General features: G+C 67.0%; 46 protein-coding genes. 41 read left to right on the forward strand and 5 right to left on the reverse strand.

Translation table 11 applies throughout. The features are described from left to right. Positions 1-413, forward strand: a 413-nt coding sequence (locus WC493_RS07685) for a hypothetical protein (RefSeq protein WP_373064221.1), incomplete at its 5' end; no start/stop codon positions are given. A gap of 9 nt (positions 414-422) precedes the next feature. On the opposite strand, the gene WC493_RS07690 is transcribed toward WC493_RS07685, so the two are convergent. Continuing rightward, entirely contained in the window at positions 423-1,289 is an 867-nt protein-coding gene (locus WC493_RS07690) for a serine protease (RefSeq protein WP_373064223.1), read from the reverse strand. 212 nt (positions 1,290-1,501) lie between these two features. On the opposite strand from WC493_RS07690, the gene WC493_RS07695 reads away from it, so the two are divergent. Further along, a complete protein-coding gene (locus WC493_RS07695; RefSeq protein ID WP_373064225.1) occupies positions 1,502-1,954 on the forward strand; it encodes a GreA/GreB family elongation factor in 453 nt (150 codons plus the stop codon). Continuing rightward, complete coding sequence (locus WC493_RS07700; RefSeq protein WP_373064227.1) at positions 1,951-2,394, forward strand: nuclear transport factor 2 family protein; 444 nt, start codon at positions 1,951-1,953, stop codon at positions 2,392-2,394. Before WC493_RS07695 ends, WC493_RS07700 begins: the two co-directional genes overlap by 4 nt. Here the strand turns inward: WC493_RS07700 and WC493_RS07705 are convergent. Both WC493_RS07705 and WC493_RS07710 read right to left on the reverse strand, forming a co-directional pair. Further along, positions 2,391-4,622, reverse strand: a complete 2,232-nt coding sequence (locus WC493_RS07705; RefSeq protein WP_373064229.1) for a penicillin acylase family protein — start codon at positions 4,620-4,622, stop codon at positions 2,391-2,393. The two genes, WC493_RS07700 and WC493_RS07705, sit on opposite strands and share 4 nt — an antisense overlap. Positions 4,623-4,734: 112 nt before the next feature. After that, positions 4,735-5,238, reverse strand: coding sequence for a flavin reductase family protein (locus WC493_RS07710; RefSeq protein ID WP_373064231.1), 504 nt, complete (start codon positions 5,236-5,238; stop codon positions 4,735-4,737). 238 nt (positions 5,239-5,476) lie between these two features. Between WC493_RS07710 and WC493_RS07715 the strand changes: the two genes are divergently transcribed. The 24 genes from WC493_RS07715 (at position 5,477) to WC493_RS07830 (ending at position 32,518) form a co-directional block, all read left to right on the forward strand. After that, complete coding sequence (locus WC493_RS07715; RefSeq protein WP_373064233.1) at positions 5,477-6,670, forward strand: flavin-dependent monooxygenase; 1,194 nt, start codon at positions 5,477-5,479, stop codon at positions 6,668-6,670. Between the two features lie 54 nt (positions 6,671-6,724). Then, the gene (locus WC493_RS07720) at positions 6,725-7,786 is read left to right on the forward strand and encodes a 2Fe-2S iron-sulfur cluster-binding protein (protein ID WP_373064311.1); all 1,062 of its coding nucleotides are present in this window, start codon (positions 6,725-6,727) and stop codon (positions 7,784-7,786) included. Between the two features lie 128 nt (positions 7,787-7,914). Further along, entirely contained in the window at positions 7,915-8,793 is an 879-nt protein-coding gene (locus WC493_RS07725) for a VOC family protein (protein ID WP_373064235.1), read from the forward strand. A gap of 275 nt (positions 8,794-9,068) precedes the next feature. Further along, positions 9,069-10,043 (forward strand): WD40/YVTN/BNR-like repeat-containing protein, encoded by a 975-nt coding sequence (locus WC493_RS07730; RefSeq protein WP_373064237.1) that lies wholly within the window; start codon positions 9,069-9,071, stop codon positions 10,041-10,043. Positions 10,044-10,058: 15 nt separating this feature from the next. Then, complete coding sequence (locus WC493_RS07735; RefSeq protein ID WP_373064239.1) at positions 10,059-12,488, forward strand: RND family transporter; 2,430 nt, start codon at positions 10,059-10,061, stop codon at positions 12,486-12,488. Positions 12,489-12,575: 87 nt separating this feature from the next. Further along, positions 12,576-13,424, forward strand: a complete 849-nt coding sequence (locus WC493_RS07740; RefSeq protein WP_373064241.1) for an alpha/beta fold hydrolase — start codon at positions 12,576-12,578, stop codon at positions 13,422-13,424. An 83-nt stretch (positions 13,425-13,507) separates the two neighbouring features. Further along, complete coding sequence (locus tag WC493_RS07745; RefSeq protein WP_373064243.1) at positions 13,508-15,490, forward strand: DUF1302 domain-containing protein; 1,983 nt, start codon at positions 13,508-13,510, stop codon at positions 15,488-15,490. A 33-nt stretch (positions 15,491-15,523) separates the two neighbouring features. Next, positions 15,524-16,900, forward strand: a complete 1,377-nt coding sequence (locus WC493_RS07750; protein ID WP_373064245.1) for a DUF1329 domain-containing protein — start codon at positions 15,524-15,526, stop codon at positions 16,898-16,900. Positions 16,901-16,913: 13 nt separating this feature from the next. Beyond that, positions 16,914-17,699, forward strand: coding sequence for a fumarylacetoacetate hydrolase family protein (locus WC493_RS07755; protein WP_373064247.1), 786 nt, complete (start codon positions 16,914-16,916; stop codon positions 17,697-17,699). 8 nt (positions 17,700-17,707) lie between these two features. Further along, a complete protein-coding gene (locus WC493_RS07760; RefSeq protein WP_373064249.1) occupies positions 17,708-18,499 on the forward strand; it encodes an SDR family NAD(P)-dependent oxidoreductase in 792 nt (263 codons plus the stop codon). Positions 18,500-18,684: 185 nt separating this feature from the next. Next, entirely contained in the window at positions 18,685-20,250 is a 1,566-nt protein-coding gene (locus WC493_RS07765; RefSeq protein ID WP_373064251.1) for a FadD3 family acyl-CoA ligase, read from the forward strand. A 13-nt stretch (positions 20,251-20,263) separates the two neighbouring features. Beyond that, a complete protein-coding gene (locus WC493_RS07770) occupies positions 20,264-21,130 on the forward strand; it encodes a CoA transferase subunit A (protein WP_373064253.1) in 867 nt (288 codons plus the stop codon). 10 nt (positions 21,131-21,140) lie between these two features. Beyond that, on the forward strand, positions 21,141-21,938 hold the full coding sequence (locus WC493_RS07775) for a CoA-transferase subunit beta (RefSeq protein ID WP_373064255.1): 798 nt from the start codon (positions 21,141-21,143) through the stop codon (positions 21,936-21,938). Beyond that, the gene (locus tag WC493_RS07780) at positions 21,935-22,804 is read left to right on the forward strand and encodes an enoyl-CoA hydratase (protein WP_373064257.1); all 870 of its coding nucleotides are present in this window, start codon (positions 21,935-21,937) and stop codon (positions 22,802-22,804) included. Before WC493_RS07775 ends, WC493_RS07780 begins: the two co-directional genes overlap by 4 nt. Then, positions 22,801-23,886 (forward strand): NAD(P)H-dependent flavin oxidoreductase, encoded by a 1,086-nt coding sequence (locus WC493_RS07785; RefSeq protein ID WP_373064259.1) that lies wholly within the window; start codon positions 22,801-22,803, stop codon positions 23,884-23,886. Before WC493_RS07780 ends, WC493_RS07785 begins: the two co-directional genes overlap by 4 nt. A gap of 9 nt (positions 23,887-23,895) precedes the next feature. Further along, on the forward strand, positions 23,896-24,645 hold the full coding sequence (locus WC493_RS07790) for an enoyl-CoA hydratase family protein (RefSeq protein ID WP_373064261.1): 750 nt from the start codon (positions 23,896-23,898) through the stop codon (positions 24,643-24,645). A gap of 4 nt (positions 24,646-24,649) precedes the next feature. Next, on the forward strand, positions 24,650-25,810 hold the full coding sequence (locus tag WC493_RS07795) for an acyl-CoA dehydrogenase (protein ID WP_373064263.1): 1,161 nt from the start codon (positions 24,650-24,652) through the stop codon (positions 25,808-25,810). A gap of 11 nt (positions 25,811-25,821) precedes the next feature. Further along, positions 25,822-26,847, forward strand: a complete 1,026-nt coding sequence (locus tag WC493_RS07800; RefSeq protein WP_373064265.1) for an acyl-CoA dehydrogenase family protein — start codon at positions 25,822-25,824, stop codon at positions 26,845-26,847. Positions 26,848-26,872: 25 nt separating this feature from the next. Continuing rightward, on the forward strand, positions 26,873-28,024 hold the full coding sequence (locus tag WC493_RS07805) for an acetyl-CoA C-acetyltransferase (protein WP_373064267.1): 1,152 nt from the start codon (positions 26,873-26,875) through the stop codon (positions 28,022-28,024). A 9-nt stretch (positions 28,025-28,033) separates the two neighbouring features. After that, positions 28,034-28,933, forward strand: a complete 900-nt coding sequence (locus WC493_RS07810; RefSeq protein WP_373064269.1) for an SDR family oxidoreductase — start codon at positions 28,034-28,036, stop codon at positions 28,931-28,933. 127 nt (positions 28,934-29,060) lie between these two features. Continuing rightward, positions 29,061-30,185 carry an acyl-CoA dehydrogenase family protein gene (locus tag WC493_RS07815; protein ID WP_373064271.1) on the forward strand — a complete coding sequence of 375 codons (1,125 nt, stop codon included), beginning with the start codon at positions 29,061-29,063 and terminating at the stop codon, positions 30,183-30,185. Further along, a complete protein-coding gene (locus WC493_RS07820; protein ID WP_373064273.1) occupies positions 30,182-31,369 on the forward strand; it encodes an acyl-CoA dehydrogenase family protein in 1,188 nt (395 codons plus the stop codon). Before WC493_RS07815 ends, WC493_RS07820 begins: the two co-directional genes overlap by 4 nt. A gap of 10 nt (positions 31,370-31,379) precedes the next feature. Continuing rightward, a complete protein-coding gene (locus tag WC493_RS07825) occupies positions 31,380-32,162 on the forward strand; it encodes an SDR family oxidoreductase (RefSeq protein WP_373064275.1) in 783 nt (260 codons plus the stop codon). A 53-nt stretch (positions 32,163-32,215) separates the two neighbouring features. Continuing rightward, complete coding sequence (locus WC493_RS07830; protein ID WP_373064277.1) at positions 32,216-32,518, forward strand: SCP2 sterol-binding domain-containing protein; 303 nt, start codon at positions 32,216-32,218, stop codon at positions 32,516-32,518. Between the two features lie 229 nt (positions 32,519-32,747). Here the strand turns inward: WC493_RS07830 and WC493_RS07835 are convergent, their stop codons facing one another. Beyond that, positions 32,748-33,605: an SDR family NAD(P)-dependent oxidoreductase gene (locus WC493_RS07835; RefSeq protein ID WP_373064279.1), complete on the reverse strand. Its 858-nt coding sequence runs from the start codon at positions 33,603-33,605 to the stop codon at positions 32,748-32,750. A gap of 111 nt (positions 33,606-33,716) precedes the next feature. Between WC493_RS07835 and WC493_RS07840 the strand changes: the two genes are divergently transcribed. The 6 genes from WC493_RS07840 (at position 33,717) to WC493_RS07865 (ending at position 38,978) form a co-directional block, all read left to right on the forward strand. Further along, positions 33,717-34,643: an alpha/beta fold hydrolase gene (locus tag WC493_RS07840; protein ID WP_373064281.1), complete on the forward strand. Its 927-nt coding sequence runs from the start codon at positions 33,717-33,719 to the stop codon at positions 34,641-34,643. A 27-nt stretch (positions 34,644-34,670) separates the two neighbouring features. Further along, on the forward strand, positions 34,671-35,159 hold the full coding sequence (locus WC493_RS07845) for a nuclear transport factor 2 family protein (RefSeq protein ID WP_373064283.1): 489 nt from the start codon (positions 34,671-34,673) through the stop codon (positions 35,157-35,159). Positions 35,160-35,240: 81 nt separating this feature from the next. After that, positions 35,241-37,010, forward strand: a complete 1,770-nt coding sequence (locus WC493_RS07850; RefSeq protein ID WP_373064285.1) for an FAD-dependent oxidoreductase — start codon at positions 35,241-35,243, stop codon at positions 37,008-37,010. A 23-nt stretch (positions 37,011-37,033) separates the two neighbouring features. After that, complete coding sequence (locus WC493_RS07855; RefSeq protein ID WP_373064287.1) at positions 37,034-37,795, forward strand: SDR family oxidoreductase; 762 nt, start codon at positions 37,034-37,036, stop codon at positions 37,793-37,795. Beyond that, the gene (locus tag WC493_RS07860; protein ID WP_373064289.1) at positions 37,795-38,214 is read left to right on the forward strand and encodes a nuclear transport factor 2 family protein; all 420 of its coding nucleotides are present in this window, start codon (positions 37,795-37,797) and stop codon (positions 38,212-38,214) included. The genes WC493_RS07855 and WC493_RS07860 overlap by 1 nt, the downstream gene beginning before the upstream one ends. Then, the gene (locus WC493_RS07865) at positions 38,211-38,978 is read left to right on the forward strand and encodes an SDR family oxidoreductase (protein ID WP_373064291.1); all 768 of its coding nucleotides are present in this window, start codon (positions 38,211-38,213) and stop codon (positions 38,976-38,978) included. Before WC493_RS07860 ends, WC493_RS07865 begins: the two co-directional genes overlap by 4 nt. Here the strand turns inward: WC493_RS07865 and WC493_RS07870 are convergent. Then, positions 38,975-39,925 (reverse strand): zinc-binding alcohol dehydrogenase family protein, encoded by a 951-nt coding sequence (locus WC493_RS07870; RefSeq protein WP_373064293.1) that lies wholly within the window; start codon positions 39,923-39,925, stop codon positions 38,975-38,977. The genes WC493_RS07865 and WC493_RS07870 overlap by 4 nt on opposite strands. A gap of 160 nt (positions 39,926-40,085) precedes the next feature. Between WC493_RS07870 and WC493_RS07875 the strand changes: the two genes are divergently transcribed. The 8 genes from WC493_RS07875 to WC493_RS07910 form a co-directional block, all read left to right on the forward strand. After that, the gene (locus WC493_RS07875) at positions 40,086-41,732 is read left to right on the forward strand and encodes an FAD-binding protein (protein WP_373064295.1); all 1,647 of its coding nucleotides are present in this window, start codon (positions 40,086-40,088) and stop codon (positions 41,730-41,732) included. A 140-nt stretch (positions 41,733-41,872) separates the two neighbouring features. Next, positions 41,873-43,063 (forward strand): amidohydrolase family protein, encoded by a 1,191-nt coding sequence (locus WC493_RS07880; protein WP_373064297.1) that lies wholly within the window; start codon positions 41,873-41,875, stop codon positions 43,061-43,063. Positions 43,064-43,067: 4 nt separating this feature from the next. After that, positions 43,068-44,075, forward strand: coding sequence for an aromatic ring-hydroxylating dioxygenase subunit alpha (locus WC493_RS07885; protein ID WP_373064299.1), 1,008 nt, complete (start codon positions 43,068-43,070; stop codon positions 44,073-44,075). 82 nt (positions 44,076-44,157) lie between these two features. Continuing rightward, positions 44,158-44,982: an acetoacetate decarboxylase family protein gene (locus WC493_RS07890; protein WP_373064301.1), complete on the forward strand. Its 825-nt coding sequence runs from the start codon at positions 44,158-44,160 to the stop codon at positions 44,980-44,982. Then, positions 44,975-45,850, forward strand: a complete 876-nt coding sequence (locus WC493_RS07895) for an SDR family NAD(P)-dependent oxidoreductase (RefSeq protein WP_373064303.1) — start codon at positions 44,975-44,977, stop codon at positions 45,848-45,850. Before WC493_RS07890 ends, WC493_RS07895 begins: the two co-directional genes overlap by 8 nt. Further along, positions 45,851-46,315: a MaoC family dehydratase gene (locus tag WC493_RS07900; protein WP_373064305.1), complete on the forward strand. Its 465-nt coding sequence runs from the start codon at positions 45,851-45,853 to the stop codon at positions 46,313-46,315. Between the two features lie 129 nt (positions 46,316-46,444). Continuing rightward, positions 46,445-47,647 (forward strand): acetyl-CoA C-acyltransferase, encoded by a 1,203-nt coding sequence (locus tag WC493_RS07905; protein WP_373064307.1) that lies wholly within the window; start codon positions 46,445-46,447, stop codon positions 47,645-47,647. Between the two features lie 131 nt (positions 47,648-47,778). After that, positions 47,779-47,966, forward strand: a 188-nt coding sequence (locus tag WC493_RS07910; RefSeq protein WP_373064309.1) for a hypothetical protein, incomplete at its 3' end; no start/stop codon positions are given.

Here is a 47,966-nt window from a genome sequence, read left to right on the forward strand (position 1 = left end):
CGCCAGCGCCCACGCCGGCGGCGCCTGCGCCAGCGCCCTTCAAGCCCAGCCCGCCCGCGGCGGCGACCGGCTTTTCCGGCAGTTGGACCGGCACCTATACCTGCGCCCAGGGCCTGACCGGCATCGACATCATGTTCGATGCACCGGCGAACGGCGAAATCACCGCGGTTTTCTCCTTCTATGCCGTGGCGTCCAATCCGGGTGTGCCGTCCGGCCGCTTCCGAGTCGTGGGCACGGCGCCGGGGCCGGGCGATCGCCAGTTGACGCTGTTTCCCGACGCCTGGATTCAGCGCCCGACCGGCTATGCCATGGTCGGCGTCGAGCTTCAGTTGACACCGGACGGCAAGGCGATGCGCGGCAAGCTCTCGGGCGCGCCGGGCTGCACCACGGCGCTGCTCGGCCGCAACGGCTAGGTCGAGGGGTCAGGGGTGGCGGCCGGCTTCCGCCGCGAAGGCGGCGGCGGCCACTGCCATGTCGACGCCACGGGTCGAATCCGTGTCCACTTCGGCCGATTCGATACCGATGATCTGCCAGCGGCCATCGATCAGGGCGAGGTCGGGGCCGCCCGAATCGCCCTGCACGCTGCCGCACAGGTGGCCGAAGGTATTGTCGTCCCAGGCTTCCATCACCTTGCAGTCGCGCCGGATGGTGACCCGGTCGCCGTCGGATTCGCCATAGCCGATCTGGACGAAGCCGCGACTGCCGCCGCTCAGGGCCTTCAGGCCCCGGCGGTCCAGGCGGGCGATGTCGACGATGCCGGTGACGTCGCCGATGTCGCGGTCGAGTTCCAGGATGGCCCAGTCCAGGCCGTCGATGTCGTTGGTGTCGTTGAATTTCGTCAGGTCGAAGGCGGGCGGCACGAAGGCTTCGACGATCTTCGCCTCGATGGCGTCGCCAGCGTCGCCGTGGCCGGCCAGGAAACTGGAGGGCAGTCGGACCGAGCCGAAATCGTTGAACACGCAATGCGCCGCGGTCAGCACGCTGCGCCGTCCGACCACTGTGCCGGTGCAGAAGCTCGACGGGGAATCGACCAGGCCGATCGCCGAGAGCGGCAGTGGCGGCAGGCCCGCGACATCGGCCGGATCGCCGCCCGGGCGGGCGCCGTGGCGCGGATCCGGCTCGCCTGCGGGCGGGGCGCTGCGGCCCGGCCGCTTGGGCAGGGGGGCCGCGTCCTGGGTGTTGCCGATGGCGCTGCGGCTCAGGGTGCCGCTGTCGCCGAGCGCCGCGGAAGCGCCGACCGTTCCGGCGAGGGCGGCGGCGAACAGCAGAAAGGCGTGGCGGCGGGGCATGACGGAAGGCTTCCTCGGTGGTTGTCGACAGGATCGCCGATGGCACGCCGAAGTCTATGATCCTGGCCACAGGCTGTTAGGATGAATGCAGCATCGGCGGAATGAGCGGCATTCCGCCGATGCTCTAACCTTTCGTTCTGACGCATCTTCGGACGGCGAACCGGATTCAATTCGCTTGAAGATGCTTTAGCACGGGCGAAGAGGAAACGGGATTGAGCAGAGCCTTCGTCAAAGAAGACGATACCGCCGCGGCCGAGGTCGAACTGCCCGCGGTCGCCCCCCACCTGATCAGCCCGGCCGGCCAGCGCGCGCTGGCTGCGCGCCGTGCCGCCCTGGACGGCCAGGAGGGCATGGAGGTGGCCCGCGAAAAGGCTCGGCTCGACGCCCTGCTCGCCGCCGCCACGGTGGTGCCGCCGCTCGCCGCGGTGCCGGATGCCGCCTGTTTCGGCACCGTGGTGACGGTCGAGGACGAGGAGGGGGAGGCCATGGCGGTCGCCCTGGTGGGCGAGCACGAGGCCGATCCTGCCGCCGGGCGCGTCAGTTGCCTGTCGCCGCTCGGCCGGGCGCTGGTCGGGGCGCATGTCGGCGATACCGTGACATGGCGCCGCCCGGCCGGCGACCGTGTCCTCGAAGTGGTCGCCCTCGGCCTGCCGGCGGCGCCATGACGATGTCGGTCGAACAGGCGGTGCTGGCCGTCAACCGGGCCTTCTACGCCGCCTTCCGCCAGCGCGACGCCCGCGCGATGCGCGCCCTCTGGGCGCGGCGGTCGCCGGTCGCCTGCATCCATCCCGGCTGGCCGCCGCTGACCGACCGCACCCAGATTCTGAAATCCTGGACCGACATCCTGGCCAATCCGTCGTCGCCCCAGGTCGTCTGCCACGGTGAACAGGTGCTGATGCTGGGGACCACGGCGGCCATGGTCGTGCTGGTCGAGGTGATCGAGGACCACGCCCTCTCGGCGACCAACATCCTGGTGCTGGAAGACGGCGAATGGCGCCTGGTCCATCATCAGGCGAGTCCGCTCGCCGGCACGCTGCAGGATGAGGGCGACGAAGGGGCGGAGCCCGACGACGACGAGGCACCGCCGGGCGGCCTGCTGCACTAGCTGTTCAGTGGCTCGATCGCCGTCTTCCGCGGGAACAGGCGGCGCAGGCTGTCGAGGCGGAGCGGCACGGTGACCATGGCCCCGGCGTTCCAGCCGGCGGCGAGATCGGCGAGGTTGGCGCTGCCGAACCAGCCGTCTTGGCCGCCCAGCAGGGCGAAGTGATTGGCATCCGCGTCGCCGAGGTCGGAGACATGGCGGGCGGCCGCACCGAAGCCGACCCGGTGGCGCCCGGGGGCGAGGCCGTGGGCCGTCTTGTTCACCGTGTCGTTGCAGCCGGCGGCGGCGATGCCGGCCACCTTGAAATGCCGGCCGGCGATCGGCAGGGCGGCCAGGCCGTGGCGGAGTTCGAGCCGGTGCAACGCGCCCCAGGAGGGGCGGCGGCGCAGCCGGCGGGCCGCCACCGGCAAGGCGCGCGCCAGTGCCGCCGCCAGTTCGGCGCCGGGCAGGGCTTCGAGATCCTGGCGGATCAGCCCCCGGGCCTGGCGGACGGCCTCATAGGCCGGGCCGGCGGTGTTCTTCGGCAGGACCCGCATCAGGCAGGCGAGCAGCACCTCGAAACAGGCGGCACCCGTCGAATCCGCGCCGTAAGTCCCGTCCCAGGCCGTCAGTTGCTGGACCAGCCACATTTCCGCCGGACCTGCCGGCGCGGGGAGCCGCGCGGCCAGGAAGTCCCGGAAGTCGAACGCCGGGGCGTGGTGAACGTCGCGCTGGAGTGCCATCAGATCCTCCGGCCGGAGGTCTCGTCGAGCGGTCAGCAAGGCCGTCAGGCGTTCCGCACGGTCGGAGGGGGCGAAGAAATGGCCGATGGTGGGGCCGCCCGGCGGCGGTGCCTCGTTGGCCGAGACGACGAAACCGGCGGCGGGATCGACCGTCATCGGCAGGTCGCCGGCATCGGCGTAATCGTCGAAGTCCCAGGCGGCTTCGGCCGGCAGGATCAGGTCGTCCGGATCGGGGCGCCGGCCGCGCGGCACATGGGCGGCGCGCAGATGGGCGATGCGCCCGTCCGCCCCGGCGAAGGTGAGGTTCAGCCCGGGCAGGCCGAAACGCCGGGCAGCCGCCTCGAAACCCTCGAAATCGTGCGCACGGGCGATTGCCAGCATGGCACCGATCTCGTCGCTCGGCGCGTGGCCGACCCAGCGGAGTGCCGTGGTGCCGCCGGTCTTGATCATGGCGCCGTCCGAGACGACGGGGCCGAGGGGGCAGCGCCGCAGCGTGATCGTCACCGGTTTCGCGCCGCGCACGCGCAGCACCTCCTGCCGGCTCTCGAAGGCTTCCGGCGGCAGGCCGGCGACATCGACAAGGTCGCTCGTCTGGGCATAGAGATTAGTGCCACCCCAGGCGATCCACGGATTGCGCCCGATCGGCATGGAGGGAACCCCCGGCATCATCAGGCCGACCGCCCGATAGGACGGCGACTGCATCCCCGCGATCAGGCAGGGATTGGGCAGGGCGAGCGGCAGATGGGGATCGCTGGCGATCAAGGGCGCGCCGCCCGCCGTGCGCGAGGCGGCGACGGCGAAGGAATTGCTGCCGTGGCGCCCTTCCGCTGCCAGCACCCGCTCGGCCATCGTCTCGGGCAGGGCGGTCAGGGCCGCCGGGGCGCCGGCCGCGAGCAGGCGGTGCCACAGCCTGGTCCATTCCGCTTTCGGCAGGGCCGCCCTGGCGCGCAACAGCCGCCCCCAGGCGAGCCAAGCGGAATCGGCCGACATCAGCCGGGCATGGGTGAGAAAATCGGGCAGCGACCAAGCCTCGCGCCCGATCCCCAGCAGGCGGCATTCGGGCGGCAGCTCGGCCTGGCCGAGGAGCTGGTGGTTGTAGCCGGCCAGGAAGCCGTCGATGAAGAGGCGGGTCTCGCCCGGCATGGTCTCGATCATGGCCGGCACGGCGCGGCCGAGCTCGAGCAGGCGCAGGCTCTTGTCGAGCTCGACGCCGAGTGGCCCGATCATCTCCGCGACCCGGCCGAGTGCCAGGCGGCGCATGATCTCGATCTGGCCGAGGCGGAGATGGGCATGGACGATGCCGAGGCCGACCGCGAGGTCGCGGTCCGTGGCCGCCTCGACCACGGGGATCTGGTGCTCGTCCCAGTGGACCGTCAGGGAGTGTTCGACCGGCGCCCGCGCCAGCACCATGGCCAAGCGCTGGTCGATCGAAAGGGGCCGCGGCCGGCGGCCGGCGATCGCCCGAAAGGCCAGCCCAGCGCCGACCAAAGCACCCCAAAGCTTACCCATGGATCACCGCACACGATACAGGCGGTCATCCTAGCGCAGGCCATGGCGCTACGGTCCAGGGCACTTGCCCCACTGCGTTGATTTTGCCGGGGGGCTGGGAGGATTCCCTGGCTCAGCTCGCCTTGATGTAGCGGCCGTCCTGGTAGATCAGGGGCGAAACATCGCCGAACAGGCGCACTTCCTCGACCTTGCCGACGAAGATCGTATGGGTGCCATAGAGCATCAGGGCGTCGACCCGGCAGAAGATGTTGGCCTGAGCATCGACCAGATAGGGCACGCCATGGGGGCCGTCGGCCCATTCCCCGGCCGAGAAACGCTCGGCGCCCTGGAGCTTGCCGCCGAAGGCACCGGCCACCTCGGCATGGCGGTTGTGCAGCAGGTTGACGCAGAAGCGAGTGCCGTCCTGCAGCGCGGGATGCAGGCTGGCGCTCTGGTTGACGCAGACCAGGATGGCCGGCGGATCGGTGGTGACCGAGGTCACGGCGGTCGCGGTCATGCCCTGGCGCTCGCCGTCGGAACCGGTCGAGACGATGGTGACGGTCGCAGCGAGGCGGCGCATCGCGCCCTTGAAGGCGGCGATCAGGTCGGGGGCGGGAACAATGGGGCTTTCGGCCATGGCTGACATCCTGCAGCGGCGGGGTAAGCGATCACCCCGACAGTTGAGCCGATTTTGATCGGTCCGGGCAAGCCCGCATCGTCTGCTTGGAGGGGGTCGAAAAAGCCTGCATGTCGGGTCGAATGAGTTAGTCCGCTTAGACGATGTTGCTCTCGTCCTCGGCTCCCATGATCCCCGACACGGCGGACGTCGCACGGGCGATGTCCAGAACAACGTACCGATCGTGAGGAAACAGGCCATGGACGGCAGCAGCGAAGTGAACATGGTGGCGCCGGATGCCGACGAGCTTCTGCGTCGCGCCCGCGCCATGGTCCCGGTCTTGCGCGAACGCGCCGCGGCGACGGAAAAAGCACGCAAGGTGCTGCCCGAGACGATCGCCGACTTCCAGAAGGCGGGCTTCTTCCGCGTTCTCCAGCCCAAGCGCTGGGGCGGCTTCGAGATGCACCCGCATGTCTATTACGACATCCTGATGACCCTGGCCGAGGGCGACATGTCGTCGGCCTGGTGCTACGCCGTCATTGCCTGCCACAACTGGCAGATGGCGCTGTTCGAGGACCAGGCGGCGCAGGATGTCTGGGGCCAGGACACCTCGGTCCTGATCTCCTCGACCTATATGATGACGGGCAAGGCGACCCCGGTCGAAGGCGGCTTCCGCTTCTCGGGCCGCTGGCGCTTCTCGTCGGGCTGCGAGCATTGCGACTGGATCTTCCTCGGCGGCATGGTCGATCCGGAATCCGGCAATATGGATGCCCGCACTTTCCTGCTGCCGCGCAAGGACTATGAGATCGTCGATACTTGGGACACGCTGGGGCTCCGTGGCACCGGCAGCCACGATATCGTGGTCGAGGACGCCTTCGTGCCCGAATATCGCACGCACAAGATGGCCGACGCCCTGATGTGCATGAGCCCGGGCAATGCGGTGAACACCGCACCGCTCTACCGCGTGCCCTTCGCGCAGATCTTCATCCGCGCGGTCTCGACCTCGACCCTGGGCGGCCTGCAGGCGATGCTCGACGCCTTCGTGAAATATGCCGCCAAGCGCACCACGGTGACCGGCGCCAAGACGGCGGAAGACGGTTCGGCCCAGCTCGTGGTGGCCGAGACGGTGGCGGCGCTGGACGCCATGAAGCTGGTGCTTCGCCGCAACATCGGCTTGATGTACGAACAGGCCGAGGCCGGCATCTTCACGCCGATCGAGGACCGCATGAAGTATCGCTACCAGTCGGCCGAAGTGCCGGAACGCTGCGTCAACCTGGCCCAGCGCATCTTCAAGGCGGGCGGCGGTGCGGCGGTCTTCAACGGCCTGCCCTTCGCCAGAATCTTCGCCGACCTCTCGACCGCCCGGGCCCATGCCGCGAACCAGCAGGACTCGATCGGCCGGAACTGGGGCCGGGTCATGCTGGGCCTCGACAACCAGGACTTTTTCATCTGATCCTGCGCCCTCGCCGAGGGGGCGGAAGAACGAGGGGAGCCGGGACGGGTGACGATGCTGCCGCTGCAATATTATTCGCTGAAAGTGGCGCGCGTCGTCGCCGAGACCGCCGATGCCAAGTCGGTAATCTTCGAGGTTCCGGCCGACCTGGCCCAGCGCTTCGACTACAGGCCCGGGCAGTTCCTGACGCTCCGCCTGGGCGAGCCGGGCGCCACCGTGGCGCGCTGCTATTCGCTGGCCAGTTCGCCCTTCACGGGCGAGGCGCATAAGGTCACGGTGAAGCGGGTCGCCGGCGGTATCGGCTCCAACTGGCTGTGCGACAATGTCGAGGCGGGTTCGGTGGTCGAAGTCCTGCCGCCGGCCGGCGTCTTCGTGCCGAAGAATCTGGACCGCGACCTGCTGCTCTTCGCCGGCGGCAGCGGCGTCACGCCGATCCTGTCGATCCTGAAATCCGCCCTGTTGAAGGGCAAGGGTCACATCGTCGTCGTCTATGCCAACCGCGACGAAAAATCGGTGATTTTCGCAGCCGAACTGCGCGAACTGGCGGCCGCCAACCCGGGCCGCGTCACCCTGCTGCATTGGCTCGAGAGTGTGCAGGGCCTGCCCAGGGCCGCCCTCCTGGCCGATCTGGTGAAGCCCTATGCGGCGAGCCACGATGCCTTCATCTGCGGTCCCGGCCCGTTCATGGACGGCGTCGTCGAGGCGCTGACCAGCCTCGGCGTGGCCCGGACCCGCATCCACCTCGAGAAGTTCATTTCGCTCGACGGCGATCCCGTCGCTGCCATCGCGGCGATCGAGGCGGAAGCCAAGGCGGCTGCCGCGGCGGCCGAATCCGGACCCAAGGCCGAGGTCGAAGTGTCGCTCGACGGCGTCACCCACAGGCTCGACTGGCCGACTTCACGCCATCTCCTCGACATCATCCTCGAAGCCGGGATCGACGCGCCCTATTCCTGCCGGATGGGCAGTTGCAGCGCCTGCATGTGCAAGCTCGAGGAAGGCAAGGTCGAGATGACCAAGAACAGCGTCCTCGACAAATCCGACTTGGGCGACGGCTGGATTCTGGCCTGCCAGGCCCTGCCTCTGACCGACAAGGTAAAAGTCGCCTTCCCCGATTGAATCGCTTGCACCGAAGCGGGTCAATGAATCAAATTCAATTAGTCCATGCGGACGATGAAGGGGAGCCTCGTTGGATTAGGGTGTGATCCGTCAAGGGTCAAACCCGGTGCAATCGGGGGAGGAAAAGCGTGCAGATCCGTGAATTGGGCTATGTCGTCGTCGGTGCCACCGACATCGAGAAGTGGCGGCAGTTCGCTACCGAAGTGCTGGGTCTGATGGCGATCGATGCGCCCGAAGGCCGCCTGCACCTCAAGATGGACGGTCGTCAGTTCCGCTTCCTGATCCTGCCTGCCGAGCAGGACGGGCTGATCGCCTCGGCCTGGGAAGTCCAGGACGAGATCGCTTTCCGCGCCGCCCGCGAGGAACTGGTCGCCAAGGGCGTCGCCGTCACCGATGGCAGCGCCGAAGGCGCCAAGATCCGCTACGTGCAGGATTATTTCAGCTTCATCGATCCGGCCGGCAATGTGCAGGAAGTCTACTGGGGTCCGATCTCGGACTTCTCGCGCTTCGTCTCGCCGATCGGCGTCTCCGGCTTCGTCACCAAGGACATGGGCCTTGGCCATGTCGTGCTGCCGGCGCCGATGGATTTCGATGCCACCCACAAGTTCTGGACCGAGACGCTGGACTTCGGCCTTTCCGACATCCTGCGCATCTCGATGCTCCCCGGTATGCCGGCGATGCGCATCCAGTTCTATCACTGCAACCCGCGCCAGCACTCCCTGGCGCTGGCCGAAATGCCGAGCCCGGCCAACTGCATCCACGTGATGATCGAGGTCGACAATCTCGACGAAGTCGGCCGTGCGCTCGACCGGGTGGCGCAGTATCAGGTGCCCGTCGTCATGGGCCTCGGCAAGCATGTGAACGACGAGATGATCTCCTTCTACGTCTTCACGCCGGGCGGCTTCGCGCTCGAATACGGCTGGGGCGGCCTGGTCAAGGACTGGACCAACCACCAAGTCTTCGAGACCACGGCGACCAGCCATTGGGGCCACCGCCTGGGCGGCTGACGGTATCGGTTTCGTGCGGGGGCCCGTCCCCCGCGCGACGGGAGATTTCGCCCGGTAACGGTCATTTCGAGCCTCGGTCGGTGTCGGCGAAATCTCCCGTTTTCTGAGTCGATTGGCGATTGATACCAGTTTCGCGCTAACGGCCCTTGGAGCCCAGGGTGCGGGCGGGTAAGCATGGCGAAAACACCGCGCGCCAAGGCGCAGCGGACGGGTGACGAAAACACCCGGCGGGGAGGGGAACAAGGTCGATGGCCGGACGCGCGGTGGGACTCTTGATGGCGGCGTTGATTGCCGGCATCGCGGTATATGCCTTCAGGCCGCGGCCGCTGCCCGAATATCCGGCGACCGAGACGAACCCGGGCCGGCTGCGCATCAACGGGCTCGCTGCGGTGGGTGACCGCCTGGTCGCGGTGGGCGAGAGCGGCCATATCCTGATCTCCGACGACAAGGCGCAGAGCTGGCACGACGCCGAGGTGACCGGCACGGCCGAACACGCCCGGATCGAAGCCACCCTGACCCAGGTCGCGGGCATCGGCGGCGACCAGGCGCTGGCGGTCGGCCACGACGGCGTCGTGCTGCGTTCGACCGACGGCGGCCGGGACTGGCAGACGGTCCGCTTCACCGAGGAATCGTCCGATCCGCTGTTCGGCCTCTGCGCCGCGGGGGCCGGCACGGTCTATGCCGTCGGCTCCTTCGGCGCCTTCCTGGTCTCGCAGGACCAGGGCAAGGATTTCGCGCCTGTGCCGGTCGACCTGCCGGACGGGCCGCATCTGAACGGCATCGCCTGTGCCGCCGACGGTCGCATGATGGTGGCGGCCGAGATGGCCCAGGTGATGCGCACGGCGGACGGCGGCAAGACCTGGGAAGCCGTGCAGCTCCCCTACAACGGCTCGCTCTACGGCGTGGTGCGGACCCCGGGCGGGCGCTGGATCGCCTACGGCATGTTGGGCCACGTGTTCAGGACCGACGACTTCGGCAACAGCTGGACCGAGATCGACACCGGCGTCGAAGCCTCGCTCTTCGGCGGCCTGCTGCTCGCCGACGGGCGCGTCGTGCTGATCGGCCAGGGCGCCACCGTGCTCGTCTCGTCCGACGGCGGCACCAGCTTCCACGCCGCCCAGTCGGGTGGGCGCGAAGCCTATGTCGCCCTGCTCGAACTCGCCCCGGGCCGCCTGCTGCTGGGCGGCGAGAAGGGCATTTCCCAATTCAACCTGGATCGGCCGCTCGCGGCGCTCGTCACCGGCCAGTGACAGGGGGACAGTGACATGTCGAAGCTCCATCACGCCCATGCCGCCCCCGCCACCTTCGGCCAGCGCGTCGTCGAGGGCTGCTCCAACCTCCTGCTGCGCTTCCGCTTCGTCGTGTTGGCGCTGGCGGTCGGCATCACCGGCGTGCTCGGCTACGAGGCGCGCAACATCCAGCTCGACCCCGGCTTCGCCAAGCTGATTCCGATCCACCACCCCTTCATGAAGGCCTTCGCCGAATATGCCTTCATCTTCCCGGGGCACAACCGCGTCGTCCTGAACCTGCACTGGAAGGGGCAGGGCGACATGTACAACAAGGAATTCATGACGGCGATGGAGGCTCTGCACAACGAGGCCTTCTTCCTGCCCAATGTCGACCGCACCCGGGTGATCTCTCTGTTCTCGCCCAGCGTGCGCTACACCAAGGTGACCGAGGAAGGCTTCATCGGCGCGCCGATCATCCCCGAGACCTTCACCAAGACCGACGACCAGCTCGCCCAGGTGCGCCGCAACGTCGAGGATGCCGGCATCATCGGCCGTTTCGTCGGCAACGACGCCCACGACGCCATGATCATGTTCGAGATCCAGGAGAACGTGGGCGGCGAGCGGGTGCGCGTGAACTACTACGAGCTCGCCCACAAGCTGGACGAGATCCGCGCCAAATACGAGAACGCCAATATCGAGGTCAACATCATCGGCTTCGTGATGATCGTGGGCTCGATCGTCGACGGCCTGCTCGGCGTCATCGCCTTCTTCGGCATCTCCTTCCTGATCACCGCGGTGCTGCTGTTCCTCTATTGCCGCTCGTGGAAACTCACGGGTCTCTCGCTCGTGGTGGCGCTGCTGCCGGTGATCTGGCTCGGCGGCCTGCTGCCGCTGGTCGGCGCCGGCATCGATCCCATTTCGATCCTGGTGCCCTTCCTGATCTTCTCGATCGGCGTCTCCCACGCCGTGCAGATGACCAATGCCTGGAAGCAGTCGGTGATCGGCGGTGCCCGCCCGGTCGAAGCCTCGCGCCGGGCCTTCCAGGCCCTCTTCGTGCCCGGCGCGCTCGCCCTCATCACCAACGGCCTCGGCTTCCTGGTGATCATGCGGATCGAGATCGACATCGTGCGCGAGCTCGGCATGACCGCCTCGATGGGTGTCATGCTGATGATCGTCACCAACAAGCTGATCCTGCCGGTGCTGCTCTCGCTCATCAACCTCGAGAAATCGGCGCGCAAAGTGAAGCATTCGGGCGACGACAGCGTCGAGATCCGCAAGTCCTGGTGGGCGCTGTCGAAGCTGGCGACCCAGCGCCCGGCCCTCGCGGTCTTCGCCGTGGCGGCCGTGCTGGCCGGCTTCTCGGCGATCCAGGCGCGCAACCTGAAGACCGGCGACGTCGGCCAGGGCGCACCGGAACTCTGGCCCTCGGATCGTTACAACGTCGACAATGCGGCGATCCTGTCGCGTTACGACATCGGCACCGATGTCTTGACCGTGATCGTCGAGACCACGGGCTTCTCGGAAGCCTGCCTCGACCATTCCGTGATGGCGGCGGTCGATCGTTTCGACCTCTATGCCCGCGGCATCTCGGGCGTGCAGTCGGTGCTCACGGTGCCGGCGATCAGCAAGCTCGTCATCGCGGGCATGAACGAGGGCAACCCGCGCTGGGCCGGCCTGCCGCGCAGCTCCAGCGGGCTCTCCGTCGGCGGCTATGCCTTCAATCCCGACCTCGGCTTCAACACCGAGGGCTGCAAGGCGATGAAGGTCGACATCTTCCTGAAGAACCACGACGGCGCCCTGGTCGCCCATGTGATCAAGGATATCCAGGCCTATCTGGCGACCGAAAACACGCCCAACGTCGCCTTCCGCCTGGCTTCGGGCAACGTCGGGGTGACGGCCGCGACCAACCAGGCGGTGGAAGAGGCCGAGCTCGAGATGCTGCTCTCGATCTTCGGGGCGATCTCGCTGCTCTGCTTCCTGACCTTCAGGAGCTTCGAGGCGGTGATCTGCATCATTGTGCCGCTCACCATCGTCTCGATCTTCTGCAACGCCCTGATGGCCCGGCTCGGCATCGGCCTCAAGGTCTCGACCCTGCCGGTGATCGCCCTCGGCGTCGGCGTCGGCGTCGACTACGGCATCTATATCTACGAGCGCCTGATCCACGAGATGCGCCACAGCGGCCGTAACCTGCGCGATGCCTTCTACGAGGCGATGCGCCAGCGCGGCACCGCCGCCCTGTTCACCGCCATCACCATGTCGGTCGGCGTGCTCACCTGGGCCTTCTCCGCCCTCAAGTTCCAGGCCGACATGGGCATCCTGCTCGCCTTCATGTTCCTGGTGAATGTCTTCGGCGCCATCTTCCTGCTCCCCGCGCTCGCCGCCTGGCTGCTGCCCGCCAAGGGCTTCGCCAGGAAGCCCGCGGCCGAGCCGGCGGCGAGCGAGGGGGTCGTCGTGTCCGGGCGCTAGTCTGTACGGACCATGCAGCCCGCTTGTGCCGAAGTAATGGTACCGAGACGCGGAACGATCACCGCGCAAGAGTTGGAGGAAAACAGCGTGACCGAGGCGACTTCCATTCCCGTGGGAAAATATCTGGTGCTCTCGTCGGGGCACAAGCTGCATTACCACGAAGTCGGTACGCCCTCGGCCGGCCGGCCGAGCATCCTGTGCCTGCATGGCTCGGGCCCCGGGGCTTCCGGCTATTCGAACTTCAAGGGCAACATGTCGGCCTTTGCCGAGGCCGGCTACCACGTCCTGGCGCCGGACTACCTGGGCTTCGGCCTTTCCGACAAGCCGGAAGACGTCGAATATTCGACCGATCTCCACGTCCCCTCCATGCGCGAGCTGGTGGCGGCGGCCGGTGCCACCCAGGTGGTGCCGATCGGCAATTCGCTGGGCGGTGCCATCGCGCTGCAGTTCACCCTGGATTACCCGGACCTCGTGCCGAAGCTGATCCTGATGGCGCCGGGCGGCCTGCAGGAGCCGCAGGAATATGCCTTCACCATGGCGGGCGTGCTGCGCATGTTGCAGTTCGTCTCCAACCGACCCTTCGCGATCGAGGACTTCCGTGACCTCCTGGGTCACCTGGTGTTCGACCCGAAGCACATCACCGACGAAGCGGTGGCCGAGCGCTGGCCGGTCGCCCTCGAACAGCCGATCCCGGTCTATGCCTCGATGCGCGTCGGTGTCTATACCGATCGCCTGTCGGAGATCAAATGCCCCGTGCTGGGCTTCTGGGGGACCCACGACAAGTTCCTGCCGGTCGCCCATGCGCAGATCCTGCTGGAGGGCATCCCGACCGCGAAGGTCATCCTGTCCAACCAGTGCGGCCACTGGGTGATGATAGAAGACCGGGATTATTTCAACGCGGAATGTCTGGCGTTCCTCGAACGCTCGGGCGTCTGACAAGCCGGATAACGGCGGGCAAGGGGGATATTATGGCGGGTGCTGGGCGAAGCAGGAAGACGGAGCGCAGGGCGGCGGTGCGGATGGTCGCACAGGTCAGTGTCGTCGCGGGGCTTCTCGGGGCGGGCGGTTCCGCCCTTGCCGAAGTCTTCGAGTTCGACAATGGCGCCACCCTGTCGGTCAACGTCACCACCGCCTATTCGGTCGGCGTCCGCGCCGAGGATCCGAGCTACAAGGTGCTGGAAGACACGGAGACGGAATATGCCACCGTCTATATCCTGCCCCAGGTGCCGATCCTGCCGACGCTGAAGGTCGGCACCGAGACGCCGAAGGTCTATAATTTCGACGACCCGGACCGTAATTTCGAGAAGGGCGACCTGATCACCAATGCCTTCTCCGCCCTGCTCGAAGCCAATTTCAAGTATCAGGACTTCGGCTTCAAGGCGAGCGGCAACGCCTTCTACGACTTCGTCTATCACGACAAGAATTCGAACGACGATCCCTATCCCGACGGCATCAACAAATATGGCGCGGCCGACGAGTTCACGGGCCAGACCCGCTATGCCAACGGCGGCCGCTTCCGCGCCCTCGACTATTTCGCCTATGGCACTTTCGACATTTTCGGCACCAGCCTGAGCCTGCGCGCCGGCAATCAGGTGGTGGCCTGGGGCGAGAGCCTGTTCTTCGGCAATATCTCGTTCAGCCAGGGCGTGGCGGACGCGACGCGTGCCAACAGCCCGGCGGCCGAAGTGAAGGACATCCTGCTGCCGAGCCCGCAGGTCTCGATGAACTGGGGCATCACCGACCGCTTGTCGCTGCTCGGCTATTATCAGTTCGACTGGGACAATACCCAGCTCGACGGCGTCGGCTCCTACTTCAGCCGGGCCGATCTCGTCGGCCCCGGCTCGGCCTTCGCCTATGGCTCGGTCAATCCCTTCCCCAGCGTGATCCAGCAGTATGCCTCGGCCTGCACGCTGAGCGCCAACATCCCGAATTGCAGCAGCATGGCGCTGCCGAGCCAGATCGCCCAGCTCCTCTCCGACATCCTGAGCAAGAACGTGCTGGGCGTCGGCAATCCGGACGATCAGCGTTTCGACGTGCCGGTGATCGGCGAGAAGAAGCCGAACAACACGGCGCAATGGGGCCTCGGCCTGTCCTACGCCCTGACCGACGCGATCCAGACCGGCTGGTACTTCATCAAGTACCACGAGAAGAACCCGCTGCCGGTGCTGGCGATCGACACGCCGCGCACCGACACCTTCCGCGACGGTACCGTGCTCGGCGGTTTGACCGGCGTCGTCTGCGGCCTGCTGGGCCAGGATTGCAGCGGCCAGGAGAGCGCGATCAACGGCGCGATCAAGAACATCGTCGGCGTCGTCGCGCCGCTCTATCTGCCCTATTCCTCGACCATCACCTATTTCGACAACGTCAAGCTCTACGGCATGAGCGCGTCGACCTCGATCGGACCGATCAACTTCGGCTTCGATTTCGCCTACCGGCAGGACGCGCCGATGCTCGTCGACGGTTACATCTCGGGCATCAAGGCGCCGCAGCCGGTGCGCGGCGACATCTGGCAGGCCAATCTGAACGCGCTCTCGGTGCTGCCGTCGTCGAGCTACTGGGATTCGCTCACCCTGGTCGGCGAAGTCAGCGTGAACCACGTGGTGCGCCACGACACGCTCTATCTCTACGATACCCAGGGCAAGCCGCTGCAGGACGGCAACGGCAACAACATCAATGCATTCAACCACCTGACGGGCGATGAGACCTCCTGGGGCTTCCAGGGCCTGGCCGAGTTCGGTTACACCGACGTCTTCCCGGGCGGCTGGGACATGTTCATCCCCGTCTCCTTCGGCATCGCCTTCGGCAATCCGGCCTATAGCGGCTCGCTCGGCACGCTCTCGGGCAAGGGCGACGTGCGGGCCTCGGTCGGTGTCAAGTTCCGTTACCTGAACAACCTCGAGCTGGCGGTCGTCTACAACGCCTACTTCGGCGACTATGACACCGTCTGGCGGCCGCTGACCGACCGCGACTATGTGATCGCGACCGCCAAATACACGTTCTGACCCATAAGACTGACAATGACTGGAGGAAATCCCATGGATCGCAGAAGCTTCGTCAAGGGCGTCGGCGCCGCGGGTCTGCTCGCTGCCATGCCGCGCTTCGCGCTGGCCAAGGCGACGCCCGAGGAGATCGCCAAGCTCGGCACCTCGCTCACCCCGATGGGTGCGGTGAAGGAAGGCAATGCCGACGGTTCCATCGCCGCCTGGTCCGGCAAGTGGCTGGGCGCGCCGTCGGGTATTTCCTTCGCCGGTACGGGCAGCCCGCTGCCCGACCCCTATGCCGGCGAAAAGCCGACCCTCACGATCACGGCGCAGAACTTCAGCCAATATGCGGCCAAGCTCTCGGTCGGCCAGCAGGAGATGTTCAAGCGCTATCCGGATACGTTCAAGATGCACGTCTACCCGTGCCATCGCGACTTCCGCTATGACGACTGGACCCACGACCAGATCAAGCAGAACGCCCAGCTCGCCACCCTGACGGCGAGCACGGAAGGCATCACCGGCGTCAAGGCCGGCGCCGCCTTCCCCTTCCCGAAGTCGGGCATCGAGGGGATCTGGAACGTCATCACGGCGACCAAGGCCTTCACCGAGACCGGCGTCTATGACGAGGCGGTGGTCTATCCAGACGGCAACATCGCCTGGGGCGGCCAGGATTGGGACATCTATGCCCCGCCCTACGACCCGAGCGTGCCGCGCGACGACAAGCCGCCGCTGTCCTCCGCCCTGTTCCGCACCACCACGAAGCCGGAGCGCGACCGCGGCGCCATCGCCCTGGTGATCGAGCATTGGGATTTCGACGCCGAACCGACCATGGCCTATCAGTATGTGCCGGGCACCCGCCGGGTGAAACAGGCACCGGAAGTGGCCGGCGATTATCCGCTCGGGCCGGGCGGCTTCCACACCGTGGACGACACCCGTCTCTGGGCGCAGTCGCCCAAGCGCTACACATGGGAGCTCGTGGGCAAGAAGGAAATCTTCGTACCCTACAACAACTACAAGATCGAGGACCCGTCGGTCGCCTACAAGGACCTGCTCGGCAAGTCGCACGTGAATCCCGAGTATATGCGCTGGGAACTGCACCGTGTCTGGGTGCTGAAGGCCAAGCTGAAGGACGGCATCCGTCACATCTACGGCGCCCGCACCCTCTATGTCGACGAGGACACCCATCTGCCGCTGCTGGCCGACATGTATGACGCCCGCGGCAATTTCTATCGCTTCGCGATGAATACCCTGTCCTACGACTATGCGGCCAAGATCTTCATGACCCGCGTCTGCTGCTATCACGACCTGGTCTCCGGCGCCTATATGGCGGACCGTCTGACCAACGAACAGAAGAGCAAGCCCAAGTTCAACCTGGGCGGCAAGAAGGTCTCGGACTATACGCCCGAGGCGCTGAAGCGCCGCGGCGTCTGAGCGGCAGGCGGCGATGGAACAGGCCACCGTCGAAGCCCTGGGCCTCGAGTTGTTCGAGGCCCTCACCGCCCGGCGGACGGTGGCACCGCTCACGTCGCGCGGTTTCCCGATCACGATCGACGACGCCTATGCGATCCAGAAGGCGTTTCTCGGGCATCGGATCGGGCCTGCCAATGCGGTCGTGGGCAAGAAGATCGGTGTCACCTCGCGTCCCGTCCAGTCCATGCTGGGCGTGACGCAGCCCGACTTCGGCCTGCTCTTGGCCGACATGGCGGTGCCGGAGCGGGGCGACATCCCGATGTCGACCATGATCCAGCCCCGCGCCGAGGGCGAGATCGGCTTCGTCCTGAAGCGTGACCTGATCGGTCCCGGCATCACCAATGCGGACGTGCTGCGCGCGACCGAAGGCGTCATCGCCTGCCTGGAGATCGTCGACTCGCGCATCACCGACTGGAAGATCGCGATCCAGGACACGGTGGCCGACAATGCCTCCTGCGGCGTCTTCGTGCTGGGCGACCGGCTGGTCGATCCGGCGACGCTGGACCTCGCCCTCGCCGGCATGGTGATCGAGAAGAACGGCCGCATCGTCGGCACCGGGGCGGGCGCCGCCACCCTGGATTCGCCGGTCAATGCCGTCGCCTGGCTCGCCAATACGCTGGGCGCTCGGGGTATTCCGTTGAAGGCGGGGGAAGTGATCCTGTCGGGCTCGCTCGCCGCATTGATCCCGGTGACGGCGGGCGACGCCATCTGCGTCACCATCCAAGGCATCGGCTGCTGCCATGCCAATTTCGTCGCGTGAGGTTTGCCATGGGTGAGTTTTCCGGTCGCGTCGCCCTGATCAGCGGCGGTGCCTCGGGGATCGGCCGGGCCACGGCCGAGGGTTTCGCGGCCGGCGGCGCCTCGGTCGTCATCGCCGACATCAATGTCACCCTGGCGGAGAAGACCGCGGCGGCGATCGGCGACAAGGCGTTCGCGGTCCGCCTCGACGTCGCCGACGAGCCGAGCTGGATCGCCGCGGTCGAGGCCGCGGTCGGCCGTTTCGGCGGGCTCGACTATGTCGTCAATGCGGCCGGCATCGCGCCGCCGTCCTCGGTCGCCATCACCGAACTCGAGGACTGGAACCGGGTGGTCGGCATCAACCAGACCGGCACCTTCCTCGGCTGCAAGCACGGGCTCCTGGCGATCGCCGGGACGGGCCGGGGCGGGGCGATGGTGAACATCTCCTCGGTCCAGGGCCTGCACGGCCATGCCGGTTCCTTCGCCTATTGCACGACCAAGGCGGCGGTCCGCATGATCAGCCAGTCGGTCGCCCTTTCGGGTGCGCTGTTCCAGCCGCCGATCCGCTGCAACACGGTGATTCCGGGTTACGTCGACACGCCCATGCTGGCGCCGGTCGGCGAGATGTTCGGCGGCATGGACAAGCTGGTCGCCGGCATGGTGAAGGACGTCCCCCTCGGCCGCCTGGTGAAACCGGAAGAGATCGCCAATGCGATCCTGTTCCTGTGCAGCGACAAGGCCGCGATGATCACCGGCACCGAAATCAAGGTGGATGGCGGCCTGACCGTGCCCATGCCGATGACCTATACGCCCGGCATGTAATCTTCTGCATCGCACCTGATTGTTCTCAGGTGCGAACGCAGAATTCGCCCCCGGATACTTCCGGCTGGCAGGGCTTCGGCCTAGGGTCCAGATGACGAAAAGCCGCCGCAGTGCGGTAATGACAAGCGGAGGAGCAGATGGACCGGCGGCATAGGCGATCGGACGGGATTGGGGCCCGCTGACCCATGGCCGAGGCTCTTCCCGCCGCGACCATCCCGGGTGCCGTGGCCGCTGCCGCGCGCCGCTGGCCGGATGGCGTGGCCATTTCCGACGGCAGCGTCACCCTGAGTTTCGCCGAACTCGACGCCGCGCGTGAGGCGGCCGCCCGTGCCTTCATGGCGGCCGGCATCGAGAAGGGCGACCGGGTGGCGATCTGGGCGCCCAATATGGCGGAATGGATCGTCGCCGCGGTCGGCCTGCAATCGGCCGGCGCCGTCCTGGTGCCGCTCAATACCCGTTTCAAGGGGCGCGAGGCAGGGCAGATCCTGCGCGCGTCGCGGGCCAAGCTGCTGCTCACCGTGCGCGGCTTCCTCGGCTTCGACTATCCCGCCATGCTGGCCGGCGAGGAGCTGCCGGACCTCGAGGCCACCGTGATCCTGCGTGGCGACGCCGGCGGCGACTCGTCCTGGGCCGAATTCCTCGCCCGTGGCGCCCTGGTGCCGGCAGAAGCGGCGGCGGTCCGCCTCGCTTCCCTGCGCCCGGAAGACGCCTCCGACATGCTCTTCACCTCCGGCACCACCGGGGTTCCGAAGGGCGTCGTCTCCGCCCACGGCCAGACTGTCCGCACGATCGAGACCTGGGCTTCGGTCGCGGGCCTGACCCCGGCCGACCGCTTCCTGGTGGTCAATCCCTTCTTCCATTCCTTCGGCTACAAGGCCGGCTGGCTCGCCTGCCTGCTCAAGGGCGCGGCCTGCCTGCCGGAAGCGGTGTTCGATACCGCCCGCCTGCTCGACCGGATCGAGACCGAAAAGGTCTCGGTGCTGCCAGGCGCGCCTACGGTCTATCAGTCGATCCTGGGCGACGGCAGTTACAAGACGCGAGACATCTCGTCCCTCCGCCTCGCGGTCACCGGCGCGGCCAGTGTGCCGGTCGACCTGATCCGCCGCATGTTCTCGGACCTGAAATTCGACGTGGTGTTGACCGCCTATGGCCTGACCGAGGCGCCTGTGGTGACCATGTGCGAGCGGGGCGACGATCCGGAGACGATCGCCAATCGCTGCGGCAAGCCCATTCCCGGCGTCGAAGTGATCTGCGCCGACGACGCCGGCAATCCGGTGCCCATGGGCGAAGAGGGCGAAGTCCTGGTGCGCGGCTTCAACGTCATGGCCGGCTATTTCGAGAACGAGGCGGCAACGCGGGAGGCAGTCGATGCCCGCGGCTTCCTGCACACCGGCGACATCGGCGTGATGGACGAACGGGGTTACCTCCGCATCACCGACCGCAAGAAGGACATGTTCATCGTCGGCGGCTTCAACTGCTATCCGGCCGAGATCGAGAACATCATCCTGAGCAGGCGCGACGTCGCCCAGGCGGCGGTGATCGGCATTCCCGACGAGCGCATGGGCGAAGTGGCCAAGGCGATCCTGGTGCCGGCCAAGGGCGCCACCATCGATCCCACCGAATTCCTCGCCTGGTGCCGGGCCAACATGGCCAACTACAAGGCGCCCCGCCAGGTCGACATTTGCGATGCCCTGCCGCTGACCGCCAGCGGCAAGGTCCAGAAATTCATGCTGCGGCAGGACCGCGCGTGATTGGAGAGGTGGCATGGACAAGAGCATGACTTTGGCCGAGATGGTCGCCACGCTGGAAGACGGCATGACCATCGGCATCGGCGGCTGGGGGGCGCGGCGGAAGCCCATGGCCCTGGTGCGCGAAATCCTGCGCTCGGACGTGAAGGACTTGACCGTGGTCTCCTACGGTGGCCAGGACATCGGCCTGCTGGCGGCTTCGGGCAAGCTGAAGAAGCTCGTGTTCGGCTTCGTCTCGCTCGACATGATCCCGCTCGACAACCATTACCGCTCGGCCCGCCAGGCCGGCAGTTTCGAGACGCTGGAAATCGACGAGGGCATGCTGCAATGGGGGCTCCGTGCCGCCGCCATGCGCCTGCCCTTCCTGCCCACGCGCGCCGGCCTCGGTACCGACGTGGAGACGCTGAACGGCGAGTTGCGCACCGTGACCTCGCCCTATGACGACGGCGAAGTGCTGGTCGCCATGCCGGCGCTGACCCTCGACGCCGCCTTCGTCCACGCCAATGCGGCGGACCGGCTGGGCAATGCGATCGTGACGGCACCCGATCCCTTTTTCGACGAATGGTTCTGCCGCGCGGCGGACAAGGCCTTCGTCACCTGCGACCGCCTGGTCTCGACCGCGGAACTGGGCGGCATGCCGGGCATGCGCCACCATCTGGTCGAACGTTCCTGCGTCACCGGCGTCGCCCATGTCCCCTTCGGCGCCCATCCGACCAGCTCCGGCCCGGACTACGGCTTCGACCTGAAACACCTCAAGGATTACAACGAGGCCGGCTTCGGCGACTGGCGCGCCCGTTTCGTCGACGGCATCGACCACGACGCCTATCTCGCCGCCGTGGGTGGCCCTGAGAAGATCGCGGCCCTGCCGCTGCCCGTGTTCTGAGGAGACCGACATGAGCTTCACCCTGGCGGAACTCTGCATCACGGCGGCGGCGGAAGCCTGGCGCGACAACGGCGAAGTGCTGGCCTCCGGCATCGGCCTGATCCCGCGCCTCGCCGCCTCGCTCGCCAAGGCGAGCTTCGCGCCTGAGCTGATGATGACCGACGGCGAAGCCTATCTGGTCGAGGAGCCGGTGCCGGTCGGCAAGCGCGGCGCTTACGTGCCCAAGGTCGAGGGCTGGATGACCTATGCCCGTGTCTTCGACGTGGTCTACAAGGGGCATCGTCATGCCATGACCGGCCCGGTGCAGGTCGACCGCTTCGGCCAGCAGAACATCTCCGCGGTCGGGCCGGACTATCGCAAGCCGAAGGCGGCGCTGCTCGGCGTGCGCGGCATTCCGGGCAACACGATAAATCACATCAACTCGATGTTCGTGCCCAATCATTCGACCCGCGTCTTCGTCGAGGGTGAGGTCGATATGGTCTCGGGCGTCGGTTACAAGCCGGGACGCCTTTCCGGTGGCAAGTCCGGCCGTTTCGTCGACCTCCGCCTGATCGTCACCGATCTCGCGGTGCTCGATTTCGGCGGGCCGGATCATGCGATCCGCGTGCGCCACCTGCACCCCGGGGTGACCTTCGACCAGGTCCAGGCCGCCACCGGCTTCCCGCTCCTCGGCCGCGACACGGCGAGCGAAACCCCGGCGCCGACGGCGGAACAGCTCCGCCTGATCCGCGAGGTGCTGGACCCGCACAATCTCCGGGCCACGGTGTTCAAGGACAACCCCCCGGGCATCCGGCAGGAGGCGGCATGACGATCACCTACGAGACCGACGAACCGGTCCACTACAAGGTCGAAGGTCCGGTCGCCACCCTGACCATGGATCGGATCCGTTACAACAACGTCCAGAACAGCCAGATGACCTATGCGCTCGACGCTGCCTTCAAGCAGGCGGTCGACGACGACGACGTGAAGGTCATCGTCCTGGCGGGTGCGGGCAAGCATTTCTCGGCCGGGCACGACATCGGCACGCCCGGCCGCGACGTCGACAAGAGCTTCGACCGCAAGCACCTGTGGTGGGACCATGTCGGTCGCGAAGGCGGCGAGAAGCTCTTCGTGCGCGAGCAGGAAGTCTATCTCGGCATGTGCCGGCGCTGGCGTGACATTCCGAAGCCGACCATCGCCATGGTGCAGGGCGCCTGCGTCGCCGGCGGTCTCATGCTGGCCTGGGTGTGCGACCTGATCGTCGCGGCGGACGATGCCTTCTTCGCCGATCCGGTGGTGCGCATGGGCATTCCGGGCGTCGAATATTTCGCTCATGTCCACGAGCTGAACGCCCGCATCGCCAAGGAATTCCTCTTCCTGGGCGAACGCATGTCGGCCGAACGCGCCTATCAGATGGGCATGGTGAACCGGGTCGTCGCGCGCGACCAGCTCGAGACCGAGACCTATGCCATCGCCAACAGGATCGCCGCCATGCCGCGCATGGGCCTGGCCCTGGCCAAGCAGGTGGTCAATCACATCGAGGACCTGCAGGGCAAGCGCGCCGGCATGGACAATGCCTTCGGCTATCACCACTTCGCCCATGTCCACAACACGCTGGTCCAGGGCGACACGCTGGCCGGCTTCGACGGCAAGGCCATGGCGAAGTCGCAGCGAAAGGCGGAGGGCGGCGAATGACCCATCCCGCCCTCACGACGCCGCTGACCGAACGGCTCGGCTGCCGCTATCCGATCCTGCAGACCGCCATGGGCTGGGTGGCGACGCCGCAGCTCGTCGCCGCGACCAGCAATGCCGGCGCCTTCGGCTTCCTCGCAGGCGCGGTGATCCCGGCGGAGGAGATCGAGGCCGAGATCCTGAAGGTCAAGGCGCTGACCGACAAGCCCTTCGGCCTGAACCTCCACATGTTCCTGCCGGGCGCCGATCACATGCTCGACATGGCGATCAAGCACGGCGTGAAAGCTGTCTCCTATTCCCGTTCGCCTTCGGCGGCGCTGGTCTCCAAGCTGAAGGATGCCGGCATCGTCTGCATTCCGACCGTCGGCGCGGTTAAACATGCGGTCGCCGCGGTGAAGATGGGCGCCGACATGGTGACGGTGCAGGGCGGGGAGGGCGGCGGCCATACCGGCTCGGTGCCGACCAACCTGCTGATCCCCCAGGTGCTGGACGCCGTGAAGGTGCCGGTCGTCGCGGCCGGCGGCTTCAAGGACGGGCGCGGCCTCGCCGCCGCACTGGCCTATGGCGCGGCCGGTATCGCCATGGGTACCCGCTTCCTGATGACCTCGGACAGCCCGGTGCCGCGCGAGACCTTGCAGCGCTATGTGACCAGCGAAATCACCAATATCATCATCTCGACCAGGGTCGACGGCGCGCCCATGCGCATGATCCTGAACGAGACGCTGACAAGGCTCGAAAAGGCCGGGCTGGTCGGCCGCCTGTGGCAGGCGCTGAAATCCGGCCTTGCCTTCCGCAAGCACGCCGGTCTCGGCTATGTCGAGATGCTGAAGTCGGCGCTGGCCAATGCCCGCGCCAACAAGCTGACCTTGGCCGAGACGCTGATGGCGGCCAATTCGCCCATGCTGATCCAGCGTTCCATGGTCGAAGGCCATCCGTCCGAAGGCGTGCTGCCCTCGGGCCAGGTCGCCGGCCTGATCCGCGACCTGCCCACGGCCGCCGAAGTGATCGAACGCATCGTCGCCGAAGCCGAAGCGCGGCTCGACGCCCTGAACCCTGGGCGGCGCGATGTCGCCGCCGCCGAATGAGGTAACCCCATGGAATTCACCTACAGCGTGACCGACCGCATCGCCGAAGTGGTGATGAACCAGCCGCCGGTGAACGCCTTCAATTCGACCGGCTGGAACAATCTGGCCAAGACGATCAAGGCGGCGGGCGAGGACCCCTCGGTCAATGTGGTGATCCTGCGCGCCGAAGGCCGCGGCTTCTGCGCCGGGGTCGACATCAAGGAACTGGCGGCGGACGGCAGCAAGATCGTCGCGGTGAACAAGGGCTGTTACGACAGCTTCGAAGCCGTGCACCGCTGCAAGGTGCCGGTGATCGCGGCGACCCACGGCTTCGTGCTGGGTGGCGGCATCGGCCTCGCTGGCGCGGCGGACATCATCGTCGCCTCGGAAGACAGCTATTTCGGCCTGCCGGAGATCGACCGCGGCGCCATGGGCGGCGCCTCCCATTTCCTGCGCATGCTGCCGCTCCAGAAGGTGCGCCGCCTGTTCTACACGGGCGAGAGCATCAAGGCCGCGGAAATGGCCAAATGGGGTGCGATCGAGGAAGTGGTGCCGCGCGAGAAACTGGTCGAGACGGCGCGGAGCCTCGCGGCCAAGATCGCCTCGAAGAGCGGCAAGGCCCTTCGCCTCGCCAAGGAAGCGCTGAACGGCATCGAGCCCGTCGACATCGAGCGCAACTACCGCTTCGAGCAGGGCTTCACCCTGGAACTCTATACGTCGCCCGACAGCCAGGAGGCGCGCGACGCCTTCGTCGAAAAGCGCGACGCCAAGTTCGGCTGATCCCATGGAGCTCCGCTACACCCCGAAACAGCAGGAATTCCGGGCCGAGGTCCGCACCTGGCTGGCCGAACACGTGCCGGCGAAGCCGCTGAAGTCCTACGACACCAAGGAAGGCTTCGAGGAGCACCGGGCGTGGGAGCGGGTGCTGAACAGCGGCCGCTTCTCCATGATCACCTGGCCGAAGGAGCTGGGCGGGCGCGGCGCCGACCTCATCGAATGGCTGATCTTCGAGGAAGAATATTACCGCGCAGGCGCCCCCGGCCGGGTCAACCAGAACGGCATCTTCCTGCTCGGCCCCACCCTCATGGAATATGGCACGCCGGAGCAGAAGGCGCGCTTCCTGCCCCGCATGGCGGCGGGCGACGACATCTGGGCGCAGGGCTGGTCCGAACCCGGTGCCGGTTCCGACATGGCGGCGATCCGCACCAAGGCGATCCGCGACGGCGATCATTACGTGATCAACGGCCAGAAGACCTGGTCGACCCGCGCCGCCTTCGCCGACTGGTGCTTCGGCCTGTTCAGGACCGATCCCGAGAGCAGCCGACACCACGGCATGAGCTTCATCCTTCTGCCGCTCGATACCCCCGGCATTACCCGCCGGCCGATCCCGCAGCTGGACGGGGAGCCCGGCTTTGCCGAACTCTTCTTCGACGATGTCCGCGTGCCGGTGGAAAACCGCCTGGGCGGCGAAGGCCAGGGCTGGAACATCGCCATGGCCACGGCGGGCTTCGAGCGCGGCTTGATGCTGCGGAGCCCCGCCCGCTTCCAGGAGACCGCGCGCCGCCTGGTGCAGCTCTATCGCAAACACGGCGCCCGGGTTTCCCCGGCCGTGCGCGACCAGGTGCTGAAGGCCTGGATGGATGCCGAAGCCTATTGCCTGAACACCTATATGACCGCCAGCCGGCTGATCGCGGGCGGCAAGATCGGCCAGGAGGCGAGCCTCAACAAGATCTTCTGGTCGGAACTCGACAGGTCCATGCACGAGACCGCCCTCTCGATCTATGGCGCCAGGGCCGAGCTGCTGGCCAGCGGGGTCGACGAGGCGGACGAGATCACCCGTTGGATCAAGGGCTTCCTGTTCTCGCTGGCCGGGCCGATCTATGCCGGCGCCAACGAGATCCAGCGCAACATCATCGCCGAGCGCCTGCTCAACCTGCCGCGCTAGGGGGCGAGGACATGAATTTCGCCTTTACCGAAGACCAGCTTCTGTTCCGCGACACGGTGCGGGAATTCCTGGCCGGGGAATGCAGCCCGTCCCATGTCCGTGCCGCCGCGGCGGGCGAGGGACGTTCGGCCGAGCGTTACGCCAAGCTGGTCGAGATGGGCCTGACCGGTCTCACCGTGCCGGAGGCCCAGGGCGGCCTCGGCCTTTCCCTGGTCGACTATGTGCTGATCGCGGAAGAGGCGGGGCGGGCCGCCCTGCCGGAGCCGCTGGTCGACCAGATCGGCATCGTGGTGCCGCTGCTGATCCCTTACGCCGGGCGGGCGGAAATCGCCGCCGTGCTGGAGGGCATCGCCGCCGGCACCACCAAAGTGGCGATCGGCCACCCCTGCGATCCCTTCGTGGCCGATGCCGCGGGGGCCGACCTTCTGCTGCTGGGCGACGGCGAGTCGCTCCATCTGGTGCCGGCCGCCGCGGTCCGCCTGACGGTGGAGACCAGCGTCGACCCGCTGCGCCGTATCGCCGCCGTCGCCTGGACTCCGGGTAACGAGACGCTGATCACGACCGAGTCCGGCTTGTGGGAGCGGGCGCTCGATCTCGGCTCCGTCGCGGCGGCGGCCCAGGCCCTCGGCCTCGCCCAGACCATGGTCGACCTCGCGGCCGACTATGCCCGCACGCGCCAGCAGTTCGGCAAGCCGATCGGTTCCTTCCAGGCGGTGAAGCACCATCTGGCGAGTGTTCAGGTGGCGATCGAATTCGCCAAGGCGCCGGTCTACAAGGCGGCCTTCACGCTCGCCCCCCGCGACGTCTCGCACGGGCGGGTGGCGGCGGTCGATGCCGCCGCCCTGGCCGCGCGCACGGCGATCCAAGTCTTCGGCGCCATGGGCTACACCTACGAGGTGGACCTCCACTTCTTCATGAAGCGCGCCTGGGCGCTGGCCGGCACCTGGGGTGACCGGCACTACCACCTGGATCGGCTGGCCCGAATGGTCCTTTCGGACGATGCGGCCATCGGTGCCGATGCCACATTTGCCCCCTGAGTATAAGTTTCGAGGAAACGGTCCCATGGCTGAAGCCTATATCATCGACGCCGTCCGCACCCCGATCGGCAAGCGGAACGGCAGCCTGGCCCGCATGCATCCGGCCGACATCGGCGGTCATGCGATCAAGGCGCTGATCGATCGCACGGGGATCGACCCGGCGGCGGTCGACGATGTGGTCTTCGGCTGTGTCGACGCCCTCGGCCCCCAGGCGGGCGACATCGCGCGGACCTGCTGGCTGGTCGCCGGCATGCCGGAAGAAATCCCGGGCACCACGATCGATCGCCAGTGTGGTTCGTCCCAGCAGGCGGTGCATTTCGCCGCCCAGGGCGTGATGAGCGGCACACAGGACCTGGTGGTCGCCGGCGGCGTCCAGAACATGAGCCAGATCCCGATCGCCTACGCCATGGTCGCGGCCGAGCCGCTGGGCTTCAAGGACCCGTTCTCGGGCTCCGAAGGCTGGGTCAAGCGCTATGGCACGCAGGAAGTCTCGCAGTTCCGCGCCGCCGAGATGATCGCCGAGAAGTGGCAGTGCAGCCGGGAAGAGATGGAACGTTTCGCGCTCGCCTCGCACCAGCGCGCCCATGCCGCCGTCACAGGCGGGCTGTTCGATGCCGAGATCGCACCGATCGGCGATTTCGCCCGTGACGAGACGGCGCGACCCGACACCAGCCTCGAAAAGATGGCGACGCTGAAGACGCTGCGCGAAGGCGGGCGGATGCACGCCGGCGTGTCGTCGCAGATCTCTGACGGGTCGGCGGCGATCCTGATCGCTTCCGAACGGGCGGTGAAGGAACACGGCCTGAAGCCGCGCGCGCGAATCCATCACATGTCGGTGCGCGGTGCCGATCCGGTGTGGATGCTGACGGCGCCGATCCCGGCCACCGAATATGCCCTGAAGAAGGCGGGCATGAAGATCGACGACATCGATTCGGTCGAGATCAACGAAGCCTTCGCTTCCGTGGTGATGGCCTGGATGAAGGAGACCGGGGCGGATCACGCCAAGGTCAATCCGCATGGCGGCGCCATCGCCCTGGGCCACCCGCTGGGTGCCACGGGGGCACGGCTGATGACCACCCTCCTGAACACGCTGGAGCGCACCGGCGGCCGCTATGGCCTGCAGACCATGTGCGAAGGCGGCGGCCAGGCCAATGTCACCATCATCGAGCGGCTGTGAGGTCACGCGATGATCTGTGAAGGCCGTATCGTCGCCGTCACCGGGGGCGCCCGGGGCCTGGGCCGCGAATATATCCTCGAATTCGCCAAGCAAGGCGCCAAGGTGGTGATCAACGACCTCGGCGTGGCGCGGGACGGCACGGGTGGCGGCTCGGATGCCGCCGACGCCCTGGTCGAGGAAATCAAGGCGGCGGGCGGCCAGGCGGTCGCCAATTACGCCGATGTCGCCGACTGGGAAGGCTCGGGCTCCATCGTCAAGACGGCGCTCGATGCCTTCGGCGGCCTCGACGTCATCGTGAACAATGCCGGTTTCCTGCGCGACCGCATGTTCGCCAATGCGACGGTCGAGGAATGGGACGCGGTGATGCGCGTCCACCTGCGCGGCCATTTCTGTGTCGCCAACCACGCCGTCCGCTACTGGCGGGACCAGAGCAAGGCGGGCCAGAAGGTCGACGCCCGCATCATCAACACCTCGTCCGGTGCCGGCCTCCAGGGCTCGATCGGCCAGGCGGCCTATTCGGCGGCCAAGGGCGGCATCGCCTCGCTGACCCTGGTGCAGGCGGCGGAACTCCGGCGTTACGGCATTACGGCCAATGCGCTCGCCCCCGCGGCGCGCACCCGCATGACCGAGGAAGCCTTCGGCGATGCCATGAAGGCACCGGAGAGCGGTTTCGACGTCAATGCCCCGGCCAATGTGGCGCCCCTGGTGGCCTGGCTCGGTTCGGCCGAATCGGCCCATGTGACCGGTAAGGTGTTCGAGGTTTCGGGCGGCCGCATCTGCCTCGCCGACGGCTGGCGCGACGGTCCGGAAGTCGACAAGGGCGCCCGCTGGGATCCGGCGGAACTCGGTCCCGTGATGGCCGACCTGCTGGCGCGCGAAGCGCCGGTGAAGAAGGTCTGGGGCTCGTGAGCCTCTGGGGCGGCACACCTTCCGTCATGGCCGGGCCTGTCCCGGCCATCCACGGGCCCTCGTTGCCGGCGGTGTTCGCGTGGATGCCCGGGACGCGCCCGGGCATGACGGCAGAGGGGCGACCCTCATGAATTTCGCCTTCACCGAAGACCAGGTGATGATCCGCGACGCCGCGCGCGCCTTTCTCGGCGAGCAGGTGACCTCGACCCATGTGCGCCGTGTGATGGCGGAAGCGGAAGGTTACGACCGCGCCCTCTGGGCAGAGGTGGTGGCGCTGGGCTGGACCGGGTTGATCGCGGGCGAGGAGGCGGGCGGTTCCGGCCTCGGCTTCGTCGAGCTGGCGATTCTCTGCGAGGAAATGGGCCGCGTACTCTATCCGTCACCCTTCGAGGCGACGGTGGTGCTGGCCGCCAATCTCCTCTCGGCGCTGGGCGAGACGCAGCATCTGGCGGCACTCGCTGCGGGCGACGTGACGGCGACCCTGGCCGGTCCCAATGCCCAGGGTCAAGTCACTTTCGTCGCGGACGGCGGTGGTTACAGCCTGACCGGAAGCCTGCGCCATGTCCCGGACGGCGCAAGGGCCGATCTCCTGTTGGTTGCGGCCGAAGGGACGGACGGGCGGACGGCGCTTTTCGCCGTGCCGGGGGAAACGCCGGGCCTCACCCGCCGGGCGCTGCCGACCATGGACCAGACCCGCCGCCTCGCCGAGATCGAGATGGCGGGCCTTCGCCTTCCCGCGGGTGCCCTGGTTTCGGCCGATGCCGGCGCAGCGCTGACGCTGGCGCTCGACCGGGCGGCGGCCATGATGGCGGCTTTCGCCGTGGGTGCCGCTGAACGCTGCCTCGAGATGACGGTCGATTATACCAAGGGCCGGGTCCAGTTCGGCCGGCCGGTCGCCTCCTTCCAGGCCGTGAAGCATCAATGCGCGGACATGGCGCTGGCGGTCGAAACCGCGCGCTCCGCCGCCTATTGGGCCGCCTGCGTCGCCGACGAGACGGGGCCGAACGGCGATCTTTCTGCCCTGGCACGGGCGGCCTCCGGTGCCAAATCCTGGTGCTCGCGCGCCTATTTCGATTGCGCGGCGACGGCGATCCAGCTTCACGGCGGGGTCGGCTTCACCTGGGAATACGACGTGCATCTCTATTTCAAGAATGCCCGCGCGATCGAGCAGGTGCTGGGCGATCCCGCCTTCCACCGCGAACGGGTGGCGCGCCTGATCGGCCTCGACGACACGGCGGAGGCGGCGCAATGAAACTCGCCTTTTCGCCTGAAGACGAAGCCTTCCGTGCCGAAGTCGCGGCCTGGATGCGCGAGAACCTGACCGGTTCCTTCGCCCCCCTGAAGTTCCGCGGCGGTCCGGGCGACGAACACGCCTTCTTCGAGGAACGGCGGGCCTGGGAACGCCATCTGGGGGCTGCCGGCTGGACCGGCGTCGGCTGGCCGGCATCGGTCGGCGGGCGGGGCGCGCCGCTCTCGCACCAGGTGATCTTTTTCGAGGAATATGCCAGGGCCGGCGGGCCGGGCCGGGTCGGCCATATCGGTGAAGGCCTGGCGGGGCCGACCATCATCGCCTTCGGCACGGAAGAGCAGAAGAAGCGCTTCCTGCCCCCGATCCTCAGCGGTGACGAGCTCTGGTGCCAGGGCTATTCCGAACCCAATGCCGGCTCCGACCTCGCCAATGTGCGGACCAAGGCGCGCCTGGTCGGCGACAAATGGGTGATCGAGGGCCAGAAGGTCTGGACCTCGCTCGCCCATGTCGCGGACTGGTGCTTCGTGATCGCGAGGACCGAGGAAGGCTCGAGCGGCCATCGCGGCCTCTCCTATCTCTTGGTGCCCATGCACCAGAAGGGCATCACGGTCCGCCCGATCCAGCAGATGACCGGCACCTCCGAATTCAACGAAGTCTTCTTCGACGGTGCCGAGACAGCGGCCGAGAATATCGTCGGCAAGCCGGGCGAGGGCTGGAAGGTCGCCATGGGCACACTCGCCTTCGAGCGGGGCGCCTCGACGCTCGGCCAGCAGATGGCGTTCAAGAATCAGCTCGGCGAAGTGATCGCCATCGCCAAGGCGAACGGGCGGGCGCGCGATCCCGCGATTCGCCAGCGCCTGGCCGATGCCTGGATCGGCCTCGAGGTGATGCGGGCCAATGCGCTGCGCATGTTGGCCGGGGCCGACAAGCCGGAACTGTCGCGCGAGGCCTATGTCTCCAAGCTCTATTGGGCGACCTGGCACCGGGATCTCGGCAAGCTCGCCATGGACGTGCTGGGGCCGGAGGCGGAAATCGCCGAAGGCGGCCCCGGCACTTACGAACTGACGCCGTTGCAGCAGCTCTTCCTCTTCACCCGGTCCGACACGATCTACGCCGGCACCAACGAAATCCAGCGCAACATCATCGCGGAGCGGGCCCTCGGTATGCCCCGCGAGCAGCGCGCCTGAGGTCCCCATCATGCCCGCACCGACCCCCGCCTATCCGCCCGCCCACGGCCTCCTCAAGGGCAAGACCGTGCTGATCACGGCCGCCGCTGGCACTGGAATCGGATTCTCCACCGCGAAGCGCTGCACCGAAGAGGGCGCCACCGTGATGATCTCCGACATCCACGAACGCCGCCTGGGCGAGGCAGCGGCGCGGATCGAGGCGGAGACCGGCAAGCGCCCGCTGACCCAGATCTGCAACGTCACCAAACAGGCCGAGGTGGATGCCCTGGTGGCGGCCGCGATCGCCGGCCTCGGCCATGTCGACGTCCTCGTCAACAATGCCGGCCTCGGCGGTTCGGCGCCGCTGGTCGAGATGACCGACGAGCAGTGGAACCTGGTGCTCGACGTCACCCTGACCGGGACCTTCCGCATGATGCGCGCCATGCTGCCGCACATGATGGCGCGCAAGTCGGGAATCATCGTCAACAACGCATCCGTGCTGGGCTGGCGCGCGCAGAAGCTGCAAGCCCATTACGCCGCTGCCAAGGCGGGCGTCATGGCCCTGACTCGCTGCACTGCAATGGAAGCGGCCGAGCACAATATTCGTATCAACGCGGTTTCCCCCAGTCTGGCGATGCATGAATTTCTCAACCGCGTCACCAGCGACGAGTTGCTGGCGCAGTTGACGTCGCGTGAAGCTTATGGTCGCGCGGCCGAGACCTGGGAGATCGCCAATGTTATTGTCTTCCTGGCCAGCGAATACGCCACTTACATGACGGGCGAAGTGGTGTCAGTTTCGAGTCAACATGCTTGACGAAGCCCGCCAAACGTCATAACCCCAAGCGTCCTTTGTGGAGGAGAGACCCAATGAGCGATCTGGCTACCATCACCGAAGAAATGAAGAAGCGCGTCGGCGACAATTCCGGCCTCGGCGCGTCCGTGAAGTTCGACTTCAAGGGCGAAGGCGTGATCTATGTCGACGGCAAGTCCGTGCCGAACTCGGTCTCGAACGAAGACAAGGCCGCCGACTGCACGATCAAGATCTCGAAGGACGACTTCGTGGCCCTGGGCGACGGCAAGCTGAACCCGACCACTGCCTTCATGATGGGCAAGATCAAGGTCGAGGGCAACATGGGCGTTGCCATGAAGCTGCAGACGATCTTCAAGTGATCGTCTGACGCTTCTGCGTCGATCGGGGCCGCTGCGGAAACGCAGCGGCCCTTTTCTTTTCGGTCGGCCTGACACCGCGGCAGCAGGCCAATGCGGCGTCAGGAGGGGGCCGGCTCACCGGAGGCACGCCGACGTGACAACGCCGGCTCTAATACCCGCCGCGACTTCCGGCAGGCTGCTCGCACCGGGACGTGACGGAAAAACGGGTCCGTCGGGATCGCCAGGGGGATCAGATAGCCTTCTCGAAGATCGGCGCGCCGAAGAACTGGCGGAAGGAGATCGGCTGGTGGCCGCCTTCGTCGACGATGCCGTAATGCAGGGCCAGCTCGGACGTATAGAAGGTGCCGCCCGAGAGGCGCATCATGTCGGCGTCGTTCCAGATCGCGTCGATGATGCGGCCGCCGAATTCCGGCGTCTCGGCCCCGGCGGTGCCGCCGATCGCCTCGAACATCTGGGGGAAATGCTCGAGGCCGAGCTTCACCCGGTCGGTCTTGACCAGACCATGCCAGAAGGAGATCGCCGCGATGCCGTAGGGCGCCACGTCCGGCGCCATGTCGGCCGCCAGCTTGTCATGGCCGATCTTCGAAAGGCCGTAGGGCAGGGGGTGCAGATGGACCTTCGCCCCGGGCGACGACGTGTTCACGATCAGCCCCTTGCCCGCCTTGATCAGCAGCGGAATGCCGTAATAGCTGGCGACATAGGAGGAGCGGAGGCCGATGTCGATCTGCAGCTTCCATTCATCGAGCTCGCGTTCCCAGAAATTGCCGGGCAGGGCCGACATGTCGGGCATGGCGAAGGCATTGTTGACCAGGACGTCCAGCCTGCCCTGCTCGTCCAGCACGCGGTCGAAGACGGCCTTGGTCTGCTCGTCGACCAGGTGGTCGCAGGCGACGGCGATGCCCTTGCCGCCCGCCGCGGTGATCGCCTCGGCGGTCTCGTGGATGGTGCCGGGCCAGGAGCCGGTCGGCGCGTCGACGCTGCGCCCCGTGACATAGACCGTGTCGCCGGCCGCTCCCAGCGCCAGCGCGATGCCCCGGCCGAGGCCGCGGCTGGCCCCCGTGACCACAGAAACCCGACCCGATGCCATGGTGAATCCTCCCCTGTTATCCGGCGGATTCTGGTAGAGATTGGACAAGGCGCATCGTCCATACCAATTAGGGGGGCGCCAGAGACTCCGGCAGGGGCGAGGGGGAGAGCGATGGAAACGATCCTGGTTTCGGCGAACGGGCTCGACTTCGAAGTCGATCAGGATGGCACGGGGCAGAAATTCGCCCTCATGCTGCATGGCTTTCCCGAATCGAAATATTCCTGGCGGGCGCAGATCCCGGTCTTCGCCGCCCGCGGCTACACGGTCTGGGCGCCCAACCTGCGGGGTTACGGCAATACCACCCGGCCCCTGGGGCGCGCCGAATATACGCTGGACAAGCTCTGCGCCGATGTCGCCGGGCTGATCGACGCGGCAAGGGCGCGGGGGATTTCCGGCCCGGTCACCCTGGTCGCGCACGATTGGGGTGGCGCCATCGCCTGGGCCTTCGCATTGCGCCGGCTGCGCCCGCTCGAGCGTTTCGTCATCCTGAACATGCCGCACCCCACGCTCTTCTTCAAAGCCCTGCGGACCTTCCGTCAGTTCCGCCGCTCCTGGTACATGTTCTTCTTCCAACTGCCCTGGCTGCCCGAACTGGTGCTGGGCGCGCGCGGCGCCAAGGCGGTGGGCGACGCCTTCCGCGACATGGCGGTGGACAAGAGCCGCTTCCCCGACGCGGTGCTGGCAGAATATCGTCGGAACGCGCTGAAACCCGGCGCGCTCACCGCCATGGTGAATTACTACCGCGCCAACATCCGCCTGCGTCCGCCCGGCGCCATCCCGGTGCCCAAGCTGGAGATCCCCACCCTGATGATCTGGGGCGAGGCGGACACGGCCCTCGGCAAGGAGACCACCTTCGGCACCCAGGAGCTGGTGCCGAAGCTGACGCTGCGCTACCTGCCCAATGTTTCGCATTGGGTCCAACAGGAAGCGCCGGAGACGGTGAACGCCATGATCGCCGCCTGGCTCGACGGAAAAGAGGTGCCGGAGGCCGGCGATCTCGTCCATTCGGGCGAGGCGGCGGCGGCGGCGGGCGCCTAACCTCCCCCGGCCAAGGGGAGGACAACAATGACCCATACGATCGAAAGCCTGGCGCAGCGCATCCAGGAGCTGGAAGACCTGGCCGCGATCCACACGCTGAAGCACCGTTATTGGCGCGCCTGCGACCACAAGAAGCCGGACGACATGCGCGCCTGCTTCACCCCCGAGGCGCAGATCGACGCTGCCTTCATGGGCGTGCACGACGGCCGCGATTCCTTCGTCAACCTGTTCTCGATGATCGCCTGCAACGACCAGATCCTGGACATGCACCACGGCCAGAACCCAGTCATCCGTCTCGACGGGCCGGACAAGGCCCGCGGCACCTGGGACCTCTATTTCAACCAGATCAACCTGATGGCCCGTTCGGTCGCCCAGGTCGGCGGCTTCTACGAGGACGACTATGTGAAGGTCGACGGCCAATGGCTGATCGCCGCCTCCACCTTCCGGGTGACTTCGACCCTGATGCTGGCGGTCGACGACGAGGGCGGCCTGAAGACCACGATGTTCGGCCGCTAAAGTAGCGGCCTAGTCCATGGGGACGATGGCAGGGCGTCCCCACGGACAAGAATGACCGCAACGATGAACAGGGGAGAGGCGATGACCCAGGCGAAGGGCTTCGGTACCGTGGCCGACGGCGATACGGTCGACGTCGTCGTGATCGGTTCGGGCGCCGGCGGCATGTTGGCCGCCAACCGCGCCCATGACCTCGGCCTCTCCGTCCTCCTCGCCGAGAAGAGCGACCGTTTCGGCGGAACCTCCGCCGTTTCGGGCGGTGCCATCTGGGTGCCCTGTAACGACGACCTCGGCGCCAAGGACGACCGCGCCCGTGCGCTCAACTATCTCCGCGCCTGCACCAAGGGCCTGGTGCCCGACGACAAGCTGGCCGCCTATGTCGACAATGCCGTGCAGATGGTGCGCTATTCGGCCGAGCGGGTCGGCCTCGGCTTCAAGGCGGTGATGGAATATCCGGACTATTATCCGGAACGCGACGGCTCCCTGCCGGGCGGCCGCACCATGGACCCCAGCCCGGTCGACGGCACCGAGCTCGGCGACGACTTCTTCCGCCTGCGCGAACCCTATGCCTTGATGAAACTGTTCGGCCGCGTCTCCATGACCGTGTCGGAAGCGCGCGCCATCACCACCAAGAAATCCGGCTGGCCGCTCCTGGTGCTCAAGGTGATCGCTGCCTATTGGGGCGATTTCGGCCAGCGTTTCCGCACCCGGCGCGACCGCCGCCTGACCATGGGCAACGCGCTCACCGGCGGGCTGCTGCGCGGCCTGGTGAAGCGGGGCGTGGCACGGGTCACCAACACCGCCCTGGTCCGCCTGATCCGCGACGGCGAGCGGGTGACCGGCGTCGTCCTCTCGCGCGACGGGGCGGAGATCACAGTCCATGTCCGCTGCGGCGTGATCCTGGCGGCCGGCGGTTTCGAGCGCAATCAGGCGATGCGCGAAGCCAACCTGCCCGGGCCGACCTCGCAGGCCTGGAGCGTCACGCCCTATCCGAACAACACGGGCGACGCCATCGCGGCCGGAAGGGCGGTGGGCGCCGACGTCGAATTCATGGATCTCGCCTGGTGGGCGCCCACCATGCGCCTGCCGTCGCGCCATACGCCCAACACGGAAACCCGCGTCGGCATGTTCATGGAACGCGGCTGGCCCGGCAGCGTGATCGTCAACCGCCTGGGCCGGCGCTTCGTGAACGAGGCGATCTCCTATAATGACTTCGGTTACGCCATGATCGAGGACCAGAAGGCGACGGGCGCCAATTGCCCGTGCTGGATGGTGTTCGACGCCACCTTCCGCAAGAAATACGTGGTCGGCGGCCTGATGCCGGGAATGATGGAACCGGATCGCAGCCTGCCCCACGAATGGCTGGACAACGTCTATTACCGGGCCGACACGGTCGAGGGCCTGGCGGCCAAGATCGGCGTGCCGGCCGATGCCCTGAAGGCGACGGTCGCCGACATGAACGGTTACGCCAAGACCGGCAAGGACGCCCAGTTCGGCCGCGGCGACAATGTCTACGACCGCTATTTCGGTGACCGCTTCGTGACGCCCAATCCCTGCCTCGGCCCGATCGAGGCGGCGCCCTTCTATGCCGTGCGCGTCGACCTCGGCGACATCGGCACCAAGGGCGGGCTCAAGGTCGACGCCCGGGCACGGGTGCTCGATACGGCGGGCCATCCGATCGCCGGACTCTACGCCATCGGCAACACGTCCGGTTCCGTCATGGCCGCCGCCTATCCGGGGGCGGGGGCCACGCTCGGCCCGGCCATGACCTTCGGATTCATCGCGGCCGACGACATCGCCGCGCAGCAAAGCAACCTGCCGGCCGAAGAGCGGCTGCGCCAGGTTGCCGGTTGAGTTACACGGGAAAGGGTATCCTCATGGGTCGCGTCGCGGGCAAAGTCGTCATGATCACTGGTGCGGGCAGCGGGGCCGGCAAGGCCGACGCCCTGTTGCTGGCCAAGGAAGGCGCCAAGATCATCGCCACCGACGTGAATTTCGAGGCGGCCAAGGCGACCGCGGCGGCGATCGGCGAGGCGGCCATCGCGCTGCCCCTGAACATCACGGTCGAGGACGAATGGGTGAAGGCCTTCGCCGAGGCCAAAGCCAAGTTCGGCTATGTCGACACGCTGGTGAACAATGCCGGCATCCTGATCCAGGCCTCGATCGAATATATGACCTTCGAGGACTGGCAGAAGACGCTGAACACCAATGTCACCGGCTACTATCTCGGCTGCAAGCACGGCGTCCTCAACATGAAGGAAAAGGGCGGCAACATCGTCAACATGGGATCGGTGACGTCGCACCTGGGCAGCCCCAACTACTTCGCCTATGCCGCGGCGAAGTCGGCGGTCGTCTCCCTGACCCGGAGCGTCAATGCCCATGCCAAGACCGGCGGCTACGCGATCCGCTGCAACGCCCTCTGCCCGGACGGCATTCTGACCCCCATGGTGCTGGCGCAGATGGGCCTGCCGCCCGACGCCGACCTCGAGATGATCAAGCAGTCGCCCATGGGGCACCGATTCTGCTATCCCGAAGACGTCGCCAACCTCGTGCTGTTCCTGGTCTCGGACGAGTCGCGCTTCATCTCCGGCGCCGACATCGCGATCGACAACGGCAACTTCCGCTTCTCGGAGTTCTGATGCTGAAGCAGGCGCTGACCGGCATGCTGCAGGGCGTGACCGCGACGGTCACGCGCGCGCATGTCGACGCCGTGGTGCGGGCCTATCTGGCTTCCTTCGCGACGAAGGACCAGGACGCCCGCGCCGCCCTCTTCGCCGAGGATGCGGTGGCGGACGATCCGGTCGGCCTGCCGGCGCATGAGGGCAAGGCGGCGCTCCGCGCCTTCTGGTCGCCCTCGGACGAAGGGCCGGCGCAATTCTCCAGCCAACTGCATCGGATCGTCCATTGCGGCAACGAGGCCATGGTGCATTTCACCGTGACCATGGCGATGCCGGGCCTGGGCGAGGTGGCGATCGAAGGCTTCGAGACCCTGGCCTTCGACGACCAGGGCAAGATCACCCGGCTGCGCGCCTATTGGGACGAGAGTTGTCTGACATGAGCGCACTCGATTTCACCGGCAAGGTCGCGGTCGTCACCGGCGGTACCAAGGGGGTGGGGCGCACCATCGCGGCCCGGCTGCTGGCCGCCGGTGCCGATGTCCTTGTCTGCGGGCGGAACGAGCCCGAAACGCTGCCCGCCGCCATGGGGCGCGGTGCCCTCTTCATGGCGGCGGACGTGCGCGATCCCGACCAGGCCAAGGCCGTGGTCGCCAAGGCGGTCGAGACTTTCGGCCGGATCGACATCCTGGTGAACAATGCCGGCGGCTCGCCGCCCTCCGATGCCGCGACGGCCTCGCCCCGTTTCGCCGAATCGATCCTGCGCCTCAACCTGCTGGCACCGCTCTATCTCTCGCAGGCGGCCTGCGTCGCCATGCGGGCGCAGGGCTCGGGAGGGGCGATCGTCAATATCGCCAGCGTCTCGGCCGTGCGGCCGTCGCCCGGCACCGCGGTCTATGGCGCGGCCAAGGCGGGCCTCGTCTCGCTGACCCGCTCGCTGGCCCAGGAATGGGCGCCGCTCGTCCGCGTCAACGCGATCATCGCCGGCATGATCAAGACCGAGGCGGCGCTCGATCACTACGGCGGCGCCGAAGGCCTCGCCCGGATCGAGGCGTCGCTGCCCCAGGGCCGCATGGCGGTGCCGGAAGACATCGCGGACGCCGTGCTCTTCCTCGCCTCCGACATGGCGAAACATGTGACCGGCGCCGCCCTCGAAGTCCACGGCGGCGGCGAGAAGCCACCTTTCCTCGGCCAGGCCGACGGCTAGGGGATCAGCACGATCCGGTCACCATCGGTGAGCGGCCAGATCGCCTCGACCTCGGCCAGGGGAACTTGGCGCGTCGCCAGGCTCAGCCCGGCCGGCCGGGCCGCTTCGAACACGCCGGCGACCGCGGCCGCCAGGCGTTCCAGGGACAGGCTGCCGATCCCGCTGCCGGTCAGCTCCAGGCCGGAGGAGCGGAGCAGGGCGCCCGGCAGGCGGATCTCCGCACCCGAGGCGGCGCCGATCTCGACATAGCGGATCGCCCTGCCGGCCGGGCTCGCCTTCACCGCGGCGGCCAGCAGCAGTTCGGCGCTGGAACCCCAGAGATAATCGAGCACGACATCGATGCCGTCGGCGAAGGCTGCCGCGAAGGCCTCGGCGAGGGCCTCCGGCCCGATGCCGAGCGGGATCGTGGCGTCGGCGCCCAGCGCGCGGAGCTCGTCCAGGGCGGCGAGATTGCGCCCGGTCGCCACGACCCGCGCCGCTCCCCTATATTTCGCGATCTGCACCGCGAGGCGGCCGGAGGCACCGGTGGCGCCGTTGATCAGCACGCTCTCGCCCTTGCGGAAGCGGGCGCGCTCGGTCAGTGCCGCCCAGGACGACATGCCGGGATTGGCGATCGCCGCCGCGGTCACGTCGTCGAGCCCGTCCGGTACGGGCACGCATTGCGCTGCCGGCGCCACACTGGCTTCGGCGAAACTGCCGAAGGGCGCCCGCGGCAGAATGAAGTAGGCGCGCGTGCCGTCGGCCAGGCGGCCCACCCCGTCGACCCCGGCGACGAAGGGGAAGCCGCCGTCCGCGCTGTAATGGGTGCCGGCCGCGCGGGCGCGCGCCAGCGGGCTGAGGGCGGCGGCCGTGACCGTGACCAGGCGCTCGCCGACGCCTGTTGCCGGCATCTCGAAATCCGCGAAGACGGGCGGCTGGCCCTTGGCCCGGACGACGGCGGCTTTCATGGCGGCATTCATTCTGCGGCGGTGACGCTGGAACTCGACGCACGCATAGGCGGCGGGCTCCGCGCCGTCAAGCCGCGCCCTAGTCCAGGAGGACGATGCGTCGCCTCGCGACGGGCCGAGAATGCCGGGCAATGAGACCAGAAGGAAACGGGGGAGAGGCATGAGCGAAGGGGCAGCGGACCGCTCGCCGGGCTGCGCCGCGATCGAGGCGCCGATGCCGGTGCCCGCGCGCTTCGACCTCGAATGCGATCTCCTGGTGATCGGCTATGGCGCGGCCGGGGCCGCCGCGGCGCTGGAGGCGGCGGAGCGCGGCCTCGACGTGCTGCTGGTCGACCGTTTCTCCGGCGGTGGTGCCAGCCTGCTCTCGGGCGGCATCGTCTATGCCGGCGGCGGCACCCGGCAGCAGATTCAAGCCGGCCGCCGCGACACGCCAGAAGCCATGGCACGCTACCTCGCACGCGAGGTGGGCGATGCCGTCTCGGCCGAAACGATCCGGAAGTATTGCGACGGCAGCGCCGCCATGTTGGCCTGGCTCGAGGCCCGCGGCGTGCAGTTCGATGCCGCCGAGGCGCCGCACGAAACCTCCTATCCCTCACGGGATCACTATCTCTATTTCTCGGGCAACGAGATGGTGCCGGCCAACCGGGCCGACATTCCGCCGGCCCCGCGCGGCCACCGGGCGAAGGGCGCCTGGCTCTCGGGCCGGGCCATGATGGAAGCGCTGATGGCCCGCGTCACGGCGACGCGCGGCATTACCATCCGGACTGAAACGGCGGCGCGCCGCCTGATCGTCGATTCCATGGGCGGCATCGTCGGCGCCGAGCTGATGGCGCTGCCGCCCGGCAGTGCCGCTGCTCGGCGCCATCGCTTCCTGCATCGCTGGGCCCGGGTGATCGCGCTGCAGGTTTCCGGCATCTCCGACCTCCTGATGCGGCGCATGGCGGCGATCGAGGCGCGCCATGCCGCCCCGCTCCGCGTCCGCGCGCGCCTCGGCGTCGTGCTGGCGGCCGGCGGCTTCGTCAAGAACCGGGCCATGATGGAACGCCATGCGCCCGAATTCCTGAAGGGCTTCCCGCTCGGCTCCTCCGGCTGTGATGGCTCGGGTATCAGGCTCGGCCTGTCGGCCGGTGGCAGGCTGGAAAAGGCCAATTCGGTCTCGGCCTGGCGCTTCATCAATCCGCCCCATGCCTTCGCCAAGGGCATCGTGGTCGACCCCGCCGGCCGGCGCCTGACCAACGAGGAACAATATGGCGCCAGGCTGGGCGATGCCCTGATGCGCCGGGGCGGCGGGCGCGCCTTCGTCATCCTCGACGCGGCCCTCCGGGCCGAAGCCAAGGCCGAGATCGCGGGTGGCTCGCTCTGGGGTTTCCAGAGTTTTCCGGCGCGTTACATCCTGGCCATGGCCAAGAAGGCGGACACGATCGCCGCCCTGGCCGCCAAGCTCGGCATGGCGCCCGATGTGCTGATGGCCTCCGTCGAGGCCAACAACGCCGCCTGCCATGGTGCCCCCGATCCGGTCGGCAAGTCGGACGAGATGCGCGGTGCGATCGCGCAGGGACCTTTCTACGCCCTCGACATTTCCGCCGGCAGTTCGACCTTCCCGCTGCCGGTGCTGACCCTCGGCGGCCTCGCGGTCGACGAGGCGAGCGGTGCCGTCCTGAACCAGGCGGGGGAGGCGGTGCCCGGGCTCTATGCCGTCGGGCGCACGGCGCGCGGCCTGCCGTCGAATTTCTATGTCAGCGGCCTCTCGCTCGGCGACTGCATCTGGTCGGGCCGACGCACGGCGATCCACTTGGCGAGCGGCTGAATATTGTTCACGGGCGCGAACGGAGTATTCGCCCCGGTTGGCTTCCGCCTCGTCGGGGGGCGGCTTAGGGTGCAGATCAGAACAAGCCGCCGCCAGGTGAATGGACCGTGGGGCGACAGAAAGAAGAGACGGAGGAAGAGATGGACCGCTTTCTAGTCATTTCGGGCGACGGTCACGCCGGCCTGCCGCCGGAGAAATATCGGGACTATCTCGATAGCAAATACCACGCCGAATTCGATGAGCGCCTGCCCAAGGAAATCGCCTTCCGTGAAAAGATGGAAGAGAAGTTCCTGATCAAGGAATTCAACGACAAGTGGCGTGCTGCTTGCGGCAACGACATTTTCGGCGTCTGGGACAGTGCCATTCGTGACAAGGTGCTGGACGGCGACGGCGTCGCCGCCGAAGTCCTTTTCCCCGACGGCATCACCGAGCGCAACGCGCCGCCCTTCGGCGCCGATGTCGGTCTGCGCTGCCAGGGGGCGAATCCTGAGCTGCTGTGGGCCGGTGCGCGGGCGCATAACCGCTGGATGGTCGATTTCTGCAAGATGTCGCCGGCGCGCCGGATCGGCCTCGCCGTCATTCCCGTGGTGTTCGACGTCGAAACTGCGGTGAAGGAAATCGAATGGGCGCGGAAGAACGGCTTGCGGGGCGTGATGCTGCCCTGCATGACCGACGGCTTCGACCCCTACAACCACCCGAAATACGATCCGGTGTGGAAGGTCTGCCAGGACCTGAACATGCCGATCCATTTCCATTCGGGCGCCGCCCCGGCGATGGCCGACCTGCCGGGCGCGATCGGCTGCTTCATGATGGAATATACTTTCTGGCTGACCCGCTCGATGTGGCAGTTCATCTATGGTGAAGTGCTGGAGCGTTTCCCGCGGCTGAAGGTGCTCTACGTCGAGGCGTCGGAATTCTGGTTCAACTGGATGAACACGCTGATGGACATCCGGGCCAGCGCCAAGCACACCGAGGGCAAGCTCGGCGATTATCGCGCCAAGCTGACCATGAAGCCGTCGGGCTATTTCCACCGCAACATGTGGGTGGTGGCTTCGGCTCTGGCCGACCGCGACACCGCCATCGCCTGCCGCGAACTCGGCTTCGACCGCGTCATCTGGGGCTCGGACTATCCGCATCCCGAGGGTTGCTGGCCGCAGACCCGGGCGAAGATGGAGATCTCCCTCGGCGGTCTGCCGGAAGCTGATCTCGACCAGATCTTCTGGAAGTCGGCGGCGGCGGTCTACGACCTCGATTTGCCCGCCCTGAATGCGATCGCGGCCAAGGTCGGCCCGAAGCGCCAGTGGCTGACGACGGCTCAGGCGGCGGAGTGAGATCATGACCGAAGTCCAGCGCTTCCCCATGGACATTCCCTACGGCTGGTTCTTCGTCGGCTACTCCGACGAACTCGCGGCGGGGGACGTGAAGACGGTCCATTATTTCGACGAGGAACTGGTCCTGTTCCGCACGCTGACTGGCAAGGCGGGCCTGATGGAGGCCTATTGCGCCCACCTCGGCGCCCACCTCGGTCACGGCGGCAAGATCGACGAGAAGGGGCTTCGCTGCCCCTTCCACGCCTGGGCCTTCAACGAGGAAGGCTGGGCCACCGAAGTCCCCTATGCCAACAAGATGCCGCCGATCCTGTCGCGCCGGCCGTGCATGAAGGCGCTGCCGATCGTCGAGAAGAACAACGTCATCTGGGCCTGGTACCACCCCGATCGCGTCGAGCCCTTCTTCGACGTGATCGAGCACGCGGAAATCGGCGAGATCGCCGAGGGCAAGTGGGAAGATCTGGACCGCTACGCCTGGACGATCCTGTCGAACCCGCAGGAGATCGCGGAAAACGGCGTCGACATCGCCCACTTCCGTTATGTCCACGGCATGGACGACGTGCCGGAAGGCCGGACCACCTATGAAGGTCACATCCGGCGTTCCATGGCCGAGGGGCAGCGGACCCTGCCCATGCCCGACGGCGAGATGAAGACCTTCCCGACCCGCGTCGAGACGGTGCAGAACGGCGCCGGCCAGAAGTACACCCGCATCACCGGCATCACCGACACGCTGCTCATGGTGCTGGCGACGCCGGTGACGCGGGAAAAGGTCGAACTCCGCTTCGCCTTCACGCACCGCAAGTTCGACAAGGAAAGCATGGAATACAACATCGCCCGCATGGCGATCGCGCTGGTGATCGGCCAGACCGGGGTCGAGGGCGACATTCCGATCTGGAACTACAAGATCCACCGCAAGAACCCGATCCTGTGCGACGGCGACGGCCCGATCATGCAGTTCCGGGAGTACTTCGAGCAGTTCTATCCGCAGACGGAACGGCGCGAAGCAGCCGAGTAACTAGTCGCAGTCAACGAAGGCAGCCGGGGAGTCTTTCTCCCCGGCCCACCAGGGCATTGCCCGCAGAAGAGGGGAAATACTCATGGCCAAGGTGCGTTACGTCAAAGACCTGAGCAAGACCGGCTCGACCGGTGGTGTCGGCTCCGCCTCGATGCGGACCTCCGTTCGTACCTTCCGCGCGATCTACGAGACCGAACCCGAGATCGCGGCGGCCGTGCTGCCGAAGCCGCTCGTCCTGACCGAGCCGAAGATCTTCGTGCAGTTCGCCCATGTGATCATGCATGTCTCGGACACCCACAAGATCGAGATCGGCGCCGCCACCGTCGGCGTCGCCTCCGAAGCCGAAGGCGTGAAGGGCTGGTACGTCCTCTCGATGCCGATGGAAGGCGAATTCGTGGTCATCACCGGCCGCGAGATTTTCGGCGAGCCGAAGAAGATCGGTAAGGTCGATTTCGACGTCGCCGACGGCAAGATCAAGGTCGCGGTCACCCGCAACGGTTTCAAGTTCATCGAGATGGAAGGCACCATCGGCGAGTCCATGGGGCCGGCCGAATTCACCGAGAACTTCTTCTGCTACAAGGGCATGCCGGCGATCACCCGCCGCGGCGGCTTCGACGGCCCGGTGTTCCTGACCCAGCTCGACTGGGAGCGGAAATACACCGACATGAAGAAAGTCACGGGCACCATCAAGCTGAACGAGAGCCCCTTCGATCCGATCGCCGACGTTCCCGTGAAGAAGGTCCTCGAAATGGCCTATTGCGAGGGCGGCTCGATCACCTCCGGCAAGATTCTCCGCGAAGTGCCGCCGGAGTGGCTGGATGCCTTCTGGCATCAGCGCTTCGACGAGCCGACCGTGCAGGGCCTCGAAGTGCCGCTCGAATCCGAGAAGAAGGTGGCCAATGCTTGATCTGAAGGCCAAGGTCGCCGTCGTCACCGGCGGCGCCTCCGGCGTCGGCCTCGCCCTCGTCCGCGTGCTCGCGGGCGAGGGGATGAAGATCGCCATTGCCGACATCGACCAGAACGCCCTCGACGCCACCGTCGCCGAACTCAAGGCGGGTGGCACCGAGGCGATCGGCGTGAAGACCGACGTCACCAAGGAAGACTCGGTCGTCGCCCTGGCGGACGCCGTCTACGGCGCCTTCGGCAAGACCCATCTCCTGTTCAACAATGCCGGTGTCGGCCTCGGCGAAGCCCAGCGCAAGATGTGGGAAATGCCGATGAAGGACTGGAACTGGGGCTTCGCCGTCAATGTGATCGGCGTCGTCCACGGCATCCGGGCCTTCGTGCCGCGCATGATCGAAGGCGGGGAAGAGGGGTTGATCTGCAACACTTCCTCCTTCAACGGCGGCCTGTTCCCGCTGCCCAACACGCCGATCTATGCGGCGACCAAGGCGGCGGTCACTTCGATCTCGGAGACGCTGCACTGGCAGCTCCAGATCGCCAAGACCAAGCTGAAGGCGGCCGTGCTGTTCCCGGGGCCGCATGTCGTCAACACGCGGATCATGGACAGTAACCGCAACCGCCCGAAGGAATTCTCGGACGGTTCGGACACCGGCTCTGCCGCCTACAAGACGATGCGCGACCTCGTCTCGGCGACCGGCCTCAAGCTGCAACTCACCGAGCCCGAGGAAGTGGCGGAATACGTCCTGGCTTCGGTGAAGGCGGACCGTTTCTGGATGTTCCCGGAAGCCGAGGCGCAGAATACCATGCTGCGCACCCGGACCGAGAACATCATCGCCCGGGGCGAACTGCCACTGCCTGCCTTGGGAATCTGAATGCCCGAAACCGTTACATTCGCCGGCCCCCGCGACCTCGTCGGTCGCGAGGGCATGGCACTCGGCACCAGCGACTGGCTGCTGATCGAACAGAGCCGCGTCAATCTCTTCGCCGACGCCACCAACGACCACCAATGGATCCATGTCGACGTTGAAAAGGCCAAGACAGGACCGTTCGGTGCCACCATCGCGCATGGTTACCTGACGCTTTCGCTGATCGCCGGCTTCCTGCCGCAGATCGTCGACGTCGGGCCCTTCAAGATGGGCGTCAACATCGGCTGCGACAAGATCCGCTTCCTCGCCCCCGTCAAGGTGGGCAGCCGCATCCGCGGCAAGGGCGAGCTGGTCAAGGTCCAGGAAACCCCCGACGGCGGCATCCAGGTGACGATCCGCGTTACGGTGGAGATCGAGGGCGGCGACAAGCCGGCCTGCATCGCGGATACCGTCAGCCGCTTCTACCCGTAGAGACAAGTATCGTCATGCCCGGGCTCGTCCCGGGCATCCATGCGAACACCGGCGGTACCGAGCAGCCGTGGATGGCCGGGAGAAGCCCGGCCATGACGCGGACAGACAGATAAAACGGAGGAGATCCCCATGCGCGAGGCCGTCATCGTCTCGACCGCCCGCACCCCGATCGGCAAGGCCTTTCGCGGTGCCTTCAACGATACCGAGGCGCCGGCCCTGTCCGGCCATGTCGCGGCCGAGGCGGTGCGCCGGGCCGGCATCGATCCCTCGCTGGTCGAGGATTGCATCATGGGCTGCGCCGGCCAGCAGGGCACCCAGGGCTATAACATCGGCCGTCTCACCGCGGCCGCGGCCGGACTGCCGGAGACGGTCGCCGGCATGTCGATCGACCGCATGTGCGCTTCCGGCCTGATGGCGATCGCCACCGCGGCGAAGCAGATCGTCCACGACGGCATGCAGGCCGTGGTCGCGGGCGGCGTCGAATCGATCAGCCTCGTCCAGAACCAGCACAAGAACGGCTTCCGCGCCCGCTCCGAAGCGGTGATCGCCCAGAGCCCCCATATGTATATGCCGATGATCGAGACGGCCGAAGTGGTCGCCCGGCGTTACGGCATCTCGCGCGAAGCGCAGGACGAATATTCGCTGCAGAGCCAGAAGCGTGTGGCGGCCGCCCATGCCGCCGGCCGCTTCGACGCCGAACTGGCACCGCTCACCACCCGCATGGCGATCGTCAACAAGGAAACCAAGGAAACGACCTATAAGGACGTGACCCTGGCCTTCGACGAAGGGCCGCGCGCCGACACCACGATCGAGGGCTTGCGTGCCCTGAAGCCGGTCTACAGCGGCGGCGCGGTCGTCCCGAACGGCGAATTCATCACCGCCGGCAATGCCAGCCAGCTCTCGGACGGGGCGTCGGCGAGCCTGCTGGTCGAGGCGAAACTGGCCGAGACCCTGGGCCTGAAGCCGCTCGGCGCCTATCGCGGCATGGCGGTCGTCGGCTGCGCGCCGGACGAGATGGGCATCGGCCCGGTCTTCGCCGTGCCCAAGCTCCTGGACCGCCACGGCCTCAAGGTCGATGACATCGGCCTCTGGGAACTGAATGAAGCCTTCGCCGTGCAGACCCTCTATTGCCGCGACCGCTTAGGGATTCCGGACGAGCGGCTGAACGTCGACGGCGGCGCCATCGCGGTCGGGCACCCCTACGGCATGTCGGGGGCACGCCTGGCCGGCCACGCCCTGATCGAAGGCAAGCGCCGCGGCGTCAAATATGTCGTCGTCACCATGTGCGTCGGCGGCGGCATGGGCGCGGCCGGCCTGTTCGAGGTCTATTGATCCCGAGGTCCCCGCCGCGTGGCGGCGGGGACCTCGGCCGTGTGGCCGGCGTTTACCAGCGGGTCATCATTTGCTTTCAAACTGACGGAATGTCATTGCCGTGGGCGCCCGTGTGCCCGAGGAGCCAAGTCATGTCCGTCCGCGTTGTCCTTCTGTCCGCCGCCACGTGCCTGGCACTCGCCACGAACGCCCTGGCCTCTGCCCAGGGGCCGTCCGGGCGCTATGCCATCGATGTCGATGCGACTTACTTGGCGATGGTCGAGGCGAAGGTCGACAAGCCGGACAGCCGTACCATCCTCGAACAGCAGAGGGAGGTGAT

It is taken from the genome of Zavarzinia sp. (assembly GCF_041650655.1).
Classification (GTDB): Bacteria; Pseudomonadota; Alphaproteobacteria; order Zavarziniales; family Zavarziniaceae; genus Zavarzinia.

Excerpts from the sequence above, each read along its gene's own strand:
- WC493_RS07755 (WP_373064247.1), top strand. The coding sequence starts at position 16,914 with ATGGAACAGGCCACCGTCGAAGCCCTGGGCCTCGAGTTGTTCGAGGCC.
- WC493_RS07735 (WP_373064239.1), top strand. The coding sequence starts at position 10,059 with ATGTCGAAGCTCCATCACGCCCATGCCGCCCCCGCCACCTTCGGCCAG.
- WC493_RS07875 (WP_373064295.1), top strand. The coding sequence starts at position 40,086 with ATGAGCGAAGGGGCAGCGGACCGCTCGCCGGGCTGCGCCGCGATCGAG.
- WC493_RS07785 (WP_373064259.1), top strand. The coding sequence starts at position 22,801 with ATGACCCATCCCGCCCTCACGACGCCGCTGACCGAACGGCTCGGCTGC.
- WC493_RS07825 (WP_373064275.1), top strand. The coding sequence starts at position 31,380 with ATGCCCGCACCGACCCCCGCCTATCCGCCCGCCCACGGCCTCCTCAAG.
- WC493_RS07815 (WP_373064271.1), top strand. The coding sequence starts at position 29,061 with ATGAATTTCGCCTTCACCGAAGACCAGGTGATGATCCGCGACGCCGCG.
- WC493_RS07765 (WP_373064251.1), top strand. The coding sequence starts at position 18,685 with ATGGCCGAGGCTCTTCCCGCCGCGACCATCCCGGGTGCCGTGGCCGCT.
- WC493_RS07720 (WP_373064311.1), top strand. The coding sequence starts at position 6,725 with ATGCTGCCGCTGCAATATTATTCGCTGAAAGTGGCGCGCGTCGTCGCC.
- WC493_RS07775 (WP_373064255.1), top strand. The coding sequence starts at position 21,141 with ATGAGCTTCACCCTGGCGGAACTCTGCATCACGGCGGCGGCGGAAGCC.
- WC493_RS07900 (WP_373064305.1), top strand. The coding sequence starts at position 45,851 with ATGCCCGAAACCGTTACATTCGCCGGCCCCCGCGACCTCGTCGGTCGC.
- WC493_RS07890 (WP_373064301.1), top strand. The coding sequence starts at position 44,158 with ATGGCCAAGGTGCGTTACGTCAAAGACCTGAGCAAGACCGGCTCGACC.
- WC493_RS07745 (WP_373064243.1), top strand. The coding sequence starts at position 13,508 with ATGGTCGCACAGGTCAGTGTCGTCGCGGGGCTTCTCGGGGCGGGCGGT.
- WC493_RS07700 (WP_373064227.1), top strand. The coding sequence starts at position 1,951 with ATGACGATGTCGGTCGAACAGGCGGTGCTGGCCGTCAACCGGGCCTTC.
- WC493_RS07780 (WP_373064257.1), top strand. The coding sequence starts at position 21,935 with ATGACGATCACCTACGAGACCGACGAACCGGTCCACTACAAGGTCGAA.
- WC493_RS07860 (WP_373064289.1), top strand. The coding sequence starts at position 37,795 with ATGCTGAAGCAGGCGCTGACCGGCATGCTGCAGGGCGTGACCGCGACG.
- WC493_RS07760 (WP_373064249.1), top strand. The coding sequence starts at position 17,708 with ATGGGTGAGTTTTCCGGTCGCGTCGCCCTGATCAGCGGCGGTGCCTCG.
- WC493_RS07690 (WP_373064223.1), bottom strand. The coding sequence starts at position 1,289 with ATGCCCCGCCGCCACGCCTTTCTGCTGTTCGCCGCCGCCCTCGCCGGA.
- WC493_RS07880 (WP_373064297.1), top strand. The coding sequence starts at position 41,873 with ATGGACCGCTTTCTAGTCATTTCGGGCGACGGTCACGCCGGCCTGCCG.
- WC493_RS07840 (WP_373064281.1), top strand. The coding sequence starts at position 33,717 with ATGGAAACGATCCTGGTTTCGGCGAACGGGCTCGACTTCGAAGTCGAT.
- WC493_RS07830 (WP_373064277.1), top strand. The coding sequence starts at position 32,216 with ATGAGCGATCTGGCTACCATCACCGAAGAAATGAAGAAGCGCGTCGGC.
- WC493_RS07750 (WP_373064245.1), top strand. The coding sequence starts at position 15,524 with ATGGATCGCAGAAGCTTCGTCAAGGGCGTCGGCGCCGCGGGTCTGCTC.
- WC493_RS07705 (WP_373064229.1), bottom strand. The coding sequence starts at position 4,622 with ATGGGTAAGCTTTGGGGTGCTTTGGTCGGCGCTGGGCTGGCCTTTCGG.
- WC493_RS07905 (WP_373064307.1), top strand. The coding sequence starts at position 46,445 with ATGCGCGAGGCCGTCATCGTCTCGACCGCCCGCACCCCGATCGGCAAG.
- WC493_RS07790 (WP_373064261.1), top strand. The coding sequence starts at position 23,896 with ATGGAATTCACCTACAGCGTGACCGACCGCATCGCCGAAGTGGTGATG.
- WC493_RS07885 (WP_373064299.1), top strand. The coding sequence starts at position 43,068 with ATGACCGAAGTCCAGCGCTTCCCCATGGACATTCCCTACGGCTGGTTC.
- WC493_RS07855 (WP_373064287.1), top strand. The coding sequence starts at position 37,034 with ATGGGTCGCGTCGCGGGCAAAGTCGTCATGATCACTGGTGCGGGCAGC.
- WC493_RS07850 (WP_373064285.1), top strand. The coding sequence starts at position 35,241 with ATGACCCAGGCGAAGGGCTTCGGTACCGTGGCCGACGGCGATACGGTC.
- WC493_RS07895 (WP_373064303.1), top strand. The coding sequence starts at position 44,975 with ATGCTTGATCTGAAGGCCAAGGTCGCCGTCGTCACCGGCGGCGCCTCC.
- WC493_RS07770 (WP_373064253.1), top strand. The coding sequence starts at position 20,264 with ATGGACAAGAGCATGACTTTGGCCGAGATGGTCGCCACGCTGGAAGAC.
- WC493_RS07870 (WP_373064293.1), bottom strand. The coding sequence starts at position 39,925 with ATGAAAGCCGCCGTCGTCCGGGCCAAGGGCCAGCCGCCCGTCTTCGCG.
- WC493_RS07805 (WP_373064267.1), top strand. The coding sequence starts at position 26,873 with ATGGCTGAAGCCTATATCATCGACGCCGTCCGCACCCCGATCGGCAAG.
- WC493_RS07730 (WP_373064237.1), top strand. The coding sequence starts at position 9,069 with ATGGCGGCGTTGATTGCCGGCATCGCGGTATATGCCTTCAGGCCGCGG.
- WC493_RS07710 (WP_373064231.1), bottom strand. The coding sequence starts at position 5,238 with ATGGCCGAAAGCCCCATTGTTCCCGCCCCCGACCTGATCGCCGCCTTC.
- WC493_RS07865 (WP_373064291.1), top strand. The coding sequence starts at position 38,211 with ATGAGCGCACTCGATTTCACCGGCAAGGTCGCGGTCGTCACCGGCGGT.
- WC493_RS07835 (WP_373064279.1), bottom strand. The coding sequence starts at position 33,605 with ATGGCATCGGGTCGGGTTTCTGTGGTCACGGGGGCCAGCCGCGGCCTC.
- WC493_RS07845 (WP_373064283.1), top strand. The coding sequence starts at position 34,671 with ATGACCCATACGATCGAAAGCCTGGCGCAGCGCATCCAGGAGCTGGAA.
- WC493_RS07795 (WP_373064263.1), top strand. The coding sequence starts at position 24,650 with ATGGAGCTCCGCTACACCCCGAAACAGCAGGAATTCCGGGCCGAGGTC.
- WC493_RS07800 (WP_373064265.1), top strand. The coding sequence starts at position 25,822 with ATGAATTTCGCCTTTACCGAAGACCAGCTTCTGTTCCGCGACACGGTG.
- WC493_RS07715 (WP_373064233.1), top strand. The coding sequence starts at position 5,477 with ATGGACGGCAGCAGCGAAGTGAACATGGTGGCGCCGGATGCCGACGAG.
- WC493_RS07820 (WP_373064273.1), top strand. The coding sequence starts at position 30,182 with ATGAAACTCGCCTTTTCGCCTGAAGACGAAGCCTTCCGTGCCGAAGTC.
- WC493_RS07810 (WP_373064269.1), top strand. The coding sequence starts at position 28,034 with ATGATCTGTGAAGGCCGTATCGTCGCCGTCACCGGGGGCGCCCGGGGC.